This window comes from Geothrix alkalitolerans (genome assembly GCF_022808885.1).
Taxonomy (GTDB): domain Bacteria; phylum Acidobacteriota; class Holophagae; order Holophagales; family Holophagaceae; genus Geothrix; species Geothrix alkalitolerans.
The window spans coordinates 223,422-277,005 of record NZ_JAKZLE010000005.1; the positions used below are offsets into that span (position 1 = coordinate 223,422).

Annotated in this window: 56 protein-coding genes, 2 tRNA genes and 1 riboswitch (1 of these 59 running past the window's edge); of the genes, 20 read left to right on the forward strand and 38 right to left on the reverse strand. The window is 66.6% G+C overall.

The window, feature by feature from the left end; all coding sequences use genetic code 11:
- From nuoL to MLJ35_RS16005, 7 genes are all read left to right on the forward strand, one after another.
- On the forward strand, positions 1-580 hold the final stretch of the coding sequence (nuoL, locus tag MLJ35_RS11585; protein ID WP_243384473.1) for an NADH-quinone oxidoreductase subunit L. It extends 1,325 nt beyond the left edge of the window; 580 of the gene's 1,905 nt are visible here — the last part of the coding sequence; its start codon lies beyond the left edge, outside the window; its stop codon occupies positions 578-580.
- Between the two features lie 8 nt (positions 581-588).
- Positions 589-2,217, forward strand: a complete 1,629-nt coding sequence (locus MLJ35_RS11590; protein WP_243384474.1) for a complex I subunit 4 family protein — start codon at positions 589-591, stop codon at positions 2,215-2,217.
- Entirely contained in the window at positions 2,214-3,713 is a 1,500-nt protein-coding gene (locus MLJ35_RS11595) for an NADH-quinone oxidoreductase subunit N (protein ID WP_243384475.1), read from the forward strand. Before MLJ35_RS11590 ends, MLJ35_RS11595 begins: the two co-directional genes overlap by 4 nt.
- Before the next feature lie 113 nt (positions 3,714-3,826).
- Complete coding sequence (locus tag MLJ35_RS11600) at positions 3,827-5,320, forward strand: efflux RND transporter periplasmic adaptor subunit (protein ID WP_243384476.1); 1,494 nt, start codon at positions 3,827-3,829, stop codon at positions 5,318-5,320.
- 12 nt (positions 5,321-5,332) lie between these two features.
- Positions 5,333-6,550, forward strand: a complete 1,218-nt coding sequence (locus MLJ35_RS11605) for an ABC transporter permease (RefSeq protein ID WP_243384477.1) — start codon at positions 5,333-5,335, stop codon at positions 6,548-6,550.
- A 6-nt stretch (positions 6,551-6,556) separates the two neighbouring features.
- Positions 6,557-7,804, forward strand: a complete 1,248-nt coding sequence (locus tag MLJ35_RS11610; RefSeq protein ID WP_243384478.1) for an MFS transporter — start codon at positions 6,557-6,559, stop codon at positions 7,802-7,804.
- A gap of 118 nt (positions 7,805-7,922) precedes the next feature.
- Positions 7,923-9,659: a nitrate- and nitrite sensing domain-containing protein gene (locus tag MLJ35_RS16005; RefSeq protein WP_275976510.1), complete on the forward strand. Its 1,737-nt coding sequence runs from the start codon at positions 7,923-7,925 to the stop codon at positions 9,657-9,659.
- Between the two features lie 68 nt (positions 9,660-9,727).
- Here the strand turns inward: MLJ35_RS16005 and tpx are convergent, their stop codons facing one another.
- The 3 genes from tpx to MLJ35_RS11630 form a co-directional block, all read right to left on the reverse strand.
- A complete protein-coding gene (tpx, locus tag MLJ35_RS11620) occupies positions 9,728-10,225 on the reverse strand; it encodes a thiol peroxidase (protein ID WP_243323380.1) in 498 nt (165 codons plus the stop codon).
- 84 nt (positions 10,226-10,309) lie between these two features.
- Positions 10,310-11,092 carry a trehalose-phosphatase gene (gene otsB, locus MLJ35_RS11625; RefSeq protein ID WP_243384479.1) on the reverse strand — a complete coding sequence of 261 codons (783 nt, stop codon included), beginning with the start codon at positions 11,090-11,092 and terminating at the stop codon, positions 10,310-10,312.
- Positions 11,093-11,099: 7 nt separating this feature from the next.
- Positions 11,100-13,352, reverse strand: coding sequence for an alpha,alpha-trehalose-phosphate synthase (UDP-forming) (locus tag MLJ35_RS11630; protein ID WP_243384480.1), 2,253 nt, complete (start codon positions 13,350-13,352; stop codon positions 11,100-11,102).
- 179 nt (positions 13,353-13,531) lie between these two features.
- On the opposite strand from MLJ35_RS11630, the gene MLJ35_RS11635 reads away from it, so the two are divergent.
- Entirely contained in the window at positions 13,532-14,608 is a 1,077-nt protein-coding gene (locus MLJ35_RS11635; RefSeq protein ID WP_243384481.1) for a mechanosensitive ion channel family protein, read from the forward strand.
- 17 nt (positions 14,609-14,625) lie between these two features.
- Here MLJ35_RS11635 and MLJ35_RS11640 read toward each other — a convergent pair whose 3' ends face one another.
- On the reverse strand, positions 14,626-15,171 hold the full coding sequence (locus tag MLJ35_RS11640; protein ID WP_243323403.1) for a DUF4136 domain-containing protein: 546 nt from the start codon (positions 15,169-15,171) through the stop codon (positions 14,626-14,628).
- 194 nt (positions 15,172-15,365) lie between these two features.
- Here MLJ35_RS11640 and MLJ35_RS11645 point away from each other — a divergent pair, with 194 nt between their 5' ends.
- The 6 genes from MLJ35_RS11645 to MLJ35_RS11670 all read left to right on the forward strand — a co-directional run bounded on the left by MLJ35_RS11645 (position 15,366) and on the right by MLJ35_RS11670 (position 22,248).
- On the forward strand, positions 15,366-16,829 hold the full coding sequence (locus MLJ35_RS11645; protein ID WP_243384482.1) for an aminotransferase-like domain-containing protein: 1,464 nt from the start codon (positions 15,366-15,368) through the stop codon (positions 16,827-16,829).
- A gap of 32 nt (positions 16,830-16,861) precedes the next feature.
- On the forward strand, positions 16,862-17,962 hold the full coding sequence (locus tag MLJ35_RS11650) for a branched-chain amino acid aminotransferase (protein WP_243384483.1): 1,101 nt from the start codon (positions 16,862-16,864) through the stop codon (positions 17,960-17,962).
- Between the two features lie 26 nt (positions 17,963-17,988).
- A complete protein-coding gene (locus MLJ35_RS11655) occupies positions 17,989-19,374 on the forward strand; it encodes a hypothetical protein (RefSeq protein ID WP_243384484.1) in 1,386 nt (461 codons plus the stop codon).
- A gap of 86 nt (positions 19,375-19,460) precedes the next feature.
- Positions 19,461-19,811, forward strand: coding sequence for a multiheme c-type cytochrome (locus tag MLJ35_RS11660; RefSeq protein ID WP_243384485.1), 351 nt, complete (start codon positions 19,461-19,463; stop codon positions 19,809-19,811).
- A gap of 58 nt (positions 19,812-19,869) precedes the next feature.
- The gene (locus MLJ35_RS11665) at positions 19,870-21,612 is read left to right on the forward strand and encodes an adenylate/guanylate cyclase domain-containing protein (protein ID WP_243384486.1); all 1,743 of its coding nucleotides are present in this window, start codon (positions 19,870-19,872) and stop codon (positions 21,610-21,612) included.
- Between the two features lie 33 nt (positions 21,613-21,645).
- On the forward strand, positions 21,646-22,248 hold the full coding sequence (locus tag MLJ35_RS11670; RefSeq protein ID WP_243384487.1) for a CRISPR-associated endonuclease Cas1: 603 nt from the start codon (positions 21,646-21,648) through the stop codon (positions 22,246-22,248).
- 15 nt (positions 22,249-22,263) lie between these two features.
- Here the strand turns inward: MLJ35_RS11670 and MLJ35_RS11675 are convergent, their stop codons facing one another.
- Entirely contained in the window at positions 22,264-23,334 is a 1,071-nt protein-coding gene (locus tag MLJ35_RS11675) for a radical SAM protein (RefSeq protein WP_243384488.1), read from the reverse strand.
- A 464-nt stretch (positions 23,335-23,798) separates the two neighbouring features.
- A tRNA-Ser gene (locus tag MLJ35_RS11680) sits at positions 23,799-23,891 on the reverse strand.
- Positions 23,892-23,974: 83 nt separating this feature from the next.
- Here MLJ35_RS11680 and MLJ35_RS11685 point away from each other — a divergent pair.
- A tRNA-Ser gene (locus tag MLJ35_RS11685) sits at positions 23,975-24,064 on the forward strand.
- Between the two features lie 151 nt (positions 24,065-24,215).
- Here the strand turns inward: MLJ35_RS11685 and MLJ35_RS11690 are convergent.
- From MLJ35_RS11690 to MLJ35_RS11725, 8 genes are all read right to left on the reverse strand, one after another.
- The gene (locus MLJ35_RS11690; RefSeq protein WP_243384489.1) at positions 24,216-25,544 is read right to left on the reverse strand and encodes a sensor histidine kinase; all 1,329 of its coding nucleotides are present in this window, start codon (positions 25,542-25,544) and stop codon (positions 24,216-24,218) included.
- Positions 25,541-26,893 carry a sigma-54-dependent transcriptional regulator gene (locus MLJ35_RS11695; protein ID WP_243384490.1) on the reverse strand — a complete coding sequence of 451 codons (1,353 nt, stop codon included), beginning with the start codon at positions 26,891-26,893 and terminating at the stop codon, positions 25,541-25,543. Before MLJ35_RS11695 ends, MLJ35_RS11690 begins: the two co-directional genes overlap by 4 nt.
- Before the next feature lie 8 nt (positions 26,894-26,901).
- Positions 26,902-29,283: an ABC transporter permease gene (locus tag MLJ35_RS11700; RefSeq protein ID WP_243384491.1), complete on the reverse strand. Its 2,382-nt coding sequence runs from the start codon at positions 29,281-29,283 to the stop codon at positions 26,902-26,904.
- 46 nt (positions 29,284-29,329) lie between these two features.
- Positions 29,330-30,028 (reverse strand): ABC transporter ATP-binding protein, encoded by a 699-nt coding sequence (locus MLJ35_RS11705; RefSeq protein ID WP_243384492.1) that lies wholly within the window; start codon positions 30,026-30,028, stop codon positions 29,330-29,332.
- Between the two features lie 31 nt (positions 30,029-30,059).
- Positions 30,060-31,301 (reverse strand): efflux RND transporter periplasmic adaptor subunit, encoded by a 1,242-nt coding sequence (locus MLJ35_RS11710; RefSeq protein WP_243384493.1) that lies wholly within the window; start codon positions 31,299-31,301, stop codon positions 30,060-30,062.
- A 155-nt stretch (positions 31,302-31,456) separates the two neighbouring features.
- On the reverse strand, positions 31,457-32,137 hold the full coding sequence (gene radC / locus MLJ35_RS11715; protein ID WP_243384494.1) for a RadC family protein: 681 nt from the start codon (positions 32,135-32,137) through the stop codon (positions 31,457-31,459).
- Between the two features lie 96 nt (positions 32,138-32,233).
- Entirely contained in the window at positions 32,234-32,734 is a 501-nt protein-coding gene (locus MLJ35_RS11720) for a hypothetical protein (RefSeq protein WP_243384495.1), read from the reverse strand.
- Positions 32,735-32,742: 8 nt separating this feature from the next.
- Entirely contained in the window at positions 32,743-33,057 is a 315-nt protein-coding gene (locus tag MLJ35_RS11725) for a ComEA family DNA-binding protein (protein WP_243384496.1), read from the reverse strand.
- Positions 33,058-33,315: 258 nt separating this feature from the next.
- Positions 33,316-33,404: riboswitch (S-adenosyl-L-homocysteine riboswitch) on the forward strand.
- A 63-nt stretch (positions 33,405-33,467) separates the two neighbouring features.
- On the opposite strand from MLJ35_RS11725, the gene ahcY reads away from it, so the two are divergent.
- Entirely contained in the window at positions 33,468-34,865 is a 1,398-nt protein-coding gene (ahcY, locus tag MLJ35_RS11730; RefSeq protein ID WP_243384497.1) for an adenosylhomocysteinase, read from the forward strand.
- A 70-nt stretch (positions 34,866-34,935) separates the two neighbouring features.
- Here ahcY and MLJ35_RS11735 read toward each other — a convergent pair whose 3' ends face one another.
- Entirely contained in the window at positions 34,936-35,814 is an 879-nt protein-coding gene (locus MLJ35_RS11735; RefSeq protein WP_243318985.1) for a caspase family protein, read from the reverse strand.
- A gap of 216 nt (positions 35,815-36,030) precedes the next feature.
- Between MLJ35_RS11735 and MLJ35_RS11740 the strand changes: the two genes are divergently transcribed.
- Positions 36,031-36,561, forward strand: a complete 531-nt coding sequence (locus MLJ35_RS11740) for a DUF4337 domain-containing protein (protein ID WP_243384498.1) — start codon at positions 36,031-36,033, stop codon at positions 36,559-36,561.
- A complete protein-coding gene (locus tag MLJ35_RS11745; RefSeq protein ID WP_243384499.1) occupies positions 36,561-37,001 on the forward strand; it encodes an NUDIX domain-containing protein in 441 nt (146 codons plus the stop codon). The genes MLJ35_RS11740 and MLJ35_RS11745 overlap by 1 nt, the downstream gene beginning before the upstream one ends.
- A 20-nt stretch (positions 37,002-37,021) precedes the next feature.
- Here MLJ35_RS11745 and MLJ35_RS11750 read toward each other — a convergent pair whose 3' ends face one another.
- From MLJ35_RS11750 to MLJ35_RS11760, 3 genes are read right to left on the reverse strand one after another with little or no spacing between them, the layout of a single operon-like run.
- Positions 37,022-37,561, reverse strand: a complete 540-nt coding sequence (locus MLJ35_RS11750) for a DUF4199 domain-containing protein (RefSeq protein ID WP_243384500.1) — start codon at positions 37,559-37,561, stop codon at positions 37,022-37,024.
- Between the two features lie 8 nt (positions 37,562-37,569).
- Complete coding sequence (locus tag MLJ35_RS11755) at positions 37,570-38,313, reverse strand: SDR family oxidoreductase (RefSeq protein WP_243384501.1); 744 nt, start codon at positions 38,311-38,313, stop codon at positions 37,570-37,572.
- 51 nt (positions 38,314-38,364) lie between these two features.
- A complete protein-coding gene (locus MLJ35_RS11760; protein ID WP_243384502.1) occupies positions 38,365-38,865 on the reverse strand; it encodes a DinB family protein in 501 nt (166 codons plus the stop codon).
- Positions 38,866-38,908: 43 nt separating this feature from the next.
- Between MLJ35_RS11760 and MLJ35_RS11765 the strand changes: the two genes are divergently transcribed.
- Positions 38,909-39,820, forward strand: a complete 912-nt coding sequence (locus MLJ35_RS11765) for a glutaminase (RefSeq protein WP_243384503.1) — start codon at positions 38,909-38,911, stop codon at positions 39,818-39,820.
- Here MLJ35_RS11765 and MLJ35_RS11770 read toward each other — a convergent pair.
- The 7 genes from MLJ35_RS11770 to MLJ35_RS11800 all read right to left on the reverse strand — a co-directional run bounded on the left by MLJ35_RS11770 (position 39,789) and on the right by MLJ35_RS11800 (position 44,035).
- The gene (locus tag MLJ35_RS11770) at positions 39,789-40,148 is read right to left on the reverse strand and encodes a hypothetical protein (RefSeq protein WP_243384504.1); all 360 of its coding nucleotides are present in this window, start codon (positions 40,146-40,148) and stop codon (positions 39,789-39,791) included. The genes MLJ35_RS11765 and MLJ35_RS11770 overlap by 32 nt on opposite strands.
- A gap of 49 nt (positions 40,149-40,197) precedes the next feature.
- Positions 40,198-41,211, reverse strand: a complete 1,014-nt coding sequence (gene rlmF / locus MLJ35_RS11775) for a 23S rRNA (adenine(1618)-N(6))-methyltransferase RlmF (protein WP_243384505.1) — start codon at positions 41,209-41,211, stop codon at positions 40,198-40,200.
- A gap of 1 nt (position 41,212) precedes the next feature.
- Positions 41,213-41,767 (reverse strand): hypothetical protein, encoded by a 555-nt coding sequence (locus MLJ35_RS11780; protein ID WP_243384506.1) that lies wholly within the window; start codon positions 41,765-41,767, stop codon positions 41,213-41,215.
- Between the two features lie 28 nt (positions 41,768-41,795).
- Positions 41,796-42,269, reverse strand: a complete 474-nt coding sequence (locus tag MLJ35_RS11785; RefSeq protein WP_243384507.1) for a methyltransferase family protein — start codon at positions 42,267-42,269, stop codon at positions 41,796-41,798.
- Between the two features lie 2 nt (positions 42,270-42,271).
- Positions 42,272-43,093 (reverse strand): class I SAM-dependent methyltransferase, encoded by an 822-nt coding sequence (locus MLJ35_RS11790; protein WP_243384508.1) that lies wholly within the window; start codon positions 43,091-43,093, stop codon positions 42,272-42,274.
- Positions 43,094-43,271: 178 nt separating this feature from the next.
- Positions 43,272-43,781: a GNAT family N-acetyltransferase gene (locus tag MLJ35_RS11795; protein ID WP_420843042.1), complete on the reverse strand. Its 510-nt coding sequence runs from the start codon at positions 43,779-43,781 to the stop codon at positions 43,272-43,274.
- 65 nt (positions 43,782-43,846) lie between these two features.
- Positions 43,847-44,035, reverse strand: coding sequence for a hypothetical protein (locus MLJ35_RS11800; RefSeq protein WP_243384510.1), 189 nt, complete (start codon positions 44,033-44,035; stop codon positions 43,847-43,849).
- A gap of 249 nt (positions 44,036-44,284) precedes the next feature.
- Here MLJ35_RS11800 and MLJ35_RS11805 point away from each other — a divergent pair, with 249 nt between their 5' ends.
- The gene (locus tag MLJ35_RS11805; protein ID WP_243384511.1) at positions 44,285-44,644 is read left to right on the forward strand and encodes a hypothetical protein; all 360 of its coding nucleotides are present in this window, start codon (positions 44,285-44,287) and stop codon (positions 44,642-44,644) included.
- Between the two features lie 67 nt (positions 44,645-44,711).
- Here MLJ35_RS11805 and MLJ35_RS11810 read toward each other — a convergent pair whose 3' ends face one another.
- From MLJ35_RS11810 to MLJ35_RS11860, 13 genes are all read right to left on the reverse strand, one after another.
- Positions 44,712-45,227, reverse strand: a complete 516-nt coding sequence (locus MLJ35_RS11810; RefSeq protein ID WP_243323536.1) for a hypothetical protein — start codon at positions 45,225-45,227, stop codon at positions 44,712-44,714.
- Positions 45,228-45,372: 145 nt separating this feature from the next.
- The gene (locus MLJ35_RS11815; protein ID WP_243384512.1) at positions 45,373-45,816 is read right to left on the reverse strand and encodes a GNAT family N-acetyltransferase; all 444 of its coding nucleotides are present in this window, start codon (positions 45,814-45,816) and stop codon (positions 45,373-45,375) included.
- Between the two features lie 48 nt (positions 45,817-45,864).
- Positions 45,865-46,461 (reverse strand): hypothetical protein, encoded by a 597-nt coding sequence (locus MLJ35_RS11820; protein WP_243384513.1) that lies wholly within the window; start codon positions 46,459-46,461, stop codon positions 45,865-45,867.
- A gap of 123 nt (positions 46,462-46,584) precedes the next feature.
- Positions 46,585-46,971 (reverse strand): YybH family protein, encoded by a 387-nt coding sequence (locus MLJ35_RS11825; RefSeq protein ID WP_243384514.1) that lies wholly within the window; start codon positions 46,969-46,971, stop codon positions 46,585-46,587.
- 142 nt (positions 46,972-47,113) lie between these two features.
- Positions 47,114-47,545, reverse strand: coding sequence for a cupin domain-containing protein (locus MLJ35_RS16250; protein WP_420843038.1), 432 nt, complete (start codon positions 47,543-47,545; stop codon positions 47,114-47,116).
- A gap of 148 nt (positions 47,546-47,693) precedes the next feature.
- On the reverse strand, positions 47,694-48,059 hold the full coding sequence (locus tag MLJ35_RS11830) for a hypothetical protein (protein ID WP_243384515.1): 366 nt from the start codon (positions 48,057-48,059) through the stop codon (positions 47,694-47,696).
- 185 nt (positions 48,060-48,244) lie between these two features.
- Entirely contained in the window at positions 48,245-48,742 is a 498-nt protein-coding gene (locus MLJ35_RS11835; protein ID WP_243384516.1) for a TspO/MBR family protein, read from the reverse strand.
- Between the two features lie 134 nt (positions 48,743-48,876).
- Positions 48,877-49,197 (reverse strand): antibiotic biosynthesis monooxygenase family protein, encoded by a 321-nt coding sequence (locus tag MLJ35_RS11840; protein ID WP_243384517.1) that lies wholly within the window; start codon positions 49,195-49,197, stop codon positions 48,877-48,879.
- 125 nt (positions 49,198-49,322) lie between these two features.
- Complete coding sequence (locus tag MLJ35_RS11845) at positions 49,323-49,901, reverse strand: GNAT family N-acetyltransferase (protein WP_243384518.1); 579 nt, start codon at positions 49,899-49,901, stop codon at positions 49,323-49,325.
- A 147-nt stretch (positions 49,902-50,048) separates the two neighbouring features.
- Positions 50,049-50,429, reverse strand: coding sequence for an energy transducer TonB (locus tag MLJ35_RS16255; protein ID WP_420843039.1), 381 nt, complete (start codon positions 50,427-50,429; stop codon positions 50,049-50,051).
- 151 nt (positions 50,430-50,580) lie between these two features.
- Entirely contained in the window at positions 50,581-51,042 is a 462-nt protein-coding gene (locus tag MLJ35_RS11850; RefSeq protein ID WP_243384519.1) for a hypothetical protein, read from the reverse strand.
- Positions 51,043-51,187: 145 nt separating this feature from the next.
- Positions 51,188-51,814 carry a hypothetical protein gene (locus MLJ35_RS11855; RefSeq protein ID WP_243384520.1) on the reverse strand — a complete coding sequence of 209 codons (627 nt, stop codon included), beginning with the start codon at positions 51,812-51,814 and terminating at the stop codon, positions 51,188-51,190.
- A 164-nt stretch (positions 51,815-51,978) separates the two neighbouring features.
- Positions 51,979-52,389, reverse strand: a complete 411-nt coding sequence (locus MLJ35_RS11860; RefSeq protein ID WP_243384521.1) for a hypothetical protein — start codon at positions 52,387-52,389, stop codon at positions 51,979-51,981.
- Between the last annotated feature and the right edge of the window lie 1,195 nt (positions 52,390-53,584).

The following is a 53,584-nucleotide window of genomic DNA, read 5'->3' on the forward strand; positions in this document are numbered from 1 at the left end:
CGACCACCATGCCTACGAGCACGCCCATGAGAGCCCGCTGTCCATGACGGTGCCGCTCATGGTGCTGGCGGTGGGCTCGCTGCTCTGGGGCTTCTGGGGCGTGCCCGAGGCCTTCGGCGGCCACTTCGCCGTTGGCGAGTGGCTGAAGCCGGCCCTCACCTACGGACAGACCCACGCCGCCCATGGCCACCACGAGGGTCCGGCGGTGCTGCTGGCCGCGATCTCCACGACCCTGGGCCTGGTCTTCGGCTTCCTGGGCTGGTCGAAGTACAAGAACGGCCCGGCCTGGGAGCTGGCCTTCGCCGAGAAGTTCCCCACGGTCCACCGGGTGCTGGTGAACAAGTACTACGTGGATGAGGGCGTGGAGCTCTACCTGCTCCGGCCCATCCGCTGGTTCGGCAACCTCCTGTGGAAGCTCTTCGACGTCATCATCATCGACGGCGTGGGCGTGAACCTTCCGGGTGCGCTGGCCCGGGTCTCCGGGGATTTCACGGCGCTCTTCCAGACGGGCCGGGTGCGGAACTACGCGCTCAGCATGGCGCTGGGGGCCGCGATCCTCCTCTATGTCTTCCTGAAGTAGGTGGGGCGATGACCTGGCTGAACCTCCATCCCCTCACCTTCCTGGTCTTCGCGCCAACCGTCCTGGGTTTCCTCCTCATGGCCCTGCCGCACGCGCTGGGCAAGCTGGCGCGCCTGCTGGGCTTCCTGGGCGCCCTGGCCATCTTCGTCCTGAGCCTCGCCTGGCTGCTTGGCCACGCGCCCGCCGCGGGCGGCACGGTCATGGCCGAGCGCACGCCCTGGTTCACGCTGGTGGGCCTGCCCGTGGACTACGCCCTGGCGGTGGACGGCCTGAACCTCTGGCTGGTACTCCTGACGACCTTCCTCGTGCCCCTCACCATGCTGGGCACCTGGAACAGTCTCAAGGACCGCATGGGCACCTTCGCGGCCCTGTTCCTCCTGCTGGAGACGGGCATGTTGGGCGCCCTGGTGGCCCAGGACCTGTTCGTGTTCTACCTCTTCTGGGAGGCCATGCTGATCCCGATGTACTTCATGATCGGGGTCTGGGGCGGTGACGAACGCCGCTACGCCGCCAACAAGTTCTTCCTCTACACCTTGAGCGGGTCCCTCCTGTGGCTGGTGGCGCTGCTCTACCTGGCCAACAAGGCCGGCGGCTTCAACCCCGCCGTGATGGCCCAGGCGGCCTCGGCGCTGCCCTTCGGCGTCCAGGGCTGGCTGTTCATCGCCTTCGCCGTGGCCTTCGCCATCAAGGTGCCGCTGTTCCCGCTGCACACCTGGCTGCCGGACGCCCACGTGCAGGCGCCCACGGCTGGCTCCGTCATCCTCGCCGGTGTGCTGTTGAAGCTGGGTGGATACGGCTTCATCCGCTTCGCCATCCCCATGTTTCCGCAGGCGGCGATGCACTACGCCAAGCCCATCGCCCTGTTGAGCGTCATCGCCATCGTCTACGGGGCCCTGGTGGCCATGGTCCAGCGCGACATCAAAAAGCTGGTTGCCTACTCCTCCGTGAGCCACATGGGTTTCGTGATGCTCGGCCTGGCCTCCATGACCGTCATCGGCACCCAGGGCGCCATGCTCCAGATGCTGAACCACGGCATCAGCACCGGCGCGCTCTTCCTCCTGGTGGGCATGCTCTACGACCGGGCCCACACCCGCATGATCGCCGACTTCGGCGGCGTGGCCGTGAAGATGCCCATCTTCACCACCTTCTTCATGATCGTGACGCTCAGCTCCATCGGCCTGCCCCTCACCAACGGGTTCGTGGGCGAGTTCTGGATCCTCAACGGCACCTTCCTGTCCGGCTTCCCGTGGGGCCGCCTCTATGCCGCCCTGGCCACCTCCGGCGTGCTGCTCGGCGCGGTCTACATGCTGTGGATGTTCATGCGGGTCTTCTGGGGCCCCGAAAACAAGGACGAGGACAGCGGCACCCATCACCTGCACAGCGACCTGAACGCGCGGGAGATCGCGGTGATGCTGCCCATCGTCGTGCTCATCGTCTGGATGGGCGTCCACCCGAAGACCTTCGTGGCCGCCAGCGAGACGCCCGTGACCGCCCTCCTCCAGGAGGTGAAGGCGCCGGCGCCCCGGACCTTCGTCCTGACCCCTGCCGTGCATGAGGTTTCCGGGGCCCACGAGGCTGCCGGTGCCGCCGGCGCCCACGCTCCCGAAGCTCCCGCCGCCCATGAGGTGCACCAATGAGCCTCACCCCCAGCCAGTGGGCGGCCCTGCTGCCGCTGCTCATCCCCGTGTTCGGCGCCTGCCTGGTCACCCTGATGTCCATCGACAAGGACCAGGCCACCACCAAGTGGATCCGGGGCGCCATGTACGGGACGGCCCTCCTCGCCGTGGGCGCCAGCTTCTGGTATCTGACCGATCTCTGGAGGACAGGCAGCCAGCCGGCCTTCTTCCAGCTCCACATGGATCGCCTGGCCCAGTTCACGGGCATCTTCGTGGCCGTGGCCGCAGCCCTCACCATCCTGCAGAGCTGGGACCACTTCCACCAGGAAGGCTGGGTGAAGGGCGAGACCCTCGCCCTGCTGCTCTTCGCCGTGGTGGGCATGGTGCTCTTCGCCTCCACCACCCACTTCGTGGTGCTCTTCCTGGGGCTGGAGCTGTTCAGCCTCCCCCTCTACGCCCTGGTGGGCACTGTGCGCGCCCGCTCCGAGAGCGCCGAAGGCGGCATGAAGTACTTCCTGACCGGCGCCGTGGCTTCCAGCTGCTTCCTCATGGGCGGGGTGCTCATCTACGGCCTGAGCGGGACCTTCGACCTGGCCGCCGCGGCCTCCATTCTCACCGTCCAGGGACTCGCCCTCGATCCCCTGGTGCTGGTGGGCGCCGCCCTGATGCTGCTGGGCTTCCTCTTCAAGGTCTCCGCCGTGCCCTTCCACCAGTGGACGCCGGACGCCTACGAGGCCTCGCCCCATCCCATCGCCGGCTTCATGTCCGTGGCCACCAAGGGCGTGGCCTTCATCGCCCTCCTGCGCGTCTTCCCCGGCAGCTTCGGTTCCCTGGGCCCCGTGGGTGCGAAGATGCAGTCCGTGATGGCTGTGCTGGCCGTCGCCACACTGGTGCTCGGCAACCTCACGGCCCTGGTGCAGTCCAACGTGAAACGCATGCTGGCCTATTCCAGCATCAGCCACGCGGGCTACCTCATGCTGGGCTTCGTGGCCGGCACCCCGGCCGCCTACACGGGCGTGCTGTTCTACCTGGTCATCTACCTGGCCATGAACATGGGCGCCTTCGGTCTTCTGACGGCCTTCGGCCTGGTGGGCGAGCAGACCACCTTCGAGGACCTGCGGGGCCTGGGCTGGAAGCGCCCGGCCATGGGCTTCTCGGCCGCGGTCTTCATGCTGAGCCTGGCGGGCATTCCGCCCCTGGGCGGCTTCTACGGCAAGTACATGATCTTCCGCGAGCTGGTGGGCACGGGCCATGTGGGCCTGGCCATCCTGGGCGTCCTCGCGAGCCTGGTGTCCGCCTACTACTACCTGCGCTTCCTGGTGGCCCTCTTCCTCCAGGCCCCCAGCGCCGAGGCCGAGCGCCTCGCCTCGGACCGGCCGGCTGTCCGCGCCCCCCTGGCGGGCGCCGCCGTGCTGGTGTCCGCAGCCATCGTCCTGGCGGGCGGCTTCATCCAGTACGCCCTGGCGGACGGGTTCGCGAAGCGGGCCATCACGGAAGGCCTGGGGCTGCTCCGATAGTTTTCCGGTTTTCCGGCTTCAACCGGGAACCTTCCCTGGTGGTCCATACATCGTTATGCGAAGGTACAGGGCTGGGCCCCTGTTCGGACCCTTGAGAAGCGGAGCGCGGCGCCATGAAACGGAACACCTGGATCGGCCTCGGCATCGGCGTCGTGGTGGTGGCAGGGGGGGCGACCTACCTGCTGACCCGTCCCAAAGAAGAGATCAAGTGGCGCTCAGCCAAGGTGGACCGCGGCAACATCATCCAGCGCATCAATGCCACGGGCGCCGTGAGCCCGGTGGTGCAGGTGGCCGTGGGCACCCAGGTGTCCGGCGTGATCTCGGCCCTCTACGTGGACTACAACAGCATCGTGAAGAAGGGGCAGCTCATCGCCCAGATCGATCCGACCGTCTGGGACACCCAGCTCCAGGATGCGCAGGCCAGCCTGCTCCGCGCCCAGGCCGCCTACGACTTCGCCAAGGCCGACCATGACCGCAGCAAGCGCCTGGCCGCGGACAAGCTCCTGGCGGACCAGGATCTCGACACCAAGGAGACGGCCCTCAAGAACGCCCGCGGCAACCTGGAGTCCGCGCAGGCCTCCCTGGCCCGGGCCAAGGCCAACCGCGGCTACTGCGACATCACCGCTCCGGTGGATGGCGTGGTGATCTCCCGGCTGGCCGACGTGGGCCAGACCGTGGCCGCCAGCTTCAGCACGCCGAACCTGTTCCAGATCGCTCAGGATCTGTCGAAGATGAAGGTCCAGGTGTCCATCGGCGAGTCGGACATCGACGAGGTGCAGGTGGGCCAGCGGGCCATGTTCACCGTGGACAGCCTGCCGGACAAGCAGTTCGCGGCCACCGTGAGCCTGGTGCGGCAGGAGCCCATCACCACCAGCAACGTGGTGAACTACGTGGTGGAGATGGTGGTGCCCAACGAGCCACTTTCCGGGAGTGGAGGGGATCCGGCCCCAGGGGCACCGGTCGCCGGCGCGCGGGACCCCGAGAAGGCCTGGGAGCGCTTGAGAGAGCGCATGGAGGCGCAGGGCGTCACCAAGGAGCAGTTCCTCAAGCGGTTCAAGGAGCGCCAGGCGGCGGCGGTCACCGCGACGGCCCGCCCGGCGATGAAGCCCAGCGCGGTCCCGGCGGACCGCATGGCCCTTGCCCGGACTCCCGGCGGCGCAAGCCTGCTGGGCGGCCCCAAGTTCACGGGCGATCTGGCCCTCCGGTCCGGCATGACCGCCAATGTCACCATCATCACCAACCAGAAGCGGGACGTGCTGCGGGTGCCGAATTCGGCCCTCCGGTTCAACCCCGCCGCTTTCCTCAAGGAGGAGAAGCCGGCCGAAGGTCTGCGCCTGGGCGGGCCCATGATGATGGGGCGCCCCCGCCAGGGCGCTCAGAGCACCACGGGAAGCAAGGGCGGCGTGGTGGCCAAGCGCGAGGACCGGGTCTGGGTGCTGGAGAATGGGAAGCCCAAGGCGCTGGCGGTGAAGGCTGGCATCTCGGATGGCCAGTTCACGGAGATCACCGGAGAAGGGCTGCAGGAGGGGATGATGATCCTCACCGGCGTCGAGAACACCAAGCAGGCCAACGGCGCCTCTGGCGGAACGAACGGCGGACGGCGGTAGCCGGGGGGGTCCATGCGCTTCCTGGAATTCCTCAAACTCGCCCTATTCGCCATCACGCGGAACAAGATGCGGGCCTTCCTCACCATGCTCGGCATCATCGTGGGCGTGGGAGCGGTCATCGCCATGATCGGCATCGGCGAGGGCTCCAAGCGCGCCTCCATCGCCCTCATCCAGAACATGGGCTCGAACATGCTCACCATCTTCCCCGGGGCCGGCGGCAATCGGTTCGGGCCCTCCGCCTTGGGCAGCGCCGACATCCTGCTGGAAAGCGACCCCCCCCTGATCCAGCAGGAACTTGCCCAGAGCAGCGTCGTGGCGGCCACGGCCCATGTGCAGACCACGAGGCCGGTCATCTACCAGAACAGCAACTACGTGACCCAGATCCAGGGCACGGGCCCCGAGTTCCTCCAGATCCGCGGATGGGAGGTGGAGAACGGCCGCTTCTTCACCGACACCGAGGTGCGCGGCATGGCCAAGGTCTGCGTCATCGGCCAGACCGTGAAGGACAACCTCTTCCCCAACGGGGAGGATCCCGTGGGCCTCACGGTCCGCATCGGGGCCCTCCCGTTCCAGGTGGTGGGCGTCCTCGAGAAGAAGGGCGCCGGCATGTGGGGGGACCAGGACGATCTCATCGTGGCGCCCTACACCACGGTCATGCGCAAGATCATGGGCCGCGACAAGATCCAGCGCATCATGGTCAGCGCCCAGGAGGGCAAGGCCGAGCTGGCGGAGGCCGAGATCACCGCCCTCCTGCGCCAGCGCATGAAGGTCGCCCCCAAGGACGACAACCCCTTCCAGATCCGCAAGCAGGACGACATCGTGCAGATGCAGAGCCAGCAGGCAGGCATCCTCACGGCCCTGCTCGCCGTGGCCGCCAGCATCTCACTTGTGGTGGGCGGCATCGGCATCTCCAACATCATGCTGGTGAGCGTCACGGAGCGAACCCGGGAGATCGGCATCCGCCGGGCCCTGGGGGCGACCCAGCACAGCATCCTCTGGCAGTTCCTCATCGAGGCCATCGTGCTGTCCGTGCTCGGGGGCCTCATCGGCATCGCCTTCGCCTATAGCGCCGTCTTCATTCTCCAGAAGTTCCAGATACCCGCCGTGACTGAATCCTGGGCGGTGGCCCTGGGCCTGGGGTTCTCGGGCCTGGTGGGCGTGGCGGCGGGCTTCCTGCCGGCCCTCAAGGCCGCCAAGCTGGATGTGATCGACGCCCTGAGGTACGAGTGATCCAGCGTGTCTGACGCGGCGGCGACGCACGATCCCTACGCGGCCCTGAGGGACGTGAACTACCGCTGGTTCATCGCGACCATGGGGCTCGTCACGTTGGGCCTGCAGATGCAGGGCGTGGTGGTGGGCTGGCAGGTCTACGACCGCACCGGCGATCCCCTGGCCCTGGGCCTGGTGGGCCTCTCCGAGGCGCTGCCCTTCCTGGCCACGGCCTTGTTCGGCGGCCACGCGGCGGACCGGGCGAACCGCCTGCGCCTCTGCATGGCCGCCACGCTGGGCCTCGCCCTCTGTTCGGGCCTGCTGTGGGCCTTCACCTGGCGGTGCTCCACGGGCCCGCTGGCCCGCGCCGTGTGGCCCATCTACGCCGTCATCTTCCTCACGGGCCTGGTGCGGGCATTCTACCGTCCCGCCAACGTGGCCCTGGGCACGGACCTGCTCCCCAAGGCGCTCTACGCCAACGGCTCCACCTGGCGGGTGTCCGTCTTCCACACGGGCATGGTGGTGGGCCCCGCGCTGGGCGGGCTCGTCTACGCCTGGCGGGGCCCGGCCCTGGCCCACTTCCTGGTGATGCTGCTCCTGGCCTGCGGCACGCTGGGCCTGCTCTTCATCCGCTACGCGCCCCGCCCCGTGGCGCCGCGGGCGGGCTCGGTGCTGGCAAGCCTCGGCGAGGGCCTGCGCTTCGTGTTCTCCCAGCGCCTGCTGCTGGGGGCCATCAGCCTCGACCTCTTCGCCGTGCTCTTCGGCGGGGCCGTGGCGGTGCTGCCGGTGTTCGCCAAGGAGGTCCTGAAGGTGGGCCCCCAGGGGCTCGGCGCCCTCCGCGCGGCGCCGGCCGTGGGGTCGGTGCTCATGGGCATCACCCTGGCCCACCTGCCGCCCCTGCGGCGGGCCGGGCGCACGCTGCTGCTCTGCGTGGCGGGCTTCGGCGCGGCCATGATCGCCTTCGCCCTGAGCCGGAGCTTCGCGCTCAGCCTGCTGCTGCTGGCCGCCAGCGGGGCCGTGGACAATGTCAGCGTGGTGCTGCGGGCCACCCTGCTCCAGACCCTCACGCCGGAACACATGCTGGGCCGGGTGTCCTCGGTGAACCAGGTGTTCATCGGCTCCAGCAACGAGATCGGCGCCTTCGAGAGCGGCCTGGCGGCCCGGCTGCTCGGCCTGGTGCCTTCGGTGGTCTTCGGGGGCTGCATGACCCTGCTGGTGGTGGCGACCACCGCCTGGAAGGTGCCCGGGCTCCGCCGGATGGACCGCATCGGCTGAGGGCCTGAATAAACCGGCCGAGCTGGTGATCTTGATCAAATAACTACCCGCGAGTCCCCTGAAGGAGGCCAAAGCTTCCACACTGGTGGGATCTGCCGCGACCGGCCCCGGGTGACCCATGATCTTCGACCTCCTCCACGTCCGCATCCGCATCAAGCTGCTCGGCCTGGTGCTCCTCCCGGTGGTGGGCGGCGCCCTGCTGTCTGGGCTGGTGGTGGCCAACCAGACCCGGCTGCTGGAGCGGATGCAGCGCCTGCGGGCGGCCTCGAGCCTCTCCGTGGAGGTGGGCAACCTGGTTCACGCCCTCCAGGCGGAATCCTCAGGAACGGCCCTCTTCCTCGGCAGTGAAGGCGTTCTCCAGGCTCCCATGTCGCGTGGCCGGGATGCGGTGGAACGGGAGCGGGCGGCCCTGAACGGCATCCTCTCGGGGACCGAGCCGGAGTTCAAAGCCCTGTTCCCGGCCCAGGTCCGGGATGGGGTCCGCATCAAGGAGCTCCGGCGCCGCACGGATCTGCGCGGCGCCAGCCTGGAAATGATCGACGGCTACGCCCGCGAGGTGGACGCGCTGCTCCGGATCCAGAACCAGCTCATGCTGCCGGCCGCCGGAACGCCGCTGGAAAGCCGTTTCCAGGCCTTCGGGACCCTGATCCGGGCCAAGGAATCCGCGGGCCTCGAAGGCGCCCTCCTCTCCAACGTCTTCTCCCACGGCACCATGGATGTGGCCACCCAGGAGCGCTTCCTCGCGCTGCTGGACGCCCAGAAGGCCCAGGGCGAGGCATTCCTCTCCGCGGCCCCGGAGGCGGCCCGGGAGGACTACCGGAAGGCCTTGGCGGGGCCCTTCGCCCCCGAGCTCCAGCGCATGCGTGATCTGGTCCAGGCCGGGCGGGTGATCGAGGATCCGGAGGCCTGGGCCAAGGTGGCCTCCGAGGAGCTGCAGGCCCTCAAGGGCGTCCAGGACCGCATGAGCCGGGACATTCTGGCCGATGCCCATGGGCTGGAGCGGGGCGCCCGCACCAAGAGCTGGCTGCTGGCCGCGGGTTTCAGCCTCTTCGGCCTGGTGGTGCTCCTCTGGACCTGGCGCGCCACGGTGCTGCTCACTGAGCCCATCCACGCGCTGGCGGACGGCATGGCCCGCATGACCAACGGCGATCTGCGTGTCCAACTGCCGGTGCGCAGCTACGACGAGACAGGCCGGATGACCGAAGCCTTCAACGCCATGAGCGCCCACCTCCGGGAGCTGGCGCGCACCCTCCAGGTCCATGCCTTCCGCGTGTCCACCGGCGCCACGGGGCTTTCCGCCAGCGCGGAGCAGGTCTCCGCCGCCACGCAGCAGCTCGCGAACAGCAGCCGGGTCCAGCGCCAGGCCTCCGAGGACGTGGCCTATGCCGTCGCCCAGCTCCAGACCTCGGTCCTCCAGGTGCGAGCGAGCCTGGACGCCATGATGGACGATGGGCAGGCCGCCAGCCTGGAAGTGAAGGGCGCCTGCGGCCGCGCCCAGACCCTGGTGGACCTCCTGCAGGGGCTGAAGGCGCGCTCGGACGCCTCGCTCCACCCGATGATCAGCGAAGGCGAAGGCCAGGCAGCGGCCATCCTGCAGGTGCTGATGCGCGTGAAGGAGACCCTGGGAGCCGTCGAGGCGGTGGCGGCCGAGATCCATCAGGCGGCGGAGGAGCAGTCCAAGGTCAGCGGCGAGGTGAGCCGGCGGATGCAGGCCAGCCAGGCCTCCGCGGGCGAAGTCCAGCTCGCCGCCGCCCAGCTGGCGAACACCGCGCCGGAGGTGGCCATCACCACCCGGGACCTGGCCGGCGTCGCCCAGTTCCTCAAGGCCACCGCCGCCACCTTCCAGGTGGAGTAGAAGAGCGGCCCCGAAGGGCCGCTCATCTCCAGCAACTGATAGCCGACAGCTGATAGCTGACAGCGATTCTAAAGCACCGCCAGCGCGGCGTTGTAGTCGGGCTCCTGCGCGATCTCGGGCACCAGCTCGGTGTGGATCACCTTGCCGGCGCCGTCCACCACCACCACCGCGCGGGCGAGCAGGCCCTTCATGGGGCCGTCCGTCAGGGTCACGCCGTAGGCCTTGCCGAAGTCGGGGGCGCGGAAGACCGAGGCGGGCACCACGTTGTCCAGGCCCTCGGCGCCGCAGAAGCGCTTCTGGGCGAAGGGCAGGTCCGCGCTCACGCAGAGGATGGTCGTGTCGGGCTTCTCGTTGGCGCGGGCGTTGAACTTGCGCACGCTGGCCGCGCAGGTGGGCGTGTCCAGGCTGGGGAAGATGTTCAGCACCACCCGCTGGCCGGCCAGGTCCTTGTTCGAGACTTCGGAGAGGTCCGTGCGCACCAGGGTGAAGGCCGGAGCCGCCGAACCCACCTTCGGCAGATCGCCGGCGGTGTTGAATGGATTGCCTTTGAGGGTGACCTTGGCCATGGGGGCTCCTAGGTGAAGACCCTCAGCTTAACGCCCTTGCTCTCCGGGGTGGGCCGGACCCGATTCCAGAGGCCCAGAGATCCATCAACTGGGCTGGCACCCCGTGCTCGAGGCGGGTCCGGAATTTTTCAGCAGATTCCGGACGCACTGGGCCAATGACGCGGGATCCTTCACCAGAAGGGGGCCGGGGATGGGGCAGGTCCCTCTCACGAAGAAGGCCGTGCCGTTGTGCTCCAGGACCCAGCGCATGGCCACCAGGTCGTTCGTATCGTCCCCCGCATAGACCAGGTTGATCTGATGGGGATCGACGTGGAGGAGCCGGCAGAGGTTCTTCACCCCGAAGGCCTTGTCGATCTCCGGCAGGAGGGGGATCTCGAAGACCTCTGGGCCCCTGAAGGCGTTCGTGGGCTCGGCGGCCATCCAGGCTTCGAGCTGCTGCCTGGCGCCGGAGGAAGCGGCCCGGAAATGGATGGCAATGGACCACTGCTTGTCCTCGATATCGACCCCTGGGAGGCGCGCGACCCGATCCAGAAGGGGCCGGAGTCGGGCCCTCGCCGCGTGGAGGCGATTCCGTCCGCCCGGCGGGGGCATGTCGCGGCGTCCGTCCGGGGTCTGCCACGCCACGCCGCTTCCCCCTCCGAGGAGGATTCCCGGGACGGGCACCCTCGGGGCGAGATCCTCCAACTGGCGGCTGGAGAGGATGGCTGTCCGCTGGTCCTCGATGGCCGTCAGGTCTCTCAGCAGTTCCAGGCAGGATGGGTGCAGCCGGGCCGCCTCCCGGTCGGGAACCAGAGGGGCCAGCGTTCCGTCGAAATCGAAGATCCACAGACGTTTGAACGGCCCCGCCGCTGAGGCTGGACGACCCACCGTTTCCTCAGCCCCCATGCTCGCGCCCATGGCTGAGCCGCGCCGTGAGCCGCTCGCGGCGCCGGATCCTGGCGGCGTCCAGCAGCATCCTCCCGGCCCATCGGTAGACATTGAAATCCCGGATCAGGGCCCGCATGCTCCGCATCCGCTCAGCCTGTTCCTGGGCCGGCATGGTGAGGGCCTGGAATAGCGCGGCGGCGGTCTGCTCGATGTGGTACGGGTTGACGATGAGTGCCTCGTGCAGTTCGTGGGCGGCCCCCGTGAACTGACTGAGGACCAGGACGCCCCGCTCGTCCTCCCGGGCGGAGACATACTCCTTGGCCACGAGGTTCATGCCGTCGTGCAGGCTGGTGACCATGCAGACGTCCGCGGCCCGATAGTAGCGGTTCACCGCCTCCGGCTCATGATGTTCGACCTTCAGCACGATGGGCTGATAGGACCCGGTGGAAAACCTCTGGTTGATGCGAGTGGCGAGGTTCCGGACGCGGGCTTCAAATGCCTGGTAGTCCTCGAGGGCGGACCGGGAGGGGGCCGCGATCTGGATGAAGGTGAAGCGGCCGATCATCTCGGGGTGCAGCTCCAGCATCCGCTCCACGGCCCTGAGTCGTTCCAGGATCCCCTTGGTGTAGTCCAGCCGGTCGACACCCAGGCCCACGAGGTGATCGGGGGAGAGTCCATGCGAGGCCAGGATCTCGCGGCGGCACGTCTCGACGCTTGGCAGGGTGTCCCCCCAGGGGGACGGCCACTGGACCGAGATCGGGTAGCTTTCCACGAGGGTGAGATTGCCGTGGTAGGAGATGGTCGAGGACTCGTGCTCGATGCGGGTTTCGAGGTACCTGTCCACTGTCTCGAGAAAATTCTTGCAGTGATAGGGGGTGTGGAATCCGAGGATGGTGCTTCCGAGCATCCCTTCCAGCAGCTCCATTCTCCAGGGGCAGATGCCGAAGGATTCCGGATTCGGCCATGGGATGTGCCAGAAGGTGATGATCGTGGCCTTCGGGAGCGCGGACCGCACCATCGCGGGCAGCAAGGCGAGGTGGTAGTCCTGGACGAGCACCACGGGGTCCTCGGAGTCGGCTTCCTGGATCACCGCGTCGGCGAAGCGCTGGTTGATCGCCACGTACTGCTCCCAGTCCCCGTTCCGGAAGATCGGGCGCACGTGGGCGATGTGGCAGAGGGGCCACAGTCCCTCGTTTGAGAAACCGTAGTAGTAGCCGGCTTCCTCTTCTTTGGTCAGCCAGATGCGCCGCAGCGTGTATTCCTCATGTCCCGGCGGGACCGGAACCCGGTCGTGGCGGTCAACGGATTCCCGGTCCGCGTTGCCGCTTCCATGAGCGATCCAGATGCCAGAGCAGGCCCGCATGACGGGTTCGACGGCCGTGACCAGGCCGCTGGCCGGGCGCTGCACCTCGGTGATCCCATGCGCCTTGGCGTGAATGTAGGGCTCCCGGTTCGAGACGACGATGATGCGCTCACCGGTCAGTTCCTGGCGGAGCAGCCGGCGGAGGGCTTCTGGATTCCATGAGAGGGTGATGTCGTCCGCGAACCTCCGCTCACTATCCAGTCTCCGCAGCAGGGCCCGGAGGTCCCCCACGAGGGGCTGCAGCTCGGCGCTCCTCGCCGGCTGCTCAAAGGGTCGGAAGATCCCTTCCCCGCGCAGCATGGCCTGGACGCCCTTCATCCAGCCGCGCCAGCTCAGGTGCGCCACCAGCACGGTGATCAGGGAGACGACGATGCCCAACACGGCGAACAGGACGATCACGTAGGTCCGGGTCTCGTCGCTGCGTCGAGCGACGAAGCTCATGTCGTGGACGAGGATGAGGTAGCCGATCCTCTTCCCATCCGACTCGACGGGCCAGGTCGCCACATGGACGGGGCCCTGGGGAAGGGTGATCAACCGCTCGAATTTCAGGTCATGGGAGGCGGAGATGGTCCGGTTGAGGGAGGCGGGGAAGGTGGAGGTCTTGTAGAGCAGGTCCCCGTTCTCGTCGCGAAAGCCCAAGGCCAGCAAGCGCTCGTCCTGGATGGCGCGGAGGAACATCGCGTCGATCCGTTCCCGGTCTCCGGTGTTGACGAGTTCCACGAGGGAAGTGTTCAAGGCGCTGGCGATGATGCGGGACCGCATGTCCAGGTCCCGCACAAACCAGCGAACCGTCAGGCCTCCGACCAGCGGCAGCACGGCATAGGCGAGGAGGACCAAGGCCACCGCGAGGGGAAGCACAAAGCGAAGCGAAAGGCGGATGGACCGCAACGAAGCCATGGCGCACCCCGGTGTTCTGACCTGTTGCTGGCGGCTGGCTCGAGTCTAGGCGGACTGCTCCTGCGGCGCAAGGTTCGCACCCCGCCGGAAGCCGCAGTCTGCTGGACAGGCACAGTCGCTTACCGCCGCCGCAATCCACCTGCTAGGATGGCGGCCCGTGGTTCTGCGGACAGGCGCCCATGACCGAATCCCTCTACGATGCGATCACGCGACAGTGGCTGACGCCGGGCCTCTCCATCGTCGTGGCGCTGATCCTGGTCGTCGCCGCGTTCCATGCCGGGTTCATGGTGCTGCGGCGTCTGGCGCGCGCCAATCCCGTGGCCTCGATGTTCGTGAAGGCCGCCGAAGGCCCCGGCCTTGCAGCGGCGGCCCTCGTCGTCTTCCAGCTCATGGTGCAGGGCGCATCCGACAGCCTCTACGCCATCGGGGTGGTCCGGCACGCGGCGCTGCTCCTCTTCATCTCCGCCATGACCTGGCTCGTGGCGAGGATGATCACGGCGGTGGCGGATGCGGTGGCGCTTCGCTTCCCCATCGGAGTCGCCGACAACCTGAACGCGCGCCGCATCCAGACGCAGACCCGGCTGATCACACGGACGCTCGCCTCGACCGCCGTGCTGGTGGGCGTCGCGTTGGGCCTCCTCACGTTCCCGGGAGTCCGCAGCATCGGCGCCAGCCTGCTCGCCTCCGCCGGCATCGCCGGCCTGGTGATGGGCATCGCGGCCAAGCCGATCTTGGGCAACCTGCTGGCGGGACTTCAGCTCGCGCTCGCCCAGCCGATCCGCCTGGACGACGTAGTCGTGGTCGAGGGCGAGTGGGGCCGGATCGAGGAGATCGGAAGCGCCTACGTGTCCGTCGCGCTCTGGGATCAGCGGCGGCTGGTGCTGCCGCTTCAGTATTTCATCGAGAAGCCCTTCCAGAACTGGACCCGCGCCACGAGCGAGATCATCGGAACGGTGGTTTTATGGGTCGACTACGGCATGCCGCTCGAACCCCTGAGGGCGGAGCTGCGGCGGATCTGCGAAGCCTCTCCCCTCTGGGACCGCCGGATCGCGATCATCCAGGTCACCGATGCGAGCGAGCGGGCACTTCAGCTGCGTGCCCTGGTGAGCGCGGCGGACTCAGCCCAGGCCTGGGACCTGCGCTGCGAGGTTCGGGAGGGTCTGGTCCAGTTCATCTGCCAGGACCACCCGCAGTTCCTGCCCCGCCTGCGCACCGAACTTCCGGGCGCCGCGGACGACACGCCCCTGTCGCGCTGAGGAAGGCTCCCCGGCGATCAGCGCGGCGGGAACTTGGCCAGGATGTCGTGCACGGCTCTGGGCACCACCTCGTCGGCATCCTCCGGGTTGTTCAGGCCCGTGAGCGCGCCGGCGGCGGCGCCCTGCCAGATCATCTGGTTGGTCTTGAAGTCCACGATCTCGATGACGATGGTGCCTTCCTGGTAGGTGTGGACCTGGCTCATGCTGGTGCCCACGCTCCCGTAGAAGGGCCGGTAGCCCCAGCCCCATCCCCAGCCCATGTGGGTGGTGGTGCGGTACCTGCGCTCATGGACGATGGGGTAGTAGGTCACGAGGAAGTCCGGATCCGCCTTGGTCTCCATGACGAAGCCCTTGGCCTGGAGCTCCTTCTCCACGGCCGCGCGGACCCGCTTGTCCATGAGGTTGGTGGTGCCGCCGGTGCCCTTCTTGGAGGTGTAGTAGTCGAAGGTCTTGTAGCGGGCGAACGAGGCGGTCACATCGTAGTCGTAGTTCACGCTGTAGCCCGTGCAGGCACCCAGGAGGAGGAGCGAGAGCAGGGCGGCGGGCAAGGCAAGGCGGCGCATGGAACCTCCGGTTCACCATTATGGACGCCCCGAAACGGCCATGGTTGAGCTTGGGGTTGAGCCTGGGGGGGGCCTCGGCGACCGGTCTAGGGTGGTCTGGGAGATGGCCCAACTCCCCGCCAGCCCGGCACATGGTCTGTTCTGGGCTGCGAAATCCATCGTTTTCACCCGCCAAATGACCGATCCTGATGGGGATGGTTCTCGATCCCTCCCTCGACCCGGGCGCCTCCAGCCCCTTGTATCTCCAGCTCCAGCGGCGGCTGAGGGGGCTCATCCAGGAAGGTGAGTGGCGGCCGGGATCGCGCCTGCCCGCGGTGCCTGAGCTGGCCCAGCGCTGGGGCGTGCACCGCCTGACCGTCCTGAAGGCCCTGGCTGGCCTGAAGCGCACAGGCTGGATCCAGACCGTGCAGGGCCGGGGCAGCTTCGTGGCCCCCCGTCTGCCCGAAGCCCCGGGCCTGCGGGCCACCAGCGAGTTTCCCTTCGAGGGCTCGCCCATGCTGGTCCACGACGGCGAGCTGGGCTCCTGGCTGGGCGAGACTCTGGAGCGGGTGCAGGACCGCCACCTGGTGAGCTTCTCCGCCGGCTTCATCCCCTCCGACCTGCTGCCGGGCGAGCACCTGCGCCGGATCACGGCCCAGGTGCTCAAGGAGATGGGGCCCGAGGTCTGGGTCTACGCGGCGCCGGCGGGCCATCCCCCCTATCTCGAGGCAGTCTCCCGCTGGCTGGCTTCCGAAGGCGAGCCCATCGACGAGGGCTGGGGCATCCGGTCCCTCCCGGGGGCCCAGTCCGGCCTGGCCCTGGCGCTGGAATCCTTCACGGTGCCCGGCGACCGCGTGCTGGTGGAGAGCCCCTGCTACGTCGGCATCCTGGCGCTCATCCGCGCCCTGGGCCGCGAGGCCGTGCCGGTGCCCGTGGACCGCCAGGGCCTGGATCCCGATCGCCTGGCCTCGGCCCTCCAGCGCAGCGAGGCCAAGCTGCTCTTCACGGTGCCCAGCTTCCACAACCCCACGGGCATGACTCAGTCCAAGGTGCGCCGGGAGCGGGTGCTGGCCGTGGCCCGGGCCCACGGGGTGATCGTGGTGACGGATTCCGCCTACGGCGACCTGCGCTTCTCGGGCCACTCCCTGCCGCCCTACCGGCGTCTGGAAGGCGCCGACAACGTCATCCACCTGGGCAGCTTCTCCAAGTCCCTGGCGGCGGGCCTGCGCCTGGGCTACCTCATCGCCAGGGAGGACCTGCTCCGGCGCATGGCCCTCATCCAGGAGGTGCAGACCATCGGCCAGCCGCCCCTCCTCCAGGCGGTGGTGGCCCGCTTCCTGGACACCGGGGGCTTCCGCCGCCACCTGGCCCGCCTGCGCCGCGCCCTCAAGGAGCGCCGCGACGCCATGGTGGAGGCCCTGGCCGAACACTTCCCCCCCGGCACCCAGGTCTCCGAGCCCAAGGGCGGCATGCACCTCTGGGTGGTCCTGCCCGAGGGCTACTCCGCCCTGGACCTGCACCGGGACGCCCTGCAGCACGGCATCGGCTTCGCGCCGGGCCCGCTCTTCTTCGCCGACGGCCGCGGTACCAACTGCCTCCGCCTGAATTTCTCCACGCACGACCCAGCCACCACCCGGGACGCCATCGCGCGCCTCGGACACCTGGTCCGCCGGGCCTGATCCATCTCCAAGGAGCGCCTGTGAATCCCGCGATGTCCACCTCCACCCTCGAGATCCACCCCTCGGACCACGCCGCCAGCCCCGAGCAGCGCGCCAAGCTCATGACCAATCCCCGGTTCGGCCAGGTGTTCACCGACCACATGGTGGTGATCCCCTACAAGGAAGGGCAGGGCTGGGGCAAGGCCGAGCTGAAGGCCTACGGGCCCATCGAGATGTCGCCCGCCTCCTCTGTGCTGCACTACGGCCAGGCCATCTTCGAGGGCTTCAAGGCCTACAAGCAGAAGGACGGCAGCATCGCCTCCTTCCGCCCCGAGGCCAACGCCCGCCGCTTCGCGACCTCCGCCACCCGCCTGGCCATGCCCGAGCTGCCCGAGGAGCGCTTCCTCGAGGCCGCCAGGGCCCTCATCACCCAGGACCAGGCCTGGGTGCCCGGCGCCGTGGGCGAGAGCCTCTACATGCGTCCGCTCATGATCGGCACCGAGCCCGCCCTGGGCGTCCACGCCAGCAACGAGTACCTCTTCATCCTCATGGCCAGCCCCAGCGGCGCCTACTTCTCCGGCGGCGTGAAGCCTGTGACCGTGTGGATCTCCGATGACTACGTCCGCGCCGCGCCCGGCGGCACCGGCTTCGCCAAGTGCGCGGGCAACTACGCCGCCAGCCTCGTGGCCCAGAGCCAGGCCAAGGGCGAGGGGTGCGACCAGGTGGTGTGGCTCGACGCCATCCACCGCGAGTACATCGAGGAGATGGGCGGCATGAACATCTTCTTCGTCTACCAGGAGAAGGGCGAGACCGTGGTGGTCACCCCGGAGCTCACGGGCACCCTGCTGCCCGGCATCACCCGCGACAGCCTGCTGCAGCTGGCCCGCGAGCTGGGCTACCGGTCGGAGGAGCGGAAGATCAGCGTGGCGGAGTGGAAGGCCGCCGTCGCCGAAGGCCGCATGACCGAGACCTTCGCCTGCGGCACAGCCGCCGTCATCACGCCCGTGGGCCGCGTGAAGTCCCGCAGGGGCGAGTGGCTCGTGAACAACGGCGAGACCGGACCCGTGGCCGCCAAGCTGCGCGAAACGCTCCTCAACCTCCAGCACGGGCTCATCCCGGACACCCATGGCTGGATGAAGAAGATCGTCGGATAATCCGGACAGACATTCCGGAGGGGGCCATGCCCACCGTCCGCAGCGGGAGACCCGCCTGGAGAGTCCGCCTCTCCGCGGGTCTCCTTGTCGTACTGGCCTGGGGCTGCGCAACCCCGCATCCCCTGGCCTACACGCCCGCCGTGCCCGAGCCGGTCCGGCGAGGAACCGTCGCCGTGGCGGTGGTGCCGGTGCCGCCGGAGCCCGGCACCCAGGCCCAGCTCGGGGGCGAGATCGGCAAAGGGCGCGCGGCGGGGAAGGGGGCTGCCTCGGGGGCCGCCACCGGAGCCACGGCCGGCTTCCTGGCCTCCCTGCAGACCGGCCCCTTCTTCGTCATCCTCGCCCCCATCCTCGTGCCCGCGGCGACCGTGATCGGCGGCGCGAGCGGGGCGGCGGTGGGCTACGCCCACGGCATGCCCTCGAAGGACGCGGCGACGGCGAAAGCGGTCCTGGCGCGCAATCAGACCGATCTGTCGGCCGAGCTGGCGAAGCGGGTGGTCCAGCGCCTGCCCGGGACGGGGAAGGCCCTGGCCGCCTCCGGCGCCGCGCCGGACCTTCGGGTGGAGGTCTCGGCCCTCTCCTGGGGTCTGTACGGCGGAGCAGGTTCTCATCCCGTGGCCGACTTCGAGCTGACGGTCCTCTACCGGGTGCTGGATTCGAAGGGGACCCTCCTGCTGGCCCGGCGGTTCTCTGTCGGCGGGCCCCGGCGTCCCATCCAGGAATGGGGCACAGAGGACGGGAAGCGGCTGCAGGAGGCCGTGGGCGCCGCGCTGGACTCGGCGGCCGAGGCCATCGCCGATTCCGCCTTCCTGGTCCAGGACTTCTTCATCTTGAAGGAGCTGGGCCCCGCGACTTGCGGGCTGCTGCCCCGCCGGCCCCGGCCGGTCCTCCCCCTGACGTTCCTTCCCTCCGGCGGGGCCTCGCCCCAGGTCGAAAGCCTCCGCCCCGTCCTGCAGTGGGAGGCCTTCCCCCGCCGCGAGGACCTCGAACACGATGTCGGCGGCCTGTTCGGGCGCATCACCGACGTCCGGTATGACCTCCGGGTCTGGGCCTCCGTGGGGGGCGGTCCTGGCGCGCTGGTCTACGAGCGGACCGGATTGCGGCTGGAAGCCCGCCGGGATCCGGTGGGGGTCACGCCTCCTTCCGAAGGGGAGCCGCCGCCGGTGGAGAAGGCCTTCGTGGAGCACGGCCTCGAAGCCGCCCTGGCTCCGGCCACGGAGTACCTGTGGTCCGTGCGGGCTCGCTTCCGCCTCGACGGGGAGGAGCGCGCCTCGCGCTGGTCCATGAACCAGGCCCAGGATCCCCGGGCCCGCCCCGCCACCGGGCGCTGGTTCTCCCCGCCGGTGTCGGCCCGCGGTCCGTGCCTGCATGACGGCATCCCACCCCTGCACCACCACCGCTTCCACACGCCCTGACCGTGGGTTTCCAATCTTGACCTTCGGGTTGGATGAAGTGTCCGCCGCGCGCGCGTAGCCTGGAGGTCTCTTCCAAGGAGGAAGCCATGGTGCTGATCCGTCCTCTGGTGGTGGTCCTCATCGCGTGCGCGATCTCGAGCGCGGCTCCGACCCGCATCGGCGCCGCGGCCTGCAAGATGTGCCACAAGGTCCAGTTCGAGTCCTGGAGCGCCTCGGCGCACGCCAAGATGAAGCCCGTGCTGGACTGCGAAGGCTGCCACGGCCCGGGCAGCGAGTACAAGGGCATCCGGGTCATGAAGGATCCCGCCGCCGCGAAGAAGGCCGGCCTGATCATGCCGGACAGGGCCCAGTGCGCCACCTGCCACGGCAAGAAGAAGGTCTCCCCCATGACCGACGCGATGTTCGCGAAGGTGCATACCCACAAGCCGAAGGCCTGATCGACAGAGCCAGAGCGCCCATCGCTGGAGTGTGCGACGCTACGGGGAGACCCGACCCATGTTCCCCTTCCTGCGCCGCGCCCTTCCTCTCGGACTGCTGCTGGCCGTGCTCCTTTGGCTGGCGGGCGGCGCCGTGGACCGTGCCTGGTACGACGGGGCTTCCCGCCTGCTGCGGCCCCACGGAGCCTCGGAGGCATCTGTCGTCCTGATCGGATTCGACGAGGCGAGCGAGCAGGCCTTCCCCGAGCCCATGGCGCTGTGGCACCGGCATCTCGGCGCCGCCATGGAGGGCCTGGCCCAGGCGGAGCCCCGCGCCGTGGGGCTGGACCTTAGCCTGCCCATGCGCAGCTTCGACGCCGTGGCGCCGGGCGGGGACGCGGCCCTGGTGCGGGGCATCCTGCGCCTGCGTCGGACCTGTCCCCTGGTGCTGGGCCTCACCGTGGATGGGGCGGGCCGCCCCCGGCCCATCCACGGCCCCTTCCAGGCGGCGGCCGGCGAGGGCGGCACGGCCTTCGTGCTCTGGGAGGTGGATCCGGATGCCACCGTGCGGCGGTTCACGGAGCATGTGGGCGGCTCGGCCGAAGCCCTGCCCACCCTCGCGGGCACCCTGGCGCGGGCCCTGGGCCGGCCCGTGCGGGAGGGCTGGCTGGACTACCGCGGCGCGGTGCCCGTGCCGTACATCTCTTTCCACCAGGTGGTGGCCTGGCAGCGCGACGGGAATGCCGCCGCCCTGCGGGCCGCCTTCCAGGGGAAGGTGGTGCTGCTCGGCAGCGTGTTTCCCTTCGTGGACCGCCACCGGCAGGCGGTGGACCTCAACGGCTGGGGCGAGGAGACCGGCCGCTTCGCCCCGGGGGTGCTCCTGCACGTCCAGGCCCTCCGCAACCTCCTGGGGCGCGGTCCCCTGCGGGAAGTGCCGCCGGGCCTCAGCGCCCTCCTGGCCGCGGGCTGCCTGGGCCTGGGCTGGGTCCTGGGCGGTCGGCCCCGCGCGGGAAGCCTGGTGCTCCTCGCGGCGCTGGGGCTGGGCGCCATCGGCATCCTGGTCCTCCAGGCGCGGGGGTGGTTCCTGGGCTTGTCGTGGCCGGTCGGCGGCCTGGTGGCGGGATTCGCGGCCCGGGCCGGAGAGGAGGCCCTGTCCCGGCTTCGGGAGCGCCGCCGCCTGCGCGCGGTCTTCGGAGGCTACGTCAGCCCCGCCATCCTCTCGGAGATCCTGGATGGCCGCCTGGAGCCAGGCCTCCGCGGCGAGCGGCGGGCGCTCTGCCTCCTCTTCTCCGACATCCGCGGCTTCACCGCCCTCAGCGAAGGCCTCGAACCGGAGGCGGTCATCGCCCTGCTGAACCGCTACTTCCAGCGCATGGCCGAGGCCATCCACGCCCACGGCGGCACCCTGGACAAGTTCATCGGCGACGGGATCATGGCCTTCTTCGGGGCCCCCGCGGCCCAGGAGAACCCCTGCGAGAGCGCCTTCCGCTGCGCCCGGGCCATGCTGGCCTCTCTGGACGAGCTGAACGCGGAACTGGCGGCCGAGGGTCGAGAGCCGCTGCGTATCGGCATCGGCCTCCACTTCGGCGAGGCCGCCGTCGGCCACGTGGGCGGGGCCTCCCGCCACGAGTACACGGCCATCGGCGACGTGGTGAACACGGCCTCCCGCGTGGAGGGGCTCACCAAGGAGGCTGGCTTCCCCCTGCTGGTGACGGAGCCGGTGCGGGCGAGGCTGGGGGAGGCCGCAGGCTTCACGCCCCTGGGCGAGCAGCCCCTGAAGGGCCGGGCGCCGATGGCCGTGTTCGGCTGGCCGGGGCGCTAGGATGAGGAGTCTTCCGAGCCCAGGAGCCACCCCATGATCCGGCCCTCGTCATGGTTTCTCGCCCCCTTGCTGGCCGTCGCTGCCGCGTCCCTGCAGGCCCAGGCCGCGGTGGCCATGGTGGCCGACCTCGCCGGGACCGCCACCGTCGAGGGGGGCGGCGCCCTGGGGATCACTGCGGAGATCCCCGCCCAGCGGACCGTCGCGCTGGGGCCGGGCGGGCGGCTGGTGCTCATCCGCATGGCCACCGGCGAGCAGTTCGTCTTCGTCGGCCCCTGCAAGGTGCGCTTCAGCGCCCAGGGTCAGCCCGAGGGCGCCCGGCCCGCCGAGACGAAGGACCTCCCCCTCCTCCAGCGGGGCCGTACACCGGTGCGCCTCATGCACCTGGCCCAGGCGGGGATGGTGATGCGCGAGAAGCAGATGCCGCCTTCCGGGCGGGAGCTCCGGGAGGAGGAACCCAGCCTCGGGGCCGAGCTGGAGCAGCTGCGCCCCAAGGCGGGCGCGCCCTTCGAGGAACGTGTGGTCTATGCTGCGCTGGTGGCGCGGTTCGGCCTCCCCGGGCAGGCGAGGAGCCTCTGGGAGGCGCTGGCGCGGGAGCGGCCAGGGGATGCGGTCCTGAAGGCCCTGGCGGAGCGCTGACGGCGGAGGCTCCCTTCAGCCCATCATGGCGTGCTTGGCGAGCCAGGTCGGCAGCGAGCGCAGCTTGTAGTAGGCACCGAGGTTGTAGAAGCAGGTGGACGAGCAGTGCGGGAGGCAGGTCGCCTTGGCCGCCCGCAGGGCTTCGGGATCGAAGTCCGGCTCCCAGATGCGCCCCCAGTCGCGGGGATGGGTGATGAGGTCGAAGCACGGCGCGATGGAGCCGTCGGGCTTGACGAGCGCGGCGTTGTGGCCGGCCCGGCAGTCCCAGGGCTCGATCTTCCCCCGCAGCCGGTCCTTCATGGCCCGGAGGTGCTCCGGCGCGTTGACCATGCACCAGCCCTCGTCCTGCTTCTCGATGAGCCAGTCCAGGAGCGCGTCCACCTCCTCGTACTGCTCGGGCCGGATGCGCAGCCCGTGGTCGCGGTGGGTGTAGTGGTCCGTGCCCACGGTGGTCTGGGGCTCCTCCAGCAGGTGGTAGTCCGTCCCGATCCCGTTCTGGTGCGCGATCTCCGTGAGCATCCGAACGTCCCGGAGGTTCGGGCCGCAGATGTTGATGTTGAAGAAGAGGATGTAGCCGTGTTTCTTCTGCTGGGCCACCAGGTAGCGGAACTGCGGCTCGATGGCCAGGAGCGCCTTCGGCAGGCCCTTCCGCGGCGCCACGCCGTCCACCGCCAGGTTGATGGCGGTGACGCCGGCCCGGCCCGCGGCGTCGATGAAGGCCGGGTCCATGAGGGTGCCATTGGTGGGCAGGTAGACGAAGAAGCCGCTCTCGCTGCCGTAGCGGATCACGTCCAGGATGAAATCCTTCCGCACCAGGGGCTCACCGCCCATGATGGCGAGGACCCGGCAGCCCACCGTCTTCAGCCAGTCGATGGCGGAGCGCGCCGTCTCGAGGGACATGCCCGGCCGGTGGTTGTCGTACTGGAAGCAGTAGTGGCAATCCACATTGCACTTCCAGTCGGTGAAGAGATAGCAGAGCAGGGGCCTGAACTCGTCCGGCCGCAGCCGCGACCCGACGTAGGGGACGGCCCAGCGCCGGATGGCGCGGGCCCCGTTGAGGCTCCGGTACCGAAGGGTGTCCAGCATCGGTTCCTCCTTTCACCCCCTGACCGCCGGGCGGTCGGGCCTTGAAAACCGGGAAGATGCCTTGACCAAGATCCGTCCACCTTCCATCACCAGCCTCTGAGGGCCGGCCGGAAGATGCGACGCCCTATGCTAGGTCCATCTCTAGGGGTGGGGGCGGTTTTCTTTCGGGACCTTGGGCCGTCTCTCCGAGCCAAGACGGGAGCCGGCGATTCGGTGACTTCGAATCCCCCTCTCTCCGCAAAAGCAACGCCGCCTTGCGGCGGCTTTGGTGGCGGAGAGAGGGGCGTTCCCTCCGGGGCCTCCGCTGCGCGTCGTCCCCTCCGGCCGCACGAATCGCTCGGCTCTCTGTCCCGGGTCCGACAGCCCCCCGGGCTGTCTCCCCGGGCCAGGACGAGAGCCGGTGATTCTGTGACTTCGAATCCCCCGCTCTCCGCAAAAGCAAAGCCGCCTTGCGGCGGCTTTGGTGGCGGAGAGAGGGGGATTCGAACCCCCGGTACTGGTTTACCCAATACACTCGCTTAGCAGGCGAGCCCGATCGGCCACTCCGGCATCTCTCCAAGGCCTTCCAGATTACCGTTGGGGGCAGTTCGGCACAAGGCTTCTTGCCCAGGGCCGCGCCCAGCCTTCAAGATGGAGGCACGGAGGGATGGCCGAGCGGTTTAAGGCAACGGTCTTGAAAACCGTCGTGGGTGTGAGCTCACCGCGAGTTCGAATCTCGCTCCCTCCGCCACTCAGGCGCCTCGCGAAAGCGGGGCGCCTGATACCCCTGGAATGCCGCCGGGGGGACCGGGACCAAGGGGATCACCCAGCCAGCTGAACCGTGAGCCGCACGGGGTGGAAACGTTCTCCTGGCTTCCTGCGGAAGCTCAGGCGCCTCTGATTCATCCGGGCGCTGGCCAGGGCATGGTCAGAGTGGCTTTGGCGCCGGCGCGATCCTCCCGGTTCACGAGCGTCAGGGTGCCCCCGTGGGCCTCGGCGATCTGCCGGCTCAGGACCAGGCCGATGCCCGATCCCCCGGGTTTGGTCGTGAAGAAGGGCACGAACAGGTTGGAGGTATTCCCCAGGCCGCGTCCCTCGTCCAGCACCTCGATTTCCGCCACGCCGGCATTCAGCTCCCATCGAATGGTCACGTCACCGCCGGTCTCCATGGCCGCCTCCACGGCGTTGCAGACCAGGTTGATGAGCAGCTGCTCCAGCTGATCGGTGTCCGCCTGGAGGGTCAGGTCTGGACCCGGCGCCACGTGGACCACGAGCCGGGTCTCCAGGTTCGCCACGCGCCTGACCCAGGAACCCAGGTCCAGGGGGCGCCGCTGGGGCGGCGGCAGCATGGCCAGTCGTGCATAGGCGGCCAGGAAACGCTGCAGGGCTTCGCTGCGATGACCGATGATGCCCAGTCCCAGGAGGAGGTCCTCCTTCAATTCCGGCGGAGGCGGCGCCTGGTTGAGCAGGGTGGCGAGGCTGCCGGCCAGGCTCTGGATCGGCGCGAGCGAATTGTTGATCTCATGGCTCAGGACCCGGATGATCCGTTGCCAGGCTTGGCGTTCCTCCTCCCGCAGGGGGCGCGTCAGGTCCGTCAATGCGAGCAGGCGGTGTGGCCGGCCTTCCTGCCTGAAGGCGCTGCGTCTCACGTCCCATCGGCCTGCCCGGCCCGGAAAAGTGGCCGTCAACGGGCCGCTTTCCTGGCCTTCCAGGGCCTCTGCCAGTCCCAGCGATGCAGCGGATTCGCCCCGGATCCGCTCGGAGGGTCGGCCCAGAAGCGCTTCCCCGGCCCGGTTCACAAGCTGGAGTCGGCCCTCCCCGTCAAAGGCGAAGAGGGCCACCTCGATCTCGCCCATGATGGTGCGAAGCAGGGCGGCTGCCTCGTGGGTTTCCATCCTCTGCTGTTGAAATTGCTCGGCCAACGTGTTCAATTCCGCCATCGCGTGCTGAAGGGCGTCCTGCTCCGGGTTGGTCGACCTGGCCCGAAAGGAATAGTCGCCTTCCCGCAATGCCGCCAGAAGGTTTGAGAGCGTCTGCCAGGGGCGCTGCGCCCGATGCCTCAGGATTCGGGACAACTGCCACCACGCACTCAAGGCGGCCAGGGCCAGGGCGGCCCGGAGAGGCCAGGGCCACCTCGACATCCAGAGCAGCAGGCAGGCGAGCAGCAGGGAGGGTGCCCCCGCCGCGAGGGAGATGCCCTGCAGCAGGCGGTCATGCGCCAGCCGGGTCACCGGCCGATCCCCAGCTTCTGGAGCTTGCGGTACATGGCGCTGCGGCTGAGGCCAAGGGCGGCAGCGGCGGCGGTGGCATTCCCGTGGCGGGCCAAGGCCTTGCGGATGCACAGGCCTTCGGCCTCTTCGAGGCTCAGCTCGGAAGGCGCAGACGGCGGCGCGGGGGGCCCCAGCATGAGGTCCCCTGGGCGGATGAGGCTTCCGGTGGCCAGGAGGACGGCCCGCTCGATGGCATGGTCGAGTTCCCTCACATTGCCTGGCCAGGCGTGACCTTCGAGGCTGCGGACTGCCGCCTCGTCGAGGGTCGGCAAGGGCTTGCGATAGCGCTGGGCGTGCCGCGCCAGGAAATGCCGGGCCAGGGGGGCCACGTCTTCGGGCCGGTCCCGGAGGGGCGGAAGCCGCAACTCGATGGTGTTGATCCGGAAACGGAGATCCTGACGGAACCGTCCCGCCTGGACTTCCGCATCCAGGTCCGAATGCGTCGCGGACAGCAGGCGGACGTCGGTCTTCAGGGTGGTGGAAGAACCCACCCGCTCGAATTCTCCCGTCTCGAGGACGCGCAGCAGTCGCGCCTGGAGGGCACGCGGAGCGTTCGCGATCTCGTCGAGGAAGAGGGTGCCCCCATCGGCCAATTCAAAGCGTCCGCTCCGGGCCGTCTTGGCATCGGTGAAAGCGCCCTTCACATGGCCGAAGAGCTCGCTCTCCAGAACGCCCTCGGCGAGGCCGCCGGCATTCAGGGTGAGGAAGGGCTGGTCGGCGCGGTTCGAGGAGGCGTGCAGCACCCGGGCCGCCAGGGATTTCCCGGTGCCGTTCTCGCCGGTGATGAGCACATTGGCGTCGCTGGGGGCCACCTTGTGCAGCAGGCTAAGAAACGCCTGCATGGCCGGCGATTCTGCAATCAGGGTGGGAATCCCCTCGCCGCGGAGGAGGGCGTTCTCCGCCTCGAGCCGGTGGCTGCGCCGGAGCGCGGCGGAAAGCTCCACCTGGGTCCGGATGATGGCCAGCAGGCGGGCGTTGTGCCAGGGCTTCTGCACGAAATCCCTGGCGCCCCGGCGCATGGCTTCCACCGCGAGCTCGATGCTGCCGAAGCCCGTCATGACGACGACAGGAAGCAGCGGGTCGAGGGCCTGAACCCGAGCCAGCAGTTCCATGCCTTCCCGGCCGGAGGTCGTGTCAGCGCGGAAATTCAGGTCCATCAGAACAAGGTCCGGGCGCCTCGCGGTGAGTGCGGCCAGAGCCGCGGCCGGCGAGTCCGCCCGCTCCGTGGAATAGCCCTCGCCCTTCAACAGGATTCGCAGGGCCTCTTGCACATCTGAATGGTCATCGACGATGAGTACGTGGGTCGGCATGGGTCTGCCTATTCGTTTCGCAGGGCCACGGCCGGATCCACGCGCGCGGCCCGGAGGGCCGGGATGAGGCTGGCCAGGAGGACCGCAAGAATCAGGAACAGGAGGGAGAGTCCCGGCAGAAGATGGCCTGCGTCGGGGAGGTCCACCACCCAGACACGGGCTCCACGGGTGAGGAGCCATCCCGCCGCGGCACCGGCGGCGGCCCCAAGGAGGCCCAGCCGGGAGGCCTCGTGGAGGACCAGCAGGAGGAGATCCCCGGCCGTGGCACCCATGGCCGAGCGGACCCCGAGTTCGCCCCGGCGCTCGGTGACACTCGCGGCCATGAGCCCATAGACTCCGCCCACGGACAGGGCCAAGGCCAATGCGGCGAAGGCGGAGAAGAAGGCGCGGATCATCCGCTGGGGGCCGAGGATGGATTCCATGTTGGCCTCCAGGGGACCGAAGTGATGGATGGCCAGACCCGGGGCGACTTCCTTTGTGAGCTGACGCAACGCAGCCTCGCTTGGGGGCGGGCCATCCGTCCGGAGAATGGCGTGGAAGGTGCGGTACCAAAGCGGGCCACTCTGAGCGTTGGGGAGGTAGAACACCGGAGGTGGCGGCTGGCTGGGGCCGAATTCCAGGTAGTCATCGATCTCGCCGATGACGGTTGCGGGGCCGAAGATGTCCACCTGACGGCCGATCGGATCTTCCGAACCGAAGCAGGTCCGGGCCAGTCCACGGGTGAAGATGGCCACCCGCGGATGGCCCTGAACGTCTCCTTCATCGAAATCCCGGCCCCGGCGGAAGCGCACCCCCAGGGCTGGCAACGCGCCCGGGCTGGCGCCCCGCGCCTGCGGGCTCAGGCGGTCAGGGCTTCCGAGGGCGCTCATGCCCAGGTCGCTCCTGAATCCAGACATCGGCACGTTGTTGAATATTCCGACGGCTTTCACACCTGGAAGCTGCCTGAGCCGCGCCAGGAGTTGCTGCTGCAAGGCATCGAATCGGGCCGGATCTTTCAGCGTGTCCGCTTCCGGCGAGAGCCGGAATGACCATACCCCCCTGGGTTGGAACCCAGGATCCCGGGAGAGCAGGAGGCCGATGCTGCCCTGAAGCCAGACCGCGGTACCGAGCATGGCGGCCGCAAGGGCGAGCTGGCCGAGTACAAGCAAGCGCCGCAGGTCCAGATGTCCTCCCGCCTGGCCGCGGCCTTGCTCGCGGATCACCTGGCCGAGATCAGCGCCGGGTCGGCTGGCAAGGGCACAGACGGCGCCCAGAGCCGGGCCCAGGAACAGGGTGGCGGCGACCGCGGGGCCATCCATCCGAAGTCCGTCCAAGGGTATATCCTTCAACCCCCATTGGATCGCCCATCCAGCGGGACCAAGGGCCAGGTGGCCGAGGAGAAGGCCCAGCAGGGCTCCGCCCAGGCCCAGCAGGGCGCCTTCCGCCAATACGGAACGACGCCATTCCTGGGGGGTGGCCCCCAGCGCGGAGCGCACGGCCCATTCCTGCCGGCGCGCCGAGGCCCGAGCCAGCAGCAGGGCCGAGGCATTGAAGGCAGCCAGGGAGAGCAGCAGGAGGGCCGCGGCATTCAGGGCCGTCAGGACACTGAGGCCCGAACCAAGCCAATCCTCGATGAGGGGGCTGGCTCCGTACCCATAGGCGCCTGCCGCGAGGTCCGAGGCGAACTCCGGGTGGTCCGCGCCAAGCTGGCTGGCGAACCTGGCCATGCGGGCTTTCGCTTGGCCGAAGGTGGCTGCAGGGCGCAGGCGCGCGAACACCCTCAGAAAGTGAAAACCGAAGTCGGCGCGCTGGGCCGGGGATGCGGCGATGGGTCTGAAGAGCTGGGATCCGTGGGGCGTGTGGAACGCTTTCGGCAGGACTCCCACCACCTGGTGAGGAACTCCGTCAAGGTCCAGATACCTCCCCAGGGCATCGGGGCTTCCACCGAAGCGGCGCACCCAGTAGCCATGATTGAGGATCACGACCCGGTCCTGGCCAGGGCGCTCATCTTCCACGGAGAAGCCCCGTCCCAGGACTGGCGCCACACCCAGCACCTGGAAGTAGTTGGCCGTCACTCGCTCGAGGCGGACATGCTCGGGAACATCGCCTGCCACGTTCCCCTCTTTCGGATCCGTGGCGGCCACGCCCTCGAAGAGATCCCGCTCGGTCCGGAACAGCTCCAGTTCGCCGTAGGACGGCGTGCCATGCCGGTCCGGGCGGTTTTTCTGGCCATTCCAAAGCGCGACCAGGCTTCCCGGGTTGCGCACCGGAAGGCTGCGCAGCATCAGGCTGCGTCTCAGGGCGAGCATCCAGACGAATCCCCCCAGGCCGATGGCCAGAAGCAGAACCGCCGGAACTGAGGTTCTGGGATCGCGGACAAGACCGCGGACAAGTTGTTTCAGCCAGGGCATGACCAGCTCCGGATCAGGGGGGCGTTCAGGTCGACACGGCTTCGCATCAAGCCGTCTGCAGGGAGGCCTCTGCGACCACCCGGCCATCGAAGAGGTGGATGTTGCGGTCGGCGGCCTGGGTGAACCGCTGGTCGTGCGTCACCATGCAGATGGTGGAACCGTCGCGATGAAGGTCTTTGAGCAGCCCCATGACAGTCTCCCCATTGCTGGAGTCGAGATTGCCGGTGGGTTCGTCCGCCAGCAGGATGGACGGTCGGCCGCCCATGGCCCTTGCCACCGCCACCCGCTGCTGCTGGCCACCGCTGAGTTGAGCGGGGTAGTGGTTGACGCGATGGCTCATCCCCACGACTTCAAGGGCTTTGAGTGCGGACGCCCTCCTCTCGCCGGGAGGAACGCCCCGGTAGGCCAAGGGCAGGGCCACGTTCTCGAAGACGGTGAGGTCGCCGATGAGGTTGAAACTTTGGAAAATGAATCCGATCTCCCGGTTCCGGATGCGTGCGCGCTGGGCAAGGGTGAGGTTCGACACCTCCTTCCCGTTGAGGGTGTAACCCCCGGAGGTTGGCGCGTCGAGAAGGCCCAGGATGGAAAGCAGGGTCGATTTCCCGCAACCTGATGGGCCCGAGATGGCGACGTACTCCCCCTTGTGGATCTCCAGGTGGATGTCCGCCAGGGCATGGGTCTCCACTTCATCCGTGGTGAACACCTTGCGGATTCCTGTGAGAGAAATGATGGGAGAGGTGGACATGAGCACTCCTTCGAGGGTTGTCAGAACAGGATCACTTGATGCGGATACGGTCGAAGCCATCCCAGGCTGAGGCGTCGGAGAGAATGACCCGGTCTCCGACCCGCAGACCCTCGAGCACTTCAAGGGTGGAGACGGAACCTCGTCCGAAGGCCACCTTCACCCGAGTGGCTTCGGTTCCATCGGCCGACAGCCTGAACAGGCTGGCCTGGCCCTGAGCCTGGGCTTGGACGGGTCGCCCGACATGAAGCGCGTCGGCAATCCGGTCCACCTCCACGACGCCCTCGACGCTGAGGTCGGGGCGGGCGCCCTTGGGAAGGGGGTCGTCGAGGCTGACATCCACGGTGACCGTGCCGCCCTGGACCGAAGGGTCGATGCGGGCGATCCTCCCCGAAACCACGCCGTTGCGGGTATCGATGTGGACGGTCAGGCCCAGCGACAGGTCCTTCGCCTGGGTTTCGCCGATCTTCAGCTCGGCTTTCAACTGCGTAGGTTGAGCCACCTTCGCGAGGATCGCGCCTGGCTCGAGCTGCTGGCCCACCTGCACGGGCAGCTGCTGAAGCACGCCATCCAGGCCGGCACGGATCTTCAGGCCGTCCACTTGAGTCCGCTTGAGGGTGTAGAGGGCGCGGGCCTGCTCTACCCTGGCCTGGAAGGAAGCCAGCTGGGCCTTCATGGAGTCCGAGCCGCTCTGAAGCCGTCCCTCTTCGATGGCGAGCCGCGTGTCGAGCTCCTCATTCAGGGTCCGGGCTTTCAGGAGGTCGTGGTGGGAGATGAGCCCTGCTTTCGCCAGGGCCTCGCTCGCCTGGAGACCCATGCCCGCGTTGGACCGGTTGGCCTTCGCGGAAGCCAGTGACGCGCGTACATCCAGCAGCTGGCCCTGGAGCCGGGCCTTGGCGGCCTGCAGGTCCGCCTCCGCAGCCTTCAGTTGCCATGCCGCGTCAAGGGCGGACTGCTGCAACTCCGGATTGCTCAATTCCAGGATGAGGTCTTCGGCTTTCACCACCGCGCCCGGCAAGGCGACCAGACGCTCCACGCGCCCTGGCGCAGCTGTGGTGAGCCAGCGCACATGCACCGGCACGAGGGATCCGCTGCCGCGAATCTGGATGAGGAGGGGGCCCCGCTTCACGGCATCCACCAGGAGGTTCTGGTGCTCCACCGTCGGCACGGGAGGTTTCAGCAGGGCAAGCCCCGCCACCAGCAGCATCACTGCCCCGATTCCGATCATCAGGCGGAGGTGGCGGCGGCGGGGTGCAATGTTTCGTGGAAGGTCCATGGGGGCTCCGGCAGGTGGGCTCGCCTTCCTGAAGGCCAAACCCATGCCGGAGGCTCATGTCCAATCAATTCACTGCAAAGCCTGAGGACATTCGACCCCCTGAGGGACGGGGCGTCCCGGAATCGGGACGAGCCGTCCCGCCTTCGGGCCACCTGTCAAGGCCGCGCATCCCAGCCTTCGGCCGCGCGGAAGCTGTGGTAGCGCTCGTGGCCGAGGATGAGGTGGTCGGCCAGGGGCACGCCCAGGGATTCGCCCGCGGCCTGGAGCCGCCGGGTGAGCTGGATGTCCTCGCGGCTTGGCGAGGGGTCGCCGCTGGGGTGGTTGTGGAAGGCCAGGGCGGTGCTGGCGCCGTAGCGCAGGGCCTCGCGGAAGAACTCGCGGGGGCTGATGAGCGTGGCGGTGGCCGTGCCCTGGCTGAGGATGCGCTCGGCCAAGAGGTCGCCCTTGGCGTTGAGGGCCAGGAGGCCGAAGCGCTCTTCGGTCCACCCCTGGCAGCGGGGCAGCAGGTAGCTTCCGGCGGCGCGGGGACTGGTGATGCGGGGACGGTCGGAGCCGCGCTGGGCGCGCCGGGAGAGCTCCAGGGCGGCCCAGAGCTGGCCCGCCTTGGCGGGGCCGAGGCCCGGCTGCTCCAGCCAGTCGTTCAGCCCCAGAGTCAGGAGGCCCGCCAGGCCGCCGGTGCGGCCGAGCACGGCCTGAGCCAGTTCCACAGCGCTGTGGCCCCGGAGACCCGTGCCCCAGATCAGGGCCAGGAGGTCCGCGTCCGAGAGGGTTTCGCCGTGGCCGGCGAGCAGGCGCTCCCGGGGGCGCTGGTCGGGGGAGAGGTCGAGGATGCGCATGAGGTTGCCCCTAGGTGACTGGAGGACGGGACGACAGGTCGGTCCGGAGGCATGAAGGAGAGGTCGGACCCGCGCAAGCGGCGAAGTGGATGCGCATCAGGCCCTCACCCACTTCTGGCGGTCCCGGCGCCAGCGCAGGACCTGGAGCTTCCCCTGGCCCGAGAGGCGCATGCAGAGCGCCTCCCGGCCGTCGTTCAGGAACCAGGTGCTGGCCAGGGCCGTGTGGCGCGGCGTGACCGTGAGGATGGGGTGGGCCTCACCCGTGCGGGTGGCCACCGAGGGCTCGTCCATGTCAGGCGGCAGGGGGATCTGTGCGGGCTTCCCCCACCTGATCCGGCGAGGGAGCTGGACGCGCAGGTGCTCTCCCGCGCCGCTGGCCTGGCCCAGGGCCACGGTGACGTTGGTGCCCCGGGCCCGGGCGAGGCTGAAGGCCTGCTCCAGGCTGCCGCGGATCTCGTGGTGGGCCACGGCGAGCTCGGCGCTGCTGGTGTCCCACTGGGCCAGGCACGCCACGGTCATGGCGGCGGCCACGGCCATGGAGACGGTGACATCCAGCAGGGAGGTCCCCTGCTGCGAGCGGCGGGAGCTCCGGAGCATGAGGCCCCCTACTTCGCGGCGGCCGCAGGGCGCGGCGAGGCGGTGAGGGCCAAGTAGGGCTTGAGCTTGGCGAAGGACTTCTCGCCGATGCCCTTGACGTTCATGAGCTCTTCCGGCCGCTGGAAGCCGCCGTGCTGCTTGCGGAAGGCCACGATGCGCTCGGCGGTCTTCTGGCCGACGCGGGGCAGTTGCATGAGCTCGGTGACGGTGGCCGTGTTGAGGTTCACAGGCCGCTGGGGGGCCCGGGGCGCGCGGCCGGCCGCGGCGGAGAGGGGAAAGGCCAGGGCGAGCGCCAGGGCCAGGGAAGTGAGGGGGTTGGACATGGTTGCCTCCTTTCAGGCAGCCATGTCAGTTCGAGGTTTGTGCCAGTTGTTTAGTGTTGATATGAATTGGCTAAAGTATTTTATTGCGAAAAATTTTGTAATTAAAAAATGACAAAATTTATAAATAAACAATTAAAACAAATTATTTCAAATTTTAAACTTGATTAAAAAATTACGAATAAATTTTGCGTGGTGACAGTTTTGAATCACGAGCCCATTCCCACCCACCTCATCCCTGTCGCCACCGCTATCCTGGAAGGGTCCGAGGAGCGCTGCAGGACCCGGCAGATCGGCTGTGCGGGATCTCAGGCTCGGACCCATCCTTCCAGGAACGGCGCTCACCTCAACCCTGAACCGGGGCGATGGGGTGGACGCACCCTCCTGTCGATCCGGCCCTTCGTGGAGGTCCCATGACCGTCGCCACCACCGATTTCATCGTCGCCGATCTCGCCCTTGCCGCCTGGGGCCGCAAGGAGATCGCCATCGCCGAGGGCGAGATGCCCGCCCTCATGGCCATCCGGCGCCAGTACGCCGCGCAGCAGCCGCTGAAGGGCGCGCGCATCGCGGGCTCGCTGCACATGACCATCCAGACCGCCGTGCTCATCGAGACGCTGAAGGCGCTCGGTGCCGAGGTGCGCTGGGCCAGCTGCAACATCTTCAGCACCCAGGACCACGCCGCCGCCGCCATCGCCGCGGAGGGCACGCCGGTCTTCGCCGTCAAGGGCGAGACCCTGGCCCAGTACTGGGAGTACACGCACCGCATCTTCGACTTTGAGGGCGGCGCCAACATGATCCTGGACGACGGCGGCGACGCCACCCTGCTGCTGCACCTGGGCGCACGGGCCGAGCAGGATATCCACGTCCTCGATCACCCCGACAGCGAAGAGGCCACCGTGCTCTTCGCGGCGATCCGCAAGCGGCTGGCCGAGCAGCCGACCTGGTACTCCACCCAGCTGGCCAAGGTCCAGGGCGTGACGGAGGAGACCACCACGGGCGTCCACCGCCTCTACGAGATGGCCAAGAAGGGCGAGCTGAAGTTCCCCGCCATCAACGTCAACGACAGCGTCACCAAGAGTAAGTTCGACAACCTCTACGGCTGCCGCGAGTCCCTGGTGGACGCCATCAAGCGCGCCACGGACGTCATGGTCGCCGGCAAGATCGCCGTCGTCTGCGGCTACGGCGATGTGGGCAAGGGCAGCGCCCAGGCGCTCCGTGCACTCAGCGCCCAGGTGTGGGTGACCGAGATCGATCCCATCTGCGCCCTGCAGGCCGCCATGGAGGGCTACCGCGTGGTGACCATGGAGGAGGCCTGCGAGCAGGCCGACATCTTCGTCACCTGCACCGGCAACTTCCATGTGATCACCCACGACCACATGAAGCGGATGAAGCACAATGCCATCGTGTGCAACATCGGCCACTTCGACAGCGAGATCGATGTCGCCAGCCTCGAGACGTACGCCTGGGAGGAGATCAAGCCCCAGGTGGACCACGTGATCTTCCCGGACAACAAGCGCATCATCCTGCTGGCCAAGGGCCGCCTGGTGAACCTGGGCTGCGGCACCGGCCACCCCAGCTACGTGATGAGCAGCAGCTTCGCCAACCAGACCCTGGCCCAGATCGAGCTGTGGACGAAGAAGGGCGAGTACCAGGTCGGCGTCTACACCCTGCCCAAGCACCTGGACGAGCAGGTGGCGCGGCTCCAGCTGGTGACCCTGAACGCGAAGCTCACGGCCCTGCGCCCCGACCAGGCCAAGTACATCGGCGTGCCGGTGGAAGGGCCCTACAAGGCCGACCACTACCGCTACTAGGCTGAGACGCTTCGCGTTTCAAGGAACAGGGCGCCTTGCGGCGCCCCGTTCGTTTCGGGCGAAAGCCCCGTCAGGTCGGCATCTCGGTCGGCAGCGGTGACAGGTTGGGGGGAACCTCCACCGCCTTCATCACCGCATGGCGGGTGACGGCTTCGCAGTCCAGCTGGGGCGTCTGCGTGAAGTGGGCGGCGCTGAGGTCGGAACGGATCTTCGCCAGCACCTTGGCCCGGGTGAGGTGATTGCCACTGGCCCTGGCCTCGCGGCAGAAGTGCCAGCTGAAGGCGCCGTGCCAGTCGCCCTGCATGAAAGCGTCCGCGGCGGTCTGGCTCTCCTTGCAGGCGGTCCAGAGGATGTGGTGCGACAGGCCCTTCTCCAGCAGCTTGAGGTGCCCAGGGCGGGCCCGGCGGTACTCGATGTCGCGGAAGGCCTCGATCGAGGGCGGCGGCAGGTAGCGGGGCTTGCGGTCCATGAGCAGGTCCGCCGCCCGGAGGCCCGCGCCGCTGTGGCAGGTGTCGAGGAGGATTTCCAGGATCACGCTCTGGGGAAGCTGCACGAACAGGTCATGAAGCTCGTCGTCCACGATGAGGTGGTCGCGGTCCCACTGGGGGCCGCTCTGGGCCAGGTCATGGGGGCAGAAGGCCTCGTCGGCCCGGTCGAACTCATCGAGGTTCAGGTCCGGCACCTGGGTGCCGTGGCCCGAGAACGTGAAGACCAGGTGGTTGTAGCGGCCGGCCAAGGCGCCTTCCACCATGCGTCGCAGCTCGCGCATGATGTTGGCCTTGGTGGCGGCTTGGTCCGTCAACTGGGTGATATCGGAATCCTCGAAGCCCAGCAGATCCTTCAGCAGCGAAGCCATGTCGTGGGCGTCGTTCACGCACCCGTTCAGGTTGGCCGCGGGGAAGTTCTGGTACTGGTTGATCCCGATGCAAAGCGCGGTGCGGTGCAGCATGGGAGCCTCCTAGGCTTTGCTTGGGAACGTGGGGACGGACGCGCCGAGCCCGCCCCCGGTGAAGGGCGGCGGATCCTGGTCGGATCGGAGGAGGACTGCGACATTCGGCGCACATCCCGGAGGACTCCAATCCTTCACGATAGGCCCAAGTCCCGCCGGTTCAAGCAACGGGGCCTTTTTCCGTAGAATGGCTGGTGCCAATTGCGGCGGAGACCCATGAGCGACGACAAGAAAGAACCCTGGCTGAACCTGCTGGCCCTGACGACCGTGATCCTCGCGGTCTGCGCCACCTTGGCAACCTTTAAAGGCGGCGGCCACTCCACCCGGGCCGTGCTGAGCCAGAGCCAGGCCTCGGACCAGTGGGCCTACTACCAGGCCAAGGGCATCAAGGGGAACCTCTACGAGGTGGAGGCCATGCGCCTGCGCCGGGAGCTGGAGCTGGCGCCGAAGACGGCCGTGCCCACCCTGGAGAAGAGCCTTGCCGACGTGGAGAAGAAGGTGACGAAGTACGACGGGGAGAAGGCCGAGATCCAGAAGGAGGCCCGCCGCTTCGAGGAGGTCAAGACCGAGGCCCAGCGGCACGGCGCGGCCTTCGGCCTGGCGGTGATCTTCCTCCAGATCGGCATCCTGCTCTCCTCCATCGCCGCCCTGCTCAAGCAGAAGCCCGTCTACTACCTGGGCCTGCTGGTGGGCGTGGTGGGGATCGTCTACTTCATCAACGGCTTCTACTTGTTCCTGGCGGCCTGATGTGGGCCCTCACCGTCGCCGCCGTCATCGAGCGGAACGGCCGCTTCCTCGTGGTCGAGGAGACGGACGGCTCGCCTGAGCGTGTCTTCAACCAGCCCGCGGGGCACGTGGAGCCCGGCGAGGACGTCCTCGCCGCCGTGCGCCGCGAGGTGCGCGAGGAGACGGGCCTGGCCTTCACGCCGGAGGCGTTCGTGGGCATCTACCAGCTCCTGGCGCGGAACGGGAAGGACTACTGCCGCCTCTGCTTCCGGGGCACCGTCCCCGAAGGCGCGGAAGCGGCCCCGGAAGATCCGGACATCCTGGGCTGCCGCTGGCTCACCCGCGATGAGCTGGCTGCCGCGCCCCTGCGCTCGGGCCTCGTCCTGCGCTGCGTGGACGACGTCATCGCCGGCGCGGCCCACCCGCTCTCCCTCGCCGCGGCGCTGAGGCAGGAGCGCTGAGGCGGGTCCGCCGGCAGTCCCTACGAGTCAGTGGTGGGACCTTCCTCATGAGGAGGAGCTTCCGCAGGCGGCATGGCCACCACTGGCCTGCGTCGGTGATACTTCACCGCGGCCGCCAGGGAGGTGACCAGGCCCGTGATCCAGGTGCCCAGGGCCCAGGAGAAGGCCCGGCCCAGGGAGGTCTGCATGGGGCCCTTGGCCTTCATCACCGCCTCGATCTGATCGGGGGTGAAGCCCTGTTGGACCATCTTCAGGCGGCCCAGGGCCTCCATCTCGGCGAAGTAGCTGGGGAACACCACCAGGGTGAAGAGCAGGCTGCCCACGAAGATGACGGCGGAGGCGATGAGGGTGGCCCCCACGCCGTCCTGCACCTGGCGAAGGTAGCCCTGGCTCGAGGCGGTGCGGCGGAGGGCCAGGAGCAGGATGCCGATCTGCAGGGGGATGGCCAGCCAGAGGAGGAAGAACAGGCTGGGATGGCGGTACCAGCCCGTGAAGCCCATGACGAAGGTCCAGAGCACCACCAGGATGCCGAGGACGAGACCGGTGCGAAGCGCCGCCATGAATGCTCCTAGAAGGTGTGCCCGCCGCCGTTCACGGGGAGGGTGGCGCCGGTGACGAAGCCGGCCTGCAGGAGGCCGACCACGGCCTCGGCCACGTCCTGGGCCAGCCCGTTGCGCCGCAGGGGCGTGTGCTCCGCCGCCGCCTGCTTGTGCTTCTCGGGCAGGTCCGCCGTGGCGTCCGTGAGCGTGAGGCCGGGCGCCACAGCGTTCACGCGGATGCCCATGGGGCCGAGCTCGAAGGCCAGCGCCCGCACGAAGCCCTCCAGGCCCGCCTTGGCCGCGCTGTGGGCGGAGAATCCCCAGCCGGGGTTGCGGGCGAGGCCGCTGGTGATGGCGATGATGGAGCCCTTTTTCTGCGCCAGCATCTGGGGCACCACGGCCCGGCAGCCGTGGAAGGCCGCCCCCATCTCGCCCAGCACCTTGGCCTCGAAGGCCTCCCAGGGGTATTCGAGGATGCCCTTCATGGGAAAGCCGATGGCGGCGTTGAGCACGAGGATCCCGATGGGGCCCAGCTCCGCCTTCACCGCCGCGGCCATCGCCTCCACCTGAGCCCGGTCGCGGGCATCGGCCTTCACGGCCATGGCCCGGCCTCCCCCGGCCTGGATCCCGTCCACCACGGCCTTCGCGGCGGCCTCCGAACCAAAGTAGTTCACGGCCACCGCGGCGCCCTGGGCCGCGAGCGCCTGGGCCACGGCGGCCCCGATGCCGCGGCTGGCGCCGGTGACCAGCGCGACGGAACCATTCAGGGACATGGACCCTCCTTCAGGCATGATGCCCGATTCTCCGCCGGCTTCCAGGATGGCTCAAGGCTCCGCGAGGTCCGGGATGGCCATGCCGCCGGCGCTGGCGGCATCCCCCGTGAGCACCCGGCGCAGGTATCCGACCTGGCCGAGATGGAAGGCGAGGTGGGCCTCCAGGTGCAGGAGGAGGCGCCGGGTGGACATCCGATGCCCCCCGATGGGGGTGGGGAAGGGCGCCTGGAGGGAGGCGTCCGTCTGGGCCGCCAGGCCCGCCTCCACCGCGGCGATGGCGGCTTCCAGCCCCGCGGCGACTTCGGCCCGCGTGCCTTCCCGCTGGGCGAACTCCCTTTCCCGCTGGCGTACGTAGCCCGTGGCGCCCAGCACGGCGCCGACGAAGTGCCGGAGGTTGCCCGCCACGTGCAGGGCCAGGTTCCCGGCGCTGTTGGCGATGCCCGGCACCGTGCGCCAGAGCACCGCATCATCGGGGAACATCTCCACTTCGCGGACGAGGCAGCGCAGGTCGCGTTGGAACAGCAAGAGGAGGTCGGCGGTGAGGGGCGTCATGGCGACCATCCTATACCCACGGCTCTTGTGGGATTCTGGAAGCATGGACCTCCAAGCCCTCCTCGACGACCTGGCGGTGGAAGCCGCGCCCCTGGCGGCGCAGGGGAAGGTGGCGGACTACATCCCGGCCCTGGCCTCCGTGCCCGCCGCGCGCTTCGGCCTGGCCCTCGCCACCACGGATGGCCAGCTCTTCGGCACCGGCGACTGGCGCACGCCCTTCTCCATCCAGAGCGTGTCCAAGGCCTTCTCCCTGGCCCTGGTGCTGGCGCGGGACGGCGAGGCCCTGTGGAAGCGCGTGGGCCGCGAGCCCTCGGGCAACCCCTTCAACTCGCTGGTGCAGCTGGAATACGAGAAGGGCATCCCGCGGAACCCCTTCATCAACGCCGGGGCCCTGGTCCTCATCGACCGCCTGCTCACGCTCACGGGCGATTCCCTGGGCACGCTGCGGGACTTCCTCCGGGCGGAAAGCAGCAATCCGGTCCTGGACGTGGATGCAGAGGTGGCCGCCTCGGAGGCCTCCCATGGCCACCGCAACGCGGCCCTGGCCCACTTCATGGCCAGCTGCGGCAACCTGGAGAACCCCGTGGACCGGGTGCTGGACCACTACTTCCGCCAGTGCAGCCTCGCCATGAGCTGCGCGGACCTGGCCAAGGCCGGCCTCTTCCTGGCCAACCACGGCCTGCGCGCGGACGGCTCGCGCCTGCTCTCCCGCAGCGAATCCAAGCGCATCAACTCGATCATGCTCACCTGCGGCACCTACGACGCCGCCGGCGATTTCGCCTACCGCGTGGGCCTGCCGGGCAAGAGCGGCGTGGGCGGCGGCATCCTGGCCGTGCTGCCCGAGCGCGGCGTCCTCTGCGTCTGGAGCCCCGCCCTCGACCCCCACGGCAACAGCATCGCCGGCGTCGAGGCCCTCGATCGCTTCACGACGCGGACGGGGTGGTCGATCTTCTGAGGCCACAGGCCGTTCCCTTCACTTCGCGCAGCAGCCACGCGGCCCAGGCCGTGAACGCCGCCACGGCGCCGAGGATCAGGGCCAGGCGCAGCCAGGGCTCGTCGAAGGCCAGACGCTGGCGGATGCCCTGGACCAGCGTCCATAGCCACACCAGGGCGCCGAAAGCCAGGACCCAGCGGACCGTGGCCTGGGCGGCGGTCCGCGGGATGAAGAGTGGCACCAGGAGCGCCAGGCAGAGCAGCACCAGGAGCAGCTCGCCGGAACGGAGGAAGTGCGCCCCCAGCATCAACAGGGCGAACAGGGCGGGGAGGCGGCGGACGGCGAACATGGGGACTCCGGCGACGGATAAATCATACCGATTTGTCCGAAACCTTGGATCACAACCCATCCCACCAGGCCCTCCGGGCCTCGGGATCCAGGAAGGTCCAGGCCACGAAGCGGCTCTGCTTCTGGCCCTGGGCCATGGGCACCGTGCGGACCTCCGACGCCCCGGCCTGGCGGAGCGCCCGCTGCAGGCCTGGCAGGTTCGCGGAGCTGGAGACGAGGCTGGTGAACCAGCGGACCTGGGCCTGGAGGTCCACGCTTTCCGCGATCATGCGCCGGACGAAGCCCGCCTCGCCACCCTCGCACCACAGCTCCGCCCCCTGGCCGCCGAAGTTCCGGGCCACCCCGGCGGTTCCCCGCCCCAGCTTCCGCCACTTGGCCTGGGCGGCCTCCCGGGCCTCCCGCGCCGAGGCATGGAAGGGCGGGTTGCAGAGGGTCAGGTCGAAGCGCTCAGCCGGCCTCACGACATTCCGGAAGATGGCTTGGGGATCGGGCTGTCGGCGCAGGGCGATGGCCGCCTCCAGGCCGGGATTGGCCGCCAGGACGCGGGCCGCCGAGGCCAGCGACGCGCTATCGAGGTCCGAGGCCACGAAGGACCAGCCGTACTCCCGGTGGCCCAGCAGCGGGTAGATGAGGCTGGCGCCGGTGCCGATGTCCAGCGCGCGCACGGCGGCGCCCCGGGGGATGGGTCCGCCCTCCGCCAGCAGGTCCGCCAAGTGGTGCAGGTAGTCCGCGCGGCCGGGGATGGGCGGGCAGAGGGCGCCGGGTGGCAGGTCCCAGCCGCGGATCCCGTAGGCTTCCAGCAGGAGGGCCCGGTTCAGGGCCTTCACCGCCGCAGGATCCGCGAAGTCGATGGTGGGCCCGCCATGGGGGGCGCGCCGCACGAAGGGCCCCAGCTCGGGGCTGGCGGCGATAAGGAACGGGAAGTCGTAGCCGCCGCTGTGGCGGTTGCGGGGGTGAAGGCCCGGCTTGGCGGGCCGACGGGCCGGGGCTTGGGATTTCGGCGTCAAGCCCGGTGCCTGGCCCGGTGCCTGGCCCGGCGTCTGGGGCCGTGGCTTCGAGGCCATGTCAGCGGCCCTCCCCGTCCGGGGCCAGGCGGGTGGCCACGAACCAGAAGCCGAAAGCGAGGAGGAGCGTCAGGACGGCCACGGTGGCGGCCAGGGAGCGGCCCTGCCAGAGCCCCTCGAACCAGTGCCGGAACTCCGTGACCAGGACGTTCAGCTTCCCTCCGTAGACCTCCAGCTCCCGCAGGTATTTCTTGGTGTCCTCGGGCTCGTAGCCCAGGGGGTTGGCCATCCGGGGCCTGGCCCGCAGGTAGATCAGGGCCGCGGCGCCAAGGCCCGCCGTCAGGATGCCCGCGGTGACGCGGCGGATGCGGTGCTTCCGGACGAGTGGGTCGGTCCCCAGCAGCCGGCCGGCCTGGACCGCGTGTCGCATCTCCCGGGACCGGAGCGCCTCCCGCACCCGCGCCAGGTCGGCCTCGGGGACCGCCGCCCCCCGCCGCCCCAGCTCCGCCAGGGCGGCCTCCACGGCCTCGGTCTTGTAGTCCTGGGGATGTTCCAGGTAGCGGCGCAGCTCGGCGTCGGCCAGCGTGGGGATGCGCGCGAGGAACGAATCGGTCATGTCCCCAGCATAGTTCGAGTGCCGGGCCCTAGAGCCAGCGCCGGACGCTCCTCAGGTAGGCCTGGTAGTCCGCCCCGAAGCGGGCCGCGAGGTGGCGCTCCTCCCGGGCGATGACGTGGAAGCGGATGACGAGCAGGACGGGCAGAAGCATGAGCGCGGGCCAGAGCGCATTCGCCAGCAGGGCCACGCCGGCGTGGAGCAGCGAGAGGCTGAGGTACAGGGGGTTCCGGGTGAAATGGAAGGGCCCCGCGGTGAGGAGCGCCGAGGCGGGGCGATCGGGTCGCACCGTGGTGCGGGCCCGGCGAAAGGTGAGGAAGCCCCAGAGCGCCAGGGCTGCCGAGCCGAGGACGAGCACGCCGCCCGCCAGCCGCAGAAGGGGGTTTCCCGGCGCGGCGAAGGGCATCGGGACGCGGCGCTGGAGCAGGAAACCGAGGCCCAGCCCCGCGATGAACACGAGGGGCGGCGGGAGGCGGACCCCGGGGCCGGTGCGGTCCGCGTCCATAGTCAGGCCCGGCCGAGGCCGATGCAGGCCTCCGCCCTCATGACGGGCATCCCGCGCCGGGACTGGGCGCGGAGGGCCTCGATGTACTCGCGCCCCACGGCTTCAGTGGCCTCGGGTCCGAGCTGGCTGAACAGGTGGGCCAGGGGCGGCGCCGACCGCGTGAAGCCCGACCAGTAGGCCTCCGGCTCGTCGATCTCCTGCACGGCCGTGGAGGTCACGACCTCCACCTCACGGAAGCCGGCCGCTTCCATGCGGGCCTTCAGCGTTCCGGCGCCGCTGAGCCTCGCCCACACGGGCGGCGCGGCGGGGGGCTGAAGCCCCGGGACCACCTTCTGGACCGCCTGACGCACCAATGTCATCAGCTGCAGGTTGGCGGGGTCGCGCCAACAGACGATCGCGGCGCGCCCGCCTCCGCGCAGGGCGCGCCGAAGCTCGGCCAGGCCGCGGTCGATGTCCGGGAAGAAGATCAGGCCCAGCACCGAGGCGCCGGCGTCAAAAGCTCCGTCGGGAACGTCCAGGGCCTGCCCGTCCATCACCTCGGCGGAGATGCCCGAGAGCTGTTCCTCGGCGATGCGCTCCCGGAGCCGGTCCACCATGCCCGGGGCGAAGTCCGTCGCGAGGACCTTCGCCCCCGCCCGCGCGGCCATGAGGCCGAAGATCCCCGTGCCCGCGGCCACGTCAAGGACGCGTTCGCCCCGCCGCAGGCTCAGCAGACGGAGTGCGTGCGCCGCGAACTGGCCGCTCAGACCCTCGAAGGCCCGCTCATAGTCCGGGGCGATGGCGCCCCAGTTCCCGGCCACCTGGTCTGGACTCAGCTCGGCCATGGGGAAGCTCCCGGGAGGGACCCGGCGGCGGTCAGGCCGGGCCCGCGATGTGAGATCGAGACTGCATCTGCATGAACGCTGCAGGGATGAAGATAGCCCGGTTCCCCCATGACGCCAGGGCGGGTCGCTTGGTAAAAAGATGGCGTATTGTTCTGATCGGAGGCTGGCGGGCGGAGGGTCAGGCCCTGGTGGCCGTGGTGAAGAAGGCCGGGTGATGCGTGACGAGCCCACTCGGGAGGTCCGCGGTGAAGGGAAGGCACAGGACATATTCCGGAGGCACCTCGTGGATGCGGAGCGAAGGGACGTGCCTGAAGCCGAAACGGATGTAGTAGGCCGGATCGCCGACGAGCAGGCAGCCGTTCGCCCCGGGGGAGCGGAGGCCATCCAGGCCGGCCCTGATGAGCGATGCGCCGATGCCCTGCCTCTGGTGGGAAGGCAGGACAGCCACGGGGCCGAGCGTGTACCAGCCGAGGTCTTCGCCCTGGATGAGGGCCGGGGAGAAGGCGATATGGCCCACCACCTGACCCTCCCGTTCGGCCACGAGGGATAGGGTGAGGGCGCCGGAAGCCCGCAAGGCCCGGACGATGAGGTGCTCTGTCTGGCGGCTGTAGGGGTGGTTCTGGAAGGCTTCCAGATTGATTCGATCGATGGCGGGAATGTCAGCCGCTGTTTCGGGCCTGATGATCAGGGGAACCCCCATGGCAGAGCTTGGTGATGGATGCCGTCCATGGTCGACCCGCGATCCATCTGCGGTCAACCTGCGCGGCTTTCCCGGTACAGCATCGTCGCCAGGGCTCCGCAGAACAGGAACGCCGCCAGGCTCATCCAGGCGGGGATGAGGGTCCCGCCGATCTGGACCTCCAGCCCGAGGATCACCCGCACCAGGTGGGCCAGGGCGACGATTCCGAGAAAGGCCGTGGCAAGGAAGGAAGCAGGCTTCATGGGCACCTCCGCATGGCTCCGGCGCCAGACCCAGGATCAGGTTCCAGGGACGGGTCCGCCACCTTCCCAGGGATTCGACCGGCTCCTCCGTCATGGTCTGAGTTTCCCCCGCAAGATGAATGTTCCGATGGCAGAAGACGAGCCCGTCCGCGCCTCGCGCACGGACAGGAAAATCCGGCATCCGGCCCTTCCCGCTCGGAGTTATGATCGTCCTTCTTCTTCGTCACGGGACAGGCCGAGGAGGTGGTCATGCTGCGCACCAGGGTGATCCGGGATCTGGATGAGATGCGCGGCCAGGCCTTCCCGCCGCCGTACACGCTCATGGAAACCCTCGAGACCACGGAGGCCCGCGGCGAGGCCTGGTGGGTCCTCATCGCCTACGAGCAGCACGGAACCCAGGCAAGGTGGGTCGCCGTGTTTCCCGAGGCCGAGGAGGCCAGGTTCTTCACGGATGGCGACGACCTGCGGGGGCGCTGGGACGCGGACCACGAGATCTTCATCCCGGGCGATGGCTCGCCCCTGGATCTTCGGGGCAACCCCGTGTCCCTGGCCTCCATCGAGGAGGAAGAAGAGGAAGAGGACGCCGAGGCCGAGGAAAGACGGCGATAGGGGACTCGAATCCCTCGGCGCCTGTTCGCGGCCGCCAAGGCGCTGCCGGGGCCTGTCTAAGGCCGCATCATCGATCCGGCGTGACGACCATGACGATCTTGAGCACCCCGTGGCTTCCACCCTGGAAGAGGCTGTCGAACTCGTCCTTGGACATCACCAGGGTGGAGCTGTCGGACCTGTATTTCTTCTCCTTGGCCGAGATCTCCTGCTCCGTGAAGGCCGCCAGCGGCTGTCCGGAGCGGAGGACCGAATAGCGCAGGACCACCTTCCGGTCGAAGGAGGGGCGCACGTAGGCCGTGGACTGGATCTTCAGCTCCACCTGCTTGGCCTTGTCATTCACGGTCTTCTTCACCACGACCAGGGGAAGGGACACGTCATCGCAGACAAATGTCCCCTGGTCCGTGAACGAGTACATGTTCGCGGGCTCCGCGACATTGAGCCTATCCATCGGCAGCTCGAGGACCATCGGGGACGAGAACTCGCTCTGACGCACATCCGCCACGGTTCCCTGCCGGGCGGCCACCTGTCCCATCAAGGGCAGGGCCAGCAGCATCACGCAGGCGCACTTGGTTTCCAGGCTCATCACGGCTCCATGAATGGCGGAAGAAAAAACGCGTGGAAGCCCCGGGTGGGAAAGAGCAGCCACGGATATGGGGATCGCTGCATCATTCTGCCCAGGCGAGAACGGATGCGGAAGGCCGTGCCGATCGGGTCCAGGGTGGCCAGGGTCAGTCCCGCAGGCTCTTGAGGTAGACGTGCTGGGTCTTCCTGCGGAGGTAGCCGAGCGACTCGTAGAACCCGTGAGACTCGGGCCGCAGGACATTCGACCTGACACCGAGGCCCGTTCCCGACTGATCCAGGACCCACTGTTCAGCGGCTTCGACCAGCGCCTTGCCGATCCCGGACCGTCGGGCCGTCATGTCCACGACCAGGCCCACGATCTCAAACTTGGTTCCCGATTCAAGGGTGACGCGACGCTCCGCGGCCAGCCAGCCGAGGAGGCCGCGGCCTTGGAGCGGTTCTGCCACGAGCACCAGGTGAGAAGGATTGGGCAACAGCAAGGTCAGCCGCCGGGCGATCTCCTCGCGCTCCGCGGGATATCCGAGCGTGCCGGAGAGGCGCGCGATGTCAGAGGCATCGGACAGGTTGGCCGATCGGATCCGGTGGCTCATGGGCTGCCCGTCGAACGAAGTGATGGGAGGGTCATATTGGCGCCGAGCTCAACGAAATGAGCTGGCGGCCCGTTCAGGCTTGCGGCTTCGTGAGGCCAGCACAGCCACGGTGCCGTTGAGGATGAACAGATATGCGACAAACGCTGTATTTTCAAAGGTGTGGGCCTGGATCGACAGGAAGCTGATTCCGAAGCCGAGCGCGCTGACTGTGTAGGCAACCCAGCTCTCGGAATGGGGATGGCGATACGACTTGATGAGGGTCGGTATGCCCGCCAGCAGGTCGGCCAGCAGCGAGAACAGGATGGCCAGGTTCGGCTTGTCGGTCATGGCCCAGAGGACAATGCCGATGATGGCCGCTGCCATCAGGTAGTAGTCGCGCGGTTCGGTTTTCCAATAGGCCTTCTTGTTGAAGAAAGACGCCGCAACGATCAGCAGGGGCGTGAACCCGGCGGCAAACGACGCCCACGATAAACCCTTCACATCCTGCGCCCTTTGCGCCACGAAAATGATCATCGGGAAGATCCCCCAAAGCAGCCACGTGATGCGGTTGGGCTGGGTTTTGCCGACGATGGTTTCGTACAAGTAATAGAGGCCGCCGAGCGAGCCGACGATGGCACCGATCATGGCGAAGGATTCGGGAAGCATGGGTGGCCTAATCATTGGCGTCACCCGGACACGCCTGCATCGAAGCGACAAGCGGAGCCGAGGAAACGGGTAGCTGAGAGAGAGTGGAAGCCAATGCAGGCGGCGTCCGAGTTGAGCTAGGGGTTAGGCATCGTGGGAATCGATTAGGTCATGGCCGTACGAGTTGTCGATAGAACAAAGCCATTCGCCGGAAACGGTGCGTTTGAAGACATATGTTGCTTTGCGTTCAGTCTCTGGAAGATTGGCAGCTGAGACAATGGTTTTGGCCAGCACCAGCGCAGTGTCGCCTGCCTCAAGAACGGTCATGCCTGCTTGCCTGACGACCAACGAGTGCTGGAAGTAGTTTGCGATTGCCTCGAAGGCTTTCTGTATCTGAATTCGCCCAACCGCGTTCAGGCCCGGCTTTACAACCAGAACAGCATCCTCAGTGTAGATATTGCCGAGTGTTTCTAAATCTTCCGCCATGATGGCCTGGTCTGCTTTGTGGATTTGAGCCTCGACGGGATGCATGTTGTTTGGTCGCTTTCTTAAGATGCCTAACCGATGAAGCTACTCGGACCCGCCTGCACCGTGGCGACAAGCGAAGCCGAGGAAGCGAGAGGACGAGATAGAGCGGAAGGCAATGCAGGCGGGGTCCGAGTGGTGCTAGGGGTTAGGCGTGTGGAGGCGCAGGTACGAGGCCATAACGTGACATAACCGCAAGAAGTTCAGCCCGGTTTGGGGGTGCACCGATATTTACGACAGTGCCGACATCACGGAAGAATTGGGCCCCAATGTCTGGGGTCAGTACGATAAGTGCGCGTGCGGTTGTGTCAGAAGGGTTGCTAAACCCATGAATCGAGCCCATGGGGGTGTGCATCCATTCACCCGGCCCTAGATCTCTCACCGTGCTATCGACGGAGTATCTCAATACTCCTTCAAGGACATAAACACACTCTTCAGTTAATGTGTGGCTGTGAGGTGGTGGAACATTCGAACCAGAAGGAACGAGCAGTTCGAAGACACCCATAGTGCCCTTCGCGGCGCCATCGATTAAGTATTTAATTTCGAGTTGACCGACTTTGATTATTTCAGTCTGATTCATCGAGCCCTCCAGAAACAGGTTGTGAAGGAACGAAAGTGTCTAACGAAAGAAGCTAACCGGTCCCGCCTGCACCGAGGCGCTGGGCGGAGTCGAGAAAGCGAGAAGCTGACAGAGAGCGAAGGGCAACGCAGGCGGGGACCGAGTGGAACTAAGGGTTAGGCCGCTGGTTGAGTTTGTGAAAGAGACGTGGCGCCAGAGCAAGCCAGATAAGGAAGAAAACCCAAACCCGACCTGCCAAAACGTTGTAATCGGATAGGACCTGCCGGATTGGCCGACCCGCAAGCACCAAGCCCATGAAGAACTCGAATGCGACTGTAAGCACCAACCACATGCCACCAACCATGAGTGCATGCCGGCTTGAGGATAGAGGCCACTTTCTAATGACGAGCCAGATAAACCCTCCGATAACAATTGAGCCCGTGAGCGTTGAAAGCTGATGGGCTTGTAGCTCAGGCACCAGCTTGGCAAAGAGAGCTTGCCTGAGTGCGCCATTGGCAATGGCCAGCACGAGCATTGGAATCCAGGCAAGTGCATAACGAAGCATTGGACCCCGGGACGCGGATGCTAGATGATTCGGTGCGACCTAACGAATGAAGCTAAGCGGCCCCGCCTGCACCGAGGCGACGAGCGAAGCCGGGATGGCGAGAAGCTGAGAGAGAGTGGAAGCCAATGCCGTCGGCGTCCGAGTTGAACTGGGGGTTAGGCGAGGATATGGAGATTGCTTTTCCATACTGCCCAGGTAAGAGCAGAAGCGAAAGATACCCAGGCCAAATAGGGAAGAAGCAAGGCGGCAGCAAGGCGGTTTCGTTGCCAGAACATCACAAAGGTCGTCATTATTAACAGCCACAGGAGAAGGATTTCCGCAAAGGCAAGGCCGCCTAAATGCCAAACAAAAAATAGCCAGGTCCATAAGGCGTTTACGGTCAATTGAACAATAAACAAAGAGAGAGCGAGCCATGACTTTCGAAATCCATTCTCTCGCCATATGAGCCAGGCGGAAATGGCCATGAGAATGTAGAGCACTGTCCATGCCGGGCCAAAAAGCCATCCAGGCGGCGCCCAATGTGGGCGAACCAGTGATTGGTAGAAAGATCCTGCTTGAGCGGAAGCTAAGGCTCCGAGTGTCGCGGCAGCGAAACAAAGACAGAGCCACCCAAGGAAGCCCAAAATCTGCTTTGACATGATGTGATGGGCCATGGAATTCCCGAGAGAACGCCTAACGAAAGAAACTAAGCGGCCCCGCCTGCACCGAGGCGATGAGCGGAGACGGGTAAGCATGAGGTTGAGAGGGGCGAAGGACAACGCAGGCGGGGTCCGAGTTGAGCGAGGGGTTAGGCGCCACCTGGAAGGATGAGAAAATCCGCAACTGGTGAAAGAACAATTTCCGGGAAGCGCTCGATGATAGCGTCTTCAAGATGCGCCCGATCCTCGGGTTCTCCTGAAATGGCAAAGGCCCGAGAGCGCGTTTCGGCATCTGGCCATTGGGCATAGGCGTACCAGATGTCATCAGGGCCTCGGTGCAGCCTGGAGCCTAATGCGCCATGATTCTGGCGATAGAAAAGCGTGACCCGTGACCAGGCTTGAATGAATTGGTCTTCTTTCTCTGGGTGAATTCTCCACCGATAAATCACAGCGTATTTTGGAGTCGCCATGAGTGGCACCTAACGAATGAAGCTAACCGGCCCCGCCTGCACCGAGGCGCAGAACGAAGCCGAGGAAGCGGGAGGTTGAGAGGGAGCGAAAGGCAATGCAGGCGGGGTCCGAGTTGAGCTAGGGGTTAGGCCTGTGACGTTAACTTGGCATAAATACAGCTATTACGAAGCTCGCCATCGGGAGCCCGCATGACATTGTGGAGGACTCCTTCGAGTTGAAAACCGCAGCGCTCGGCGACTGCTCTGGAACCTATGTTTTTCTCATCTGCTACCAGCTCTACACGTTTTGCACCAAGTTCGTTGAGTGCCCAGGCCGTTAGAGCATTAACGCCTTCTGAAGCGAAACCTTTACCGGTTTCAGTGCTTCTGACCCAGTAGCCAACCTCTGTCTTAGGAAGATCCCATTCAATTCTGTGCAACCCGATAGAGGCAACCAGTCGACCAGTGGCTTTCTCAAAGGCTAGGTATGGCAAATCTGTGCGAAGGAGGAAATTGGCTTCAGCTTTTCGGCAGCGGATTTCAGCTGACTGTAGTGTCTGTTCTTCTGCTACCCAAGGAAGGAACCAGAGATGCTTGCGAAGCTCGCCGATCGACTCGACTAAGGCCTCATGAAGGGCAGGCGCATCTTCTAAACGAAAGTGACGCAGCAGCAGCCGCGATGTTTCGACTGATGTAGGTACGGGAAAGAGGATTGGGTCTGACATATGATCACTGGGGCCTAACGAATGAAGCTAACCGGACCCGCCTGCACCGAGGCACTGAGCGAAGCCGAGGAAGCGGGAAGTTGAGAGAGGGCGGAAGACAATGCAGGCGGGGTCCGAGTTGAGCGGAGGGTTAGGCCGAAGATTTTACTATCGCAACCTGAAGGGCAATACAAATTGGAACGATGTTTCGATTGGCAAGCCATTTTCAAAAAAAGGGAAAAACTCGACTTTCTGAACATAAAACGTTGCGGTTGGTCGCAATTCAAATGGACCAGCTGCGGCCTTGACCGAGATTGGGATTCCATTCTTATCGATAGTTACATTGAGAGTCACATCTCCCTTAATACCGGCAATTTTGGCATCTCGTGGGTAAGGCGGAGCAGGTGGAAGGAGCTTGACTTTGATCGAAGGGTTTGAAATCTCGTAAGGGCCCGTTATTGGTTGTTTAACCCTGTTCGAACCAAGAGTTGTTGCTGGCGCACACCCAAGAGCAAGTGCGAGTGAGACGTAAAGGAAAAGTCGATGCATAGGAAGTCCCTGGAGGCCTAACGAATGAAGCTAACCGGACCCGCCTGCACCGAGGCGCTGAACGAAGCCGAGGAAGCGGAACGAAGAGAAAGAGCGGAAGGCAATGCAGGCGGGGTCCGAGTTGAGCTAAGGGTTAGACCGCGACGGACCATCAGTCGCCGTCATAGAGAACTACCTCGACGATGGAAATAGTGCGACCCGTTTGGGTGAATCGAATTCGGCTGAGGTAGAGGGTGTTGTGAGAAATGCCTTGATTGTCGTATTCGATTATCCCTGAACGAATAAGTGAACGGGACCTGGCTTCACGCAGGGGAAGAAGGTCTTCACCAGGTTCATGGCCTCCATATTCCTTGGACCGTAGCCAGGATTCAAAGTCACTGAAGGATGTGAACCGGCGAGATTGAACGCCTTCGGGCGATTCGATCAACGAGTGTTCAATCGTTACCTTGAATGGCTTATTGCCGGGATTGGAGAAAGCTCCCAAATTCCTACTCAAATAAGCCTGTTCAAATTTGATGAGAGTAGCTTCAAGCTCCTGATCAATAGGATTCGCCATCGAATGGCTGCTGAAGGCCATCAGTACGGCGGGGAACAGTACGGGAAGGTGATTCATGAGTTTCGCGGTCTAACGAATGAAGCTAACCGGCCCCGCCTGCGCCGAGGCGCTGAACGGAGCCGAGGAAGCGGGAAGATGAGAGAGAGCGGAAGGCAATGCAGGCGGGGTCCGAGTTGAGCGGAGGGTTAGGTGGCTCATGTGATTACGACGGCTCTGGAGTTATCGGTTTCAAGCGACCTGATATCAGGATAGAAACCAGGATGAGAATGATGGAAATTATGTTCAACCAACCACATATCCGGGCGAGCAAGGGGCTCATCATTGCTCCGACCGCGTAATCTTTGATTTGCAGTGGGTGATCCCAGTTCGGTTTGAATACGAAATCACAACCTGGCGGGTAGGCTTTATCAAGAAGACGGACGGAAACTGAATACAACTGATCATCTTGAAGATCAAAAGATAATCCTGTAGGGCCATTTACGGTTTGGCTGTACCCATAGAACAGTGTAGAGACTTCGTGAGGTGGAACAATTTCGTTCCCACGCTTGATTTCAATTTGAATGGAGCCCTTTTCCCACGTCTGCATATATGAAGATGTTCCACTCAGAACGACAGAAGCCTGAAAATGGCGATCTCCAAGACCTGAAAATCTGGAGAGGGCATTGGGCATAGGGCGGATTTTGAACTCTACAGTTTTGCCAGGTTCAAGACTGCATAGAGAAATCCGTTTCAGTTCTTGGGTGGCCGACCAAACTTCATCAACGACAAGTGGTGGTTTGATGTGGTTGCAGGTGCTCGGGATCAGAAGCACCAAGGCAATGAGCAGCATCCATCTGATTGTTTTCTTGGTCGGTTGATAGGTCATAGGTGGAGCCACCTAACGAATGAAGCTAACCGGACCCGCCTGCACCGAGGCGCTGAGCGGAGCCGAGGAAGCGAGATCTTGAGAGAGAGCGAAAGGCAATGCAGGCGGGGTCCGAGTTGAGCTAGGGGTTAGGCCGACTGGGATAGAGCCTTGGAGAGCCGAAGCAAATCTTTGTATTCGTGAGGCGTGAATGGGTGTGAATCGAATTTGTGTGGCGCGTTGATCAAGGGCTGACGGAACTCGGTTGGGATTTCATCATGGTGTCGGCGCAGGGCATTGGCGACTCGACGCTTGAAAATTCGACCGAAGGGGCACTTTGGATCGTCGATGAGGTAGTAACAGCCGAGCTTGATGGCTTGAGGATCACCCTCATTGATACTGGTGGCGACCAGTTCCATTACCTCGCCGAACCATACGAATGGGTGTGGTTGAGAGACCTTGGAAGTGAACGCCTTTGCTAGGGCTGCGTGGGAATGGAGCCATTCACGAGCAGTTTCTAGCTCTTCACGGGCATGTTCTTTGGGATCCAGCCAAGTCATGAAGGCGGCCTAACGAATGTGGCTAACCGGCCCCGCCTGCGCCGAGGCGCTGAGCGGAGCCGAGGAAGCGAGAAGTTGAGAGAGAGCGGAAGGAAATGCAGGCGGGGTCCGAGTTGAGCTAAGGGTTAGGCGGATTCGGGCTTGAAGAAGAGGTTCGGTTGGGCTTGGAGGAATTTGGTTAAAACTGAACAGGGACTGGGCGAATTTGAATCAAGTTAGAAGACGCCTTGGCTTCGTCAATCACGATGGAGACATTTGCGGGAGACCCCGGAGTCCGATGCTTAATTTCAAACTCGTACCGGCCACTTTTGATGTTGGTAATCTCATAAACAACTGTGTAATAGCAACAACAGGAGGTGTCAATTTGAACAATGGTACCATCTGGTTTCACCATGGTTTCGTGTATTTCATTTTCAGAAATTCGAAAGACACCTGAAGGCTGCGCTTTAAATATCAGCTCTGAGCCCCGAATACAGCATTCAAGATATGCATTCATATGTGTAATTGTTAGCTTGTTTGAATCGTAATGGTACTGAATTGATTCTTCCTTTGAGGAAGGCTTCTCAGTGCAATTTGAAAAATGCAGGGTCTTCGATTTGACTTGAGTTGATGAATTAGGAGGGTGCGAATATCCATAAATCCAAAAAGTGAGAAACACTAAGTTTTTTACTGTTTTGGGTGGTGATTTTAAAAACATGGTGGACGCCTAACGAACATGGCTAACCGGACCCGCCTGCACCGAGGTGCTGAACGGAGCCGAGAAAGCGGGAAGCTGTGAGAGAGCGGGAGGCAATGCAGGCGGGGTCCGAGTTGAGCTAAGGGTTAGGCCGATGGGGGCCATGGCCTGATGATGTGGGGAAGCTGGGATTCTAACCGCCAGTCTACTGGCTTACGCTCGGGGTGGAACCACTGGCAGCCCTGGTTGACCCATGATTGGTAATGCTGTTCGTTGTCGTCGTAACCGTACTCGCATCCGCAACATTCGCAGATGTCGTAGGACCACCGAAGTTCCTGTGCTGAGGCATAGCCCGAGGTAAATGGCCCATGCCCACAGACAGGACAGTGCGTTATCGAGGCGTCCATGAGAGGCCTAACGATCGAAGGTAACCGGCCCAACCGCAGCCGGACGTTGAGAGGGGAACGGAAATCCCAACCAAGACGGGAGAGCGGAAGGCATGTGCGGTTGGGTCCGAGT

What these genes read in the sequence shown, in the direction of transcription:
- MLJ35_RS11590 (WP_243384474.1), top strand. Translation starts at nt 589, where the DNA reads ATGACCTGGCTGAACCTCCATCCCCTCACCTTCCTGGTCTTCGCGCCA.
- MLJ35_RS11595 (WP_243384475.1), top strand. Translation starts at nt 2,214, where the DNA reads ATGAGCCTCACCCCCAGCCAGTGGGCGGCCCTGCTGCCGCTGCTCATC.
- MLJ35_RS11600 (WP_243384476.1), top strand. Translation starts at nt 3,827, where the DNA reads ATGAAACGGAACACCTGGATCGGCCTCGGCATCGGCGTCGTGGTGGTG.
- MLJ35_RS11605 (WP_243384477.1), top strand. Translation starts at nt 5,333, where the DNA reads ATGCGCTTCCTGGAATTCCTCAAACTCGCCCTATTCGCCATCACGCGG.
- MLJ35_RS16005 (WP_275976510.1), top strand. Translation starts at nt 7,923, where the DNA reads ATGATCTTCGACCTCCTCCACGTCCGCATCCGCATCAAGCTGCTCGGC.
- tpx (WP_243323380.1), bottom strand. Translation starts at nt 10,225, where the DNA reads ATGGCCAAGGTCACCCTCAAAGGCAATCCATTCAACACCGCCGGCGAT.
- MLJ35_RS11630 (WP_243384480.1), bottom strand. Translation starts at nt 13,352, where the DNA reads ATGGCTTCGTTGCGGTCCATCCGCCTTTCGCTTCGCTTTGTGCTTCCC.
- MLJ35_RS11635 (WP_243384481.1), top strand. Translation starts at nt 13,532, where the DNA reads ATGACCGAATCCCTCTACGATGCGATCACGCGACAGTGGCTGACGCCG.
- MLJ35_RS11640 (WP_243323403.1), bottom strand. Translation starts at nt 15,171, where the DNA reads ATGCGCCGCCTTGCCTTGCCCGCCGCCCTGCTCTCGCTCCTCCTCCTG.
- MLJ35_RS11645 (WP_243384482.1), top strand. Translation starts at nt 15,366, where the DNA reads ATGGTTCTCGATCCCTCCCTCGACCCGGGCGCCTCCAGCCCCTTGTAT.
- MLJ35_RS11650 (WP_243384483.1), top strand. Translation starts at nt 16,862, where the DNA reads ATGTCCACCTCCACCCTCGAGATCCACCCCTCGGACCACGCCGCCAGC.
- MLJ35_RS11655 (WP_243384484.1), top strand. Translation starts at nt 17,989, where the DNA reads ATGCCCACCGTCCGCAGCGGGAGACCCGCCTGGAGAGTCCGCCTCTCC.
- MLJ35_RS11660 (WP_243384485.1), top strand. Translation starts at nt 19,461, where the DNA reads ATGGTGCTGATCCGTCCTCTGGTGGTGGTCCTCATCGCGTGCGCGATC.
- MLJ35_RS11665 (WP_243384486.1), top strand. Translation starts at nt 19,870, where the DNA reads ATGTTCCCCTTCCTGCGCCGCGCCCTTCCTCTCGGACTGCTGCTGGCC.
- MLJ35_RS11670 (WP_243384487.1), top strand. Translation starts at nt 21,646, where the DNA reads ATGATCCGGCCCTCGTCATGGTTTCTCGCCCCCTTGCTGGCCGTCGCT.
- MLJ35_RS11675 (WP_243384488.1), bottom strand. Translation starts at nt 23,334, where the DNA reads ATGCTGGACACCCTTCGGTACCGGAGCCTCAACGGGGCCCGCGCCATC.
- MLJ35_RS11695 (WP_243384490.1), bottom strand. Translation starts at nt 26,893, where the DNA reads ATGCCGACCCACGTACTCATCGTCGATGACCATTCAGATGTGCAAGAG.
- MLJ35_RS11700 (WP_243384491.1), bottom strand. Translation starts at nt 29,283, where the DNA reads ATGCCCTGGCTGAAACAACTTGTCCGCGGTCTTGTCCGCGATCCCAGA.
- MLJ35_RS11705 (WP_243384492.1), bottom strand. Translation starts at nt 30,028, where the DNA reads ATGTCCACCTCTCCCATCATTTCTCTCACAGGAATCCGCAAGGTGTTC.
- MLJ35_RS11710 (WP_243384493.1), bottom strand. Translation starts at nt 31,301, where the DNA reads ATGGACCTTCCACGAAACATTGCACCCCGCCGCCGCCACCTCCGCCTG.
- radC (WP_243384494.1), bottom strand. Translation starts at nt 32,137, where the DNA reads ATGCGCATCCTCGACCTCTCCCCCGACCAGCGCCCCCGGGAGCGCCTG.
- MLJ35_RS11720 (WP_243384495.1), bottom strand. Translation starts at nt 32,734, where the DNA reads ATGCTCCGGAGCTCCCGCCGCTCGCAGCAGGGGACCTCCCTGCTGGAT.
- MLJ35_RS11725 (WP_243384496.1), bottom strand. Translation starts at nt 33,057, where the DNA reads ATGTCCAACCCCCTCACTTCCCTGGCCCTGGCGCTCGCCCTGGCCTTT.
- ahcY (WP_243384497.1), top strand. Translation starts at nt 33,468, where the DNA reads ATGACCGTCGCCACCACCGATTTCATCGTCGCCGATCTCGCCCTTGCC.
- MLJ35_RS11735 (WP_243318985.1), bottom strand. Translation starts at nt 35,814, where the DNA reads ATGCTGCACCGCACCGCGCTTTGCATCGGGATCAACCAGTACCAGAAC.
- MLJ35_RS11740 (WP_243384498.1), top strand. Translation starts at nt 36,031, where the DNA reads ATGAGCGACGACAAGAAAGAACCCTGGCTGAACCTGCTGGCCCTGACG.
- MLJ35_RS11745 (WP_243384499.1), top strand. Translation starts at nt 36,561, where the DNA reads ATGTGGGCCCTCACCGTCGCCGCCGTCATCGAGCGGAACGGCCGCTTC.
- MLJ35_RS11750 (WP_243384500.1), bottom strand. Translation starts at nt 37,561, where the DNA reads ATGGCGGCGCTTCGCACCGGTCTCGTCCTCGGCATCCTGGTGGTGCTC.
- MLJ35_RS11755 (WP_243384501.1), bottom strand. Translation starts at nt 38,313, where the DNA reads ATGTCCCTGAATGGTTCCGTCGCGCTGGTCACCGGCGCCAGCCGCGGC.
- MLJ35_RS11760 (WP_243384502.1), bottom strand. Translation starts at nt 38,865, where the DNA reads ATGACGCCCCTCACCGCCGACCTCCTCTTGCTGTTCCAACGCGACCTG.
- MLJ35_RS11765 (WP_243384503.1), top strand. Translation starts at nt 38,909, where the DNA reads ATGGACCTCCAAGCCCTCCTCGACGACCTGGCGGTGGAAGCCGCGCCC.
- MLJ35_RS11770 (WP_243384504.1), bottom strand. Translation starts at nt 40,148, where the DNA reads ATGTTCGCCGTCCGCCGCCTCCCCGCCCTGTTCGCCCTGTTGATGCTG.
- rlmF (WP_243384505.1), bottom strand. Translation starts at nt 41,211, where the DNA reads ATGGCCTCGAAGCCACGGCCCCAGACGCCGGGCCAGGCACCGGGCCAG.
- MLJ35_RS11780 (WP_243384506.1), bottom strand. Translation starts at nt 41,767, where the DNA reads ATGACCGATTCGTTCCTCGCGCGCATCCCCACGCTGGCCGACGCCGAG.
- MLJ35_RS11785 (WP_243384507.1), bottom strand. Translation starts at nt 42,269, where the DNA reads ATGGACGCGGACCGCACCGGCCCCGGGGTCCGCCTCCCGCCGCCCCTC.
- MLJ35_RS11790 (WP_243384508.1), bottom strand. Translation starts at nt 43,093, where the DNA reads ATGGCCGAGCTGAGTCCAGACCAGGTGGCCGGGAACTGGGGCGCCATC.
- MLJ35_RS11800 (WP_243384510.1), bottom strand. Translation starts at nt 44,035, where the DNA reads ATGAAGCCTGCTTCCTTCCTTGCCACGGCCTTTCTCGGAATCGTCGCC.
- MLJ35_RS11805 (WP_243384511.1), top strand. Translation starts at nt 44,285, where the DNA reads ATGCTGCGCACCAGGGTGATCCGGGATCTGGATGAGATGCGCGGCCAG.
- MLJ35_RS11810 (WP_243323536.1), bottom strand. Translation starts at nt 45,227, where the DNA reads ATGAGCCTGGAAACCAAGTGCGCCTGCGTGATGCTGCTGGCCCTGCCC.
- MLJ35_RS11815 (WP_243384512.1), bottom strand. Translation starts at nt 45,816, where the DNA reads ATGAGCCACCGGATCCGATCGGCCAACCTGTCCGATGCCTCTGACATC.
- MLJ35_RS11820 (WP_243384513.1), bottom strand. Translation starts at nt 46,461, where the DNA reads ATGCTTCCCGAATCCTTCGCCATGATCGGTGCCATCGTCGGCTCGCTC.
- MLJ35_RS11825 (WP_243384514.1), bottom strand. Translation starts at nt 46,971, where the DNA reads ATGCATCCCGTCGAGGCTCAAATCCACAAAGCAGACCAGGCCATCATG.
- MLJ35_RS16250 (WP_420843038.1), bottom strand. Translation starts at nt 47,545, where the DNA reads ATGAATCAGACTGAAATAATCAAAGTCGGTCAACTCGAAATTAAATAC.
- MLJ35_RS11830 (WP_243384515.1), bottom strand. Translation starts at nt 48,059, where the DNA reads ATGCTCGTGCTGGCCATTGCCAATGGCGCACTCAGGCAAGCTCTCTTT.
- MLJ35_RS11835 (WP_243384516.1), bottom strand. Translation starts at nt 48,742, where the DNA reads ATGGCCCATCACATCATGTCAAAGCAGATTTTGGGCTTCCTTGGGTGG.
- MLJ35_RS11840 (WP_243384517.1), bottom strand. Translation starts at nt 49,197, where the DNA reads ATGGCGACTCCAAAATACGCTGTGATTTATCGGTGGAGAATTCACCCA.
- MLJ35_RS11845 (WP_243384518.1), bottom strand. Translation starts at nt 49,901, where the DNA reads ATGTCAGACCCAATCCTCTTTCCCGTACCTACATCAGTCGAAACATCG.
- MLJ35_RS16255 (WP_420843039.1), bottom strand. Translation starts at nt 50,429, where the DNA reads ATGCATCGACTTTTCCTTTACGTCTCACTCGCACTTGCTCTTGGGTGT.
- MLJ35_RS11850 (WP_243384519.1), bottom strand. Translation starts at nt 51,042, where the DNA reads ATGAATCACCTTCCCGTACTGTTCCCCGCCGTACTGATGGCCTTCAGC.
- MLJ35_RS11855 (WP_243384520.1), bottom strand. Translation starts at nt 51,814, where the DNA reads ATGCTGCTCATTGCCTTGGTGCTTCTGATCCCGAGCACCTGCAACCAC.
- MLJ35_RS11860 (WP_243384521.1), bottom strand. Translation starts at nt 52,389, where the DNA reads ATGACTTGGCTGGATCCCAAAGAACATGCCCGTGAAGAGCTAGAAACT.